This window comes from Pseudomonas sp. GXM4 (assembly GCF_008923895.1).
Classification (GTDB): Bacteria; Pseudomonadota; Gammaproteobacteria; order Pseudomonadales; family Pseudomonadaceae; genus Aquipseudomonas; species Aquipseudomonas atacamensis.
On sequence record NZ_WBRZ01000003.1, the window covers coordinates 1 to 55,627 of the forward strand.

57 protein-coding genes (1 of these 57 cut by a window edge) are annotated in these 55,627 nt (G+C 60.1%); 21 read left to right on the plus strand and 36 right to left on the minus strand.

Features of this window, described 5'->3' with window-relative positions; translation table 11 throughout:
- Positions 1–148 precede the first annotated feature (148 nt).
- Entirely contained in the window at positions 149–1,042 is an 894-nt protein-coding gene (locus tag F8N49_RS00970) for a LysR family transcriptional regulator (RefSeq protein ID WP_151550622.1), read from the minus strand.
- A 131-nt stretch (positions 1,043–1,173) separates the two neighbouring features.
- Between F8N49_RS00970 and F8N49_RS00975 the strand changes: the two genes are divergently transcribed.
- Positions 1,174–2,385 (plus strand): MFS transporter, encoded by a 1,212-nt coding sequence (locus F8N49_RS00975; protein ID WP_151550623.1) that lies wholly within the window; start codon positions 1,174–1,176, stop codon positions 2,383–2,385.
- 1 nt (position 2,386) lies between these two features.
- Here the strand turns inward: F8N49_RS00975 and F8N49_RS00980 are convergent, their stop codons facing one another.
- Entirely contained in the window at positions 2,387–2,545 is a 159-nt protein-coding gene (locus F8N49_RS00980) for a DUF2986 domain-containing protein (protein ID WP_110645778.1), read from the minus strand.
- Between the two features lie 128 nt (positions 2,546–2,673).
- Between F8N49_RS00980 and F8N49_RS00985 the strand changes: the two genes are divergently transcribed.
- The 3 genes from F8N49_RS00985 (at position 2,674) to F8N49_RS00995 (ending at position 5,222) form a co-directional block, all read left to right on the plus strand.
- Positions 2,674–3,171, plus strand: coding sequence for an anti-virulence regulator CigR family protein (locus F8N49_RS00985; RefSeq protein WP_122708180.1), 498 nt, complete (start codon positions 2,674–2,676; stop codon positions 3,169–3,171).
- 153 nt (positions 3,172–3,324) lie between these two features.
- Complete coding sequence (locus F8N49_RS00990; protein WP_151550624.1) at positions 3,325–4,299, plus strand: quinone oxidoreductase; 975 nt, start codon at positions 3,325–3,327, stop codon at positions 4,297–4,299.
- On the plus strand, positions 4,296–5,222 hold the full coding sequence (locus F8N49_RS00995) for a LysR family transcriptional regulator (protein WP_151550625.1): 927 nt from the start codon (positions 4,296–4,298) through the stop codon (positions 5,220–5,222). Before F8N49_RS00990 ends, F8N49_RS00995 begins: the two co-directional genes overlap by 4 nt.
- A 33-nt stretch (positions 5,223–5,255) precedes the next feature.
- Here F8N49_RS00995 and F8N49_RS01000 read toward each other — a convergent pair whose 3' ends face one another.
- From F8N49_RS01000 to F8N49_RS01010, 3 genes are all read right to left on the minus strand, one after another.
- Positions 5,256–5,675, minus strand: coding sequence for a hypothetical protein (locus tag F8N49_RS01000; RefSeq protein ID WP_241149608.1), 420 nt, complete (start codon positions 5,673–5,675; stop codon positions 5,256–5,258).
- Positions 5,676–5,830: 155 nt separating this feature from the next.
- Positions 5,831–6,307, minus strand: a complete 477-nt coding sequence (locus F8N49_RS01005; protein ID WP_016774305.1) for a hemerythrin domain-containing protein — start codon at positions 6,305–6,307, stop codon at positions 5,831–5,833.
- Positions 6,308–6,563: 256 nt separating this feature from the next.
- On the minus strand, positions 6,564–6,779 hold the full coding sequence (locus F8N49_RS01010) for a PLD nuclease N-terminal domain-containing protein (protein ID WP_016774306.1): 216 nt from the start codon (positions 6,777–6,779) through the stop codon (positions 6,564–6,566).
- Positions 6,780–6,950: 171 nt separating this feature from the next.
- On the opposite strand from F8N49_RS01010, the gene F8N49_RS01015 reads away from it, so the two are divergent.
- On the plus strand, positions 6,951–8,078 hold the full coding sequence (locus F8N49_RS01015; protein WP_151550626.1) for a saccharopine dehydrogenase family protein: 1,128 nt from the start codon (positions 6,951–6,953) through the stop codon (positions 8,076–8,078).
- 1 nt (position 8,079) lies between these two features.
- On the plus strand, positions 8,080–8,577 hold the full coding sequence (locus tag F8N49_RS01020) for a DUF2269 domain-containing protein (RefSeq protein ID WP_071171920.1): 498 nt from the start codon (positions 8,080–8,082) through the stop codon (positions 8,575–8,577).
- Here the strand turns inward: F8N49_RS01020 and F8N49_RS01025 are convergent.
- Together F8N49_RS01025 and F8N49_RS01030 are read right to left on the minus strand one after the other, a co-directional pair.
- Positions 8,560–9,012: a thiol-disulfide oxidoreductase DCC family protein gene (locus tag F8N49_RS01025; RefSeq protein WP_110645773.1), complete on the minus strand. Its 453-nt coding sequence runs from the start codon at positions 9,010–9,012 to the stop codon at positions 8,560–8,562. The genes F8N49_RS01020 and F8N49_RS01025 overlap by 18 nt on opposite strands.
- Before the next feature lie 51 nt (positions 9,013–9,063).
- A complete protein-coding gene (locus tag F8N49_RS01030; RefSeq protein WP_243243125.1) occupies positions 9,064–9,984 on the minus strand; it encodes an AraC family transcriptional regulator in 921 nt (306 codons plus the stop codon).
- A gap of 87 nt (positions 9,985–10,071) precedes the next feature.
- Between F8N49_RS01030 and F8N49_RS01035 the strand changes: the two genes are divergently transcribed.
- Positions 10,072–11,040 carry an oxidoreductase gene (locus F8N49_RS01035; RefSeq protein ID WP_151550627.1) on the plus strand — a complete coding sequence of 323 codons (969 nt, stop codon included), beginning with the start codon at positions 10,072–10,074 and terminating at the stop codon, positions 11,038–11,040.
- Between the two features lie 181 nt (positions 11,041–11,221).
- Here F8N49_RS01035 and F8N49_RS01040 read toward each other — a convergent pair whose 3' ends face one another.
- Positions 11,222–12,097 carry a LysR family transcriptional regulator gene (locus F8N49_RS01040; protein WP_024012581.1) on the minus strand — a complete coding sequence of 292 codons (876 nt, stop codon included), beginning with the start codon at positions 12,095–12,097 and terminating at the stop codon, positions 11,222–11,224.
- A gap of 99 nt (positions 12,098–12,196) precedes the next feature.
- Here F8N49_RS01040 and F8N49_RS01045 point away from each other — a divergent pair, with 99 nt between their 5' ends.
- Complete coding sequence (locus F8N49_RS01045) at positions 12,197–13,366, plus strand: mandelate racemase/muconate lactonizing enzyme family protein (RefSeq protein WP_024012582.1); 1,170 nt, start codon at positions 12,197–12,199, stop codon at positions 13,364–13,366.
- Between the two features lie 101 nt (positions 13,367–13,467).
- Positions 13,468–14,775 carry a C4-dicarboxylate transporter DctA gene (gene dctA, locus F8N49_RS01050; RefSeq protein WP_071171927.1) on the plus strand — a complete coding sequence of 436 codons (1,308 nt, stop codon included), beginning with the start codon at positions 13,468–13,470 and terminating at the stop codon, positions 14,773–14,775.
- A 47-nt stretch (positions 14,776–14,822) separates the two neighbouring features.
- Here the strand turns inward: dctA and F8N49_RS01055 are convergent, their stop codons facing one another.
- From F8N49_RS01055 to F8N49_RS01085, 7 genes are all read right to left on the minus strand, one after another.
- Positions 14,823–15,233 (minus strand): DUF1850 domain-containing protein, encoded by a 411-nt coding sequence (locus F8N49_RS01055; protein ID WP_151550628.1) that lies wholly within the window; start codon positions 15,231–15,233, stop codon positions 14,823–14,825.
- On the minus strand, positions 15,230–17,257 hold the full coding sequence (locus F8N49_RS01060) for a TRAP transporter permease (RefSeq protein ID WP_151550629.1): 2,028 nt from the start codon (positions 17,255–17,257) through the stop codon (positions 15,230–15,232). Before F8N49_RS01060 ends, F8N49_RS01055 begins: the two co-directional genes overlap by 4 nt.
- Positions 17,258–17,328: 71 nt before the next feature.
- On the minus strand, positions 17,329–18,279 hold the full coding sequence (locus F8N49_RS01065) for a TAXI family TRAP transporter solute-binding subunit (RefSeq protein ID WP_151550630.1): 951 nt from the start codon (positions 18,277–18,279) through the stop codon (positions 17,329–17,331).
- An 83-nt stretch (positions 18,280–18,362) separates the two neighbouring features.
- Positions 18,363–19,646 (minus strand): C4-dicarboxylate TRAP transporter large permease protein DctM, encoded by a 1,284-nt coding sequence (gene dctM, locus F8N49_RS01070; protein WP_073475087.1) that lies wholly within the window; start codon positions 19,644–19,646, stop codon positions 18,363–18,365.
- Complete coding sequence (locus F8N49_RS01075) at positions 19,643–20,275, minus strand: TRAP transporter small permease (protein WP_024012587.1); 633 nt, start codon at positions 20,273–20,275, stop codon at positions 19,643–19,645. Before F8N49_RS01075 ends, dctM begins: the two co-directional genes overlap by 4 nt.
- Before the next feature lie 62 nt (positions 20,276–20,337).
- Positions 20,338–21,333 (minus strand): C4-dicarboxylate TRAP substrate-binding protein DctP, encoded by a 996-nt coding sequence (gene dctP / locus F8N49_RS01080; protein WP_024012588.1) that lies wholly within the window; start codon positions 21,331–21,333, stop codon positions 20,338–20,340.
- A 199-nt stretch (positions 21,334–21,532) separates the two neighbouring features.
- Positions 21,533–22,483, minus strand: a complete 951-nt coding sequence (locus tag F8N49_RS01085; protein WP_073475080.1) for a LysR family transcriptional regulator — start codon at positions 22,481–22,483, stop codon at positions 21,533–21,535.
- A gap of 101 nt (positions 22,484–22,584) precedes the next feature.
- Between F8N49_RS01085 and F8N49_RS01090 the strand changes: the two genes are divergently transcribed.
- Positions 22,585–23,325, plus strand: coding sequence for an SDR family oxidoreductase (locus F8N49_RS01090; protein WP_151550631.1), 741 nt, complete (start codon positions 22,585–22,587; stop codon positions 23,323–23,325).
- A gap of 28 nt (positions 23,326–23,353) precedes the next feature.
- The gene (locus F8N49_RS01095; protein ID WP_151550632.1) at positions 23,354–24,436 is read left to right on the plus strand and encodes an alkene reductase; all 1,083 of its coding nucleotides are present in this window, start codon (positions 23,354–23,356) and stop codon (positions 24,434–24,436) included.
- 130 nt (positions 24,437–24,566) lie between these two features.
- Here F8N49_RS01095 and F8N49_RS01100 read toward each other — a convergent pair whose 3' ends face one another.
- The 6 genes from F8N49_RS01100 to xylA form a co-directional block, all read right to left on the minus strand.
- On the minus strand, positions 24,567–25,928 hold the full coding sequence (locus F8N49_RS01100) for a cytosine permease (RefSeq protein WP_151550633.1): 1,362 nt from the start codon (positions 25,926–25,928) through the stop codon (positions 24,567–24,569).
- 13 nt (positions 25,929–25,941) lie between these two features.
- A complete protein-coding gene (locus F8N49_RS01105; protein ID WP_151550634.1) occupies positions 25,942–26,616 on the minus strand; it encodes a cysteine hydrolase family protein in 675 nt (224 codons plus the stop codon).
- Between the two features lie 524 nt (positions 26,617–27,140).
- A complete protein-coding gene (locus F8N49_RS01110; protein ID WP_016774325.1) occupies positions 27,141–28,277 on the minus strand; it encodes a sugar ABC transporter permease in 1,137 nt (378 codons plus the stop codon).
- Positions 28,278–29,834, minus strand: coding sequence for a D-xylose ABC transporter ATP-binding protein (gene xylG / locus F8N49_RS01115; RefSeq protein ID WP_151550635.1), 1,557 nt, complete (start codon positions 29,832–29,834; stop codon positions 28,278–28,280).
- Between the two features lie 166 nt (positions 29,835–30,000).
- Complete coding sequence (gene xylF / locus F8N49_RS01120) at positions 30,001–31,002, minus strand: D-xylose ABC transporter substrate-binding protein (protein ID WP_110645764.1); 1,002 nt, start codon at positions 31,000–31,002, stop codon at positions 30,001–30,003.
- Between the two features lie 147 nt (positions 31,003–31,149).
- Positions 31,150–32,466: a xylose isomerase gene (gene xylA / locus F8N49_RS01125; RefSeq protein WP_130888049.1), complete on the minus strand. Its 1,317-nt coding sequence runs from the start codon at positions 32,464–32,466 to the stop codon at positions 31,150–31,152.
- Between the two features lie 175 nt (positions 32,467–32,641).
- Between xylA and F8N49_RS01130 the strand changes: the two genes are divergently transcribed.
- Entirely contained in the window at positions 32,642–33,817 is a 1,176-nt protein-coding gene (locus F8N49_RS01130) for a DNA-binding transcriptional regulator (RefSeq protein ID WP_016774329.1), read from the plus strand.
- Positions 33,818–33,829: 12 nt separating this feature from the next.
- On the opposite strand, the gene F8N49_RS01135 is transcribed toward F8N49_RS01130, so the two are convergent.
- Positions 33,830–34,996 (minus strand): MFS transporter, encoded by a 1,167-nt coding sequence (locus tag F8N49_RS01135; RefSeq protein ID WP_151550636.1) that lies wholly within the window; start codon positions 34,994–34,996, stop codon positions 33,830–33,832.
- 95 nt (positions 34,997–35,091) lie between these two features.
- Between F8N49_RS01135 and F8N49_RS01140 the strand changes: the two genes are divergently transcribed.
- Positions 35,092–35,985: a LysR family transcriptional regulator gene (locus F8N49_RS01140; protein ID WP_122750691.1), complete on the plus strand. Its 894-nt coding sequence runs from the start codon at positions 35,092–35,094 to the stop codon at positions 35,983–35,985.
- Positions 35,986–36,033: 48 nt separating this feature from the next.
- Here F8N49_RS01140 and F8N49_RS01145 read toward each other — a convergent pair whose 3' ends face one another.
- Complete coding sequence (locus tag F8N49_RS01145) at positions 36,034–36,810, minus strand: SDR family oxidoreductase (RefSeq protein WP_151550637.1); 777 nt, start codon at positions 36,808–36,810, stop codon at positions 36,034–36,036.
- 208 nt (positions 36,811–37,018) lie between these two features.
- Here F8N49_RS01145 and F8N49_RS01150 point away from each other — a divergent pair, with 208 nt between their 5' ends.
- On the plus strand, positions 37,019–37,918 hold the full coding sequence (locus tag F8N49_RS01150) for a LysR family transcriptional regulator (RefSeq protein ID WP_151550638.1): 900 nt from the start codon (positions 37,019–37,021) through the stop codon (positions 37,916–37,918).
- A gap of 14 nt (positions 37,919–37,932) precedes the next feature.
- On the opposite strand, the gene F8N49_RS01155 is transcribed toward F8N49_RS01150, so the two are convergent.
- The gene (locus F8N49_RS01155; RefSeq protein ID WP_151550639.1) at positions 37,933–39,372 is read right to left on the minus strand and encodes an HD domain-containing phosphohydrolase; all 1,440 of its coding nucleotides are present in this window, start codon (positions 39,370–39,372) and stop codon (positions 37,933–37,935) included.
- A gap of 88 nt (positions 39,373–39,460) precedes the next feature.
- Between F8N49_RS01155 and F8N49_RS01160 the strand changes: the two genes are divergently transcribed.
- Complete coding sequence (locus F8N49_RS01160; RefSeq protein ID WP_071171943.1) at positions 39,461–40,234, plus strand: alpha/beta fold hydrolase; 774 nt, start codon at positions 39,461–39,463, stop codon at positions 40,232–40,234.
- 26 nt (positions 40,235–40,260) lie between these two features.
- On the plus strand, positions 40,261–41,832 hold the full coding sequence (locus F8N49_RS01165; RefSeq protein WP_151550640.1) for a GMC family oxidoreductase: 1,572 nt from the start codon (positions 40,261–40,263) through the stop codon (positions 41,830–41,832).
- 74 nt (positions 41,833–41,906) lie between these two features.
- Here the strand turns inward: F8N49_RS01165 and F8N49_RS01170 are convergent, their stop codons facing one another.
- A complete protein-coding gene (locus F8N49_RS01170) occupies positions 41,907–42,320 on the minus strand; it encodes a PaaI family thioesterase (protein ID WP_151550641.1) in 414 nt (137 codons plus the stop codon).
- 132 nt (positions 42,321–42,452) lie between these two features.
- Between F8N49_RS01170 and F8N49_RS01175 the strand changes: the two genes are divergently transcribed.
- Positions 42,453–42,908 carry a GNAT family N-acetyltransferase gene (locus F8N49_RS01175; protein ID WP_071171946.1) on the plus strand — a complete coding sequence of 152 codons (456 nt, stop codon included), beginning with the start codon at positions 42,453–42,455 and terminating at the stop codon, positions 42,906–42,908.
- 7 nt (positions 42,909–42,915) lie between these two features.
- Here the strand turns inward: F8N49_RS01175 and F8N49_RS01180 are convergent, their stop codons facing one another.
- The 4 genes from F8N49_RS01180 to F8N49_RS01195 all read right to left on the minus strand — a co-directional run bounded on the left by F8N49_RS01180 (position 42,916) and on the right by F8N49_RS01195 (position 46,113).
- The gene (locus tag F8N49_RS01180) at positions 42,916–43,464 is read right to left on the minus strand and encodes a DUF3885 domain-containing protein (protein ID WP_256675375.1); all 549 of its coding nucleotides are present in this window, start codon (positions 43,462–43,464) and stop codon (positions 42,916–42,918) included.
- 129 nt (positions 43,465–43,593) lie between these two features.
- Positions 43,594–44,535 (minus strand): AraC family transcriptional regulator, encoded by a 942-nt coding sequence (locus F8N49_RS01185; RefSeq protein ID WP_122750697.1) that lies wholly within the window; start codon positions 44,533–44,535, stop codon positions 43,594–43,596.
- A 231-nt stretch (positions 44,536–44,766) separates the two neighbouring features.
- Entirely contained in the window at positions 44,767–45,591 is an 825-nt protein-coding gene (locus F8N49_RS01190) for an oxidoreductase (protein ID WP_151550642.1), read from the minus strand.
- A 189-nt stretch (positions 45,592–45,780) separates the two neighbouring features.
- The gene (locus F8N49_RS01195) at positions 45,781–46,113 is read right to left on the minus strand and encodes a hypothetical protein (RefSeq protein ID WP_073475050.1); all 333 of its coding nucleotides are present in this window, start codon (positions 46,111–46,113) and stop codon (positions 45,781–45,783) included.
- A 289-nt stretch (positions 46,114–46,402) separates the two neighbouring features.
- Here F8N49_RS01195 and F8N49_RS01200 point away from each other — a divergent pair, with 289 nt between their 5' ends.
- Complete coding sequence (locus F8N49_RS01200) at positions 46,403–46,954, plus strand: arsinothricin resistance N-acetyltransferase ArsN1 family B (protein ID WP_073475408.1); 552 nt, start codon at positions 46,403–46,405, stop codon at positions 46,952–46,954.
- A 28-nt stretch (positions 46,955–46,982) separates the two neighbouring features.
- Here the strand turns inward: F8N49_RS01200 and F8N49_RS01205 are convergent, their stop codons facing one another.
- The 5 genes from F8N49_RS01205 to F8N49_RS01225 form a co-directional block, all read right to left on the minus strand.
- Positions 46,983–48,056, minus strand: a complete 1,074-nt coding sequence (locus F8N49_RS01205) for an ArsO family NAD(P)H-dependent flavin-containing monooxygenase (protein WP_151550643.1) — start codon at positions 48,054–48,056, stop codon at positions 46,983–46,985.
- Positions 48,057–48,125: 69 nt separating this feature from the next.
- On the minus strand, positions 48,126–48,839 hold the full coding sequence (gene arsH / locus F8N49_RS01210; RefSeq protein WP_151550644.1) for an arsenical resistance protein ArsH: 714 nt from the start codon (positions 48,837–48,839) through the stop codon (positions 48,126–48,128).
- A 47-nt stretch (positions 48,840–48,886) separates the two neighbouring features.
- Entirely contained in the window at positions 48,887–49,357 is a 471-nt protein-coding gene (locus F8N49_RS01215) for an arsenate reductase ArsC (RefSeq protein ID WP_151550645.1), read from the minus strand.
- Positions 49,358–49,373: 16 nt separating this feature from the next.
- Positions 49,374–50,657, minus strand: coding sequence for an arsenic transporter (locus F8N49_RS01220; RefSeq protein ID WP_151550646.1), 1,284 nt, complete (start codon positions 50,655–50,657; stop codon positions 49,374–49,376).
- A gap of 24 nt (positions 50,658–50,681) precedes the next feature.
- Complete coding sequence (locus tag F8N49_RS01225) at positions 50,682–51,038, minus strand: metalloregulator ArsR/SmtB family transcription factor (protein WP_122610110.1); 357 nt, start codon at positions 51,036–51,038, stop codon at positions 50,682–50,684.
- Between the two features lie 282 nt (positions 51,039–51,320).
- Here F8N49_RS01225 and F8N49_RS01230 point away from each other — a divergent pair, with 282 nt between their 5' ends.
- Together F8N49_RS01230 and F8N49_RS01235 are read left to right on the plus strand one after the other, a co-directional pair.
- A complete protein-coding gene (locus F8N49_RS01230; RefSeq protein ID WP_016774345.1) occupies positions 51,321–51,707 on the plus strand; it encodes a MerR family transcriptional regulator in 387 nt (128 codons plus the stop codon).
- Between the two features lie 70 nt (positions 51,708–51,777).
- Entirely contained in the window at positions 51,778–52,170 is a 393-nt protein-coding gene (locus tag F8N49_RS01235; RefSeq protein ID WP_016774346.1) for a carboxymuconolactone decarboxylase family protein, read from the plus strand.
- A 37-nt stretch (positions 52,171–52,207) separates the two neighbouring features.
- Here F8N49_RS01235 and F8N49_RS01240 read toward each other — a convergent pair whose 3' ends face one another.
- The gene (locus F8N49_RS01240; RefSeq protein WP_151550647.1) at positions 52,208–53,122 is read right to left on the minus strand and encodes a LysR family transcriptional regulator; all 915 of its coding nucleotides are present in this window, start codon (positions 53,120–53,122) and stop codon (positions 52,208–52,210) included.
- Between the two features lie 156 nt (positions 53,123–53,278).
- Here F8N49_RS01240 and F8N49_RS01245 point away from each other — a divergent pair, with 156 nt between their 5' ends.
- Positions 53,279–54,289, plus strand: coding sequence for an NAD(P)-dependent alcohol dehydrogenase (locus tag F8N49_RS01245; RefSeq protein WP_151550648.1), 1,011 nt, complete (start codon positions 53,279–53,281; stop codon positions 54,287–54,289).
- A gap of 119 nt (positions 54,290–54,408) precedes the next feature.
- On the opposite strand, the gene F8N49_RS01250 is transcribed toward F8N49_RS01245, so the two are convergent.
- Positions 54,409–55,627, minus strand: the 3' portion of a protein-coding gene (locus tag F8N49_RS01250; RefSeq protein ID WP_071173757.1) for an IS1182 family transposase. It continues 206 nt past the right edge of the window; only the last 1,219 of its 1,425 coding nucleotides appear in the window; the start codon falls outside the window, past its right edge; it ends in the stop codon at positions 54,409–54,411.

The following is a 55,627-nucleotide window of genomic DNA, read 5'->3' on the forward strand; positions in this document are numbered from 1 at the left end:
AAGGATTGCTGATCTGCCCCGGACCATTGTGGGAGCGAGCCTGCTCGCGATAGCGGTGGGTCAGGCGATGATGAGGTTGAACGTGCCGACGCCTTCGCGGGCAGCCCGCTCCCACAGGGATTTGAGTTGGATTGAAGAGTTGCGTTTGTCAGCGGTTGTATTTCAGCGCTTCGACAAACGCCGCAAACGCTGCGGAGCTCTGGCGCCGGTTCGGGTAATACAGGTGATAGCCCTGAAACGTCGGGCACCATCCTTCCAGCACTTCCACGAGTCGCCCGTCGGCCAGATACGGCGCGACCAATTGTTCGGGCACGTATGCCACGCCGATGCCGTCCACGGCGGCGTTGAGCACATGCATGATGCTGTTGAACACCAGTTGCCCATCGACCTTCACGCTGAAATCCTGACCCTTGTGCGCAAACTCCCAGGCGTAAATCGCGCCGGCCGGTTGGTGGCGGATGTTGATGCAAGTGTGCTCCGTCAACTGGTGCGGCGTGGCGGGTGCCGGGTGACGAGCGAAGTACTCGGGCGAGGCCACCACGGCCAGGCGCCAGTCCGGGCCGATGCGCACGGCGATCATGTCTTTGCTGATCGATTCACCGAGACGAATGCCGGCGTCGAAGCGTTCCTTGACCACATTGGTAAATCCGTAATCGACGTAAAACTCCAAGGTGATGTCCGGATAGTCCTGCAAAAACTGCGCAAGCATCGGCCGGATGCACAATTCAATCTGATCGTCCGTGCAGGAAACACGGATCGTGCCGCTGGGCTTGTCGCGCAATTCGCCGAGGGCTTCGAGCTCGGCGCTGATCTGCTCGAACAGCGGCGCAATTGAGTGCATCAAGCGTTCGCCAGCCTCGGTCGGCGAGACATTGCGCGTCGTACGAGCGAGCAAGCGGATACCCAGACGCTGCTCCAGCGCGCGGACCGTATGACTCAGCGCAGACGGCGTGACGCCGAGGCGGGCGGCAGCCTTGGTGAAGCTTTGCTCCTGCGCCACCGCCAGGAAGGCCTGCAGGTCGTTGACTTTGGCGTTGCTCATTGCTGAATTTTTCTCAAAAGCACATGAAGATTACCGCTACTAATCAAGTTAAGCCCGATCCGTCAAGCTTTGCAGCCTGAGTAGCGGGGCAGAAGTGCCTCGATGATTTCTTCTTCAAGACAGGTTTTCGCATGACGGCTCAAGTAATCAACACCCCGACAGCCCAGCCCATGGAAGCGTCCACGGCCGGCGAGCAACCGGCGTACTGGAGCGGCGTGTTCGCCATGACCTTGTGTGTCTTCGCGCTGATCGCCTCCGAGTTCATGCCGGTCAGTCTGCTAACGCCAATGGCTACGGACTTGCACATCAGCGAAGGCCTGGCCGGCTACGGCATCGCCATCTCCGGCGCGTTCGCGGTGCTGACCAGCCTGACGATCACCAGGCTCGCCGGCTCGATGGATCGCAAGCGCCTGTTGCTGCTGTTGACCGCGCTGATGTGCGCGTCCGGGCTGGTGGTGGGCCTGGCGCCCAACTACACGGTGTACATGATCGGTCGCGCATTGATCGGCGTGGTAATCGGTGGCTTCTGGTCGATGTCGGCGGCGTTGGCTATGCGTCTGGTGCCCTCCGCCAGCGTGCCCAAGGCGCTGGCCATTTTTAACGGCGGCAATGCCCTGGCGACCGTCGTGGCGGCGCCGTTGGGCAGTTATCTGGGCAGCGTGATTGGCTGGCGCGGGGCGTTTTTCTGCCTGATACCGGTGGCGCTGATTGCGCTGCTCTGGCAGTGGATCAGCTTGCCCGCGCTCCCGGCCGCGCCGCGCAAAGCCAGCGCAGCCAATGTTTTTGCGTTGTTCAAAAGCCGCCGGGTGGCGTTGGGCATGCTCGGCGCAGGTCTGTTCTTCATGGGCCAGTTTGTTCTGTTCACCTACCTGCGACCGTTTCTGGAGACCGTGACCCGGGTCGACGTTTCGATGCTGTCGATGATTTTGCTGGTCATCGGTGTGGCCGGGTTTATCGGCACCGTGGTCATCGGTTCGGTGTTGAAGAAGGGGCTGTATCGCGTAGTGATCACCATCCCGCTGTTGATGGCGATGATCGCGGTGGCGCTCATAGGGATGGGCAGTTCAGTAGTCGCGACGTTCGTGTTGCTCGGCTTGTGGGGATTGATCGCCACGGCGGCGCCGGTAGGCTGGTGGTCGTGGCTGGCGCGCACGCTGCCCGACGATGCCGAAGCCGGCGGTGGGCTGATGGTGGCGGTGGTGCAGTTGTCGATTGCCTCGGGTTCTACCATCGGTGGTCTGCTGTTCGACGGCAGCGGTTATCGGCTGACGTTTTTCGCCAGCGCGGCATTGCTCGTGCTGGCGGCGCTGATGACCTGGCTGACGTCGCGGCAGTCGGCCTGAATCAGCTTTCGGTGTTTTCGGCCGCCGCTTGCGCCGCTTCGGCTTCCAGCTTCAGGCGGTCGGCCTTGCAGATGTATTTGGGCTTTTTCGGCGCCAGTTTGGCATTGGCCTTTTTGGCTTTTTCCTTGAACAACTGCTGCAGCTTCTTTTGACGATTCATGATTTTTCGATCAGGGGTGGAGAGGGTGGGAATCCTGACGCAAGGCCGAGTGGTCAGCAAGAAGAAATCCACTAAGCTGAGCACATTCGCCCATACTCGAGAGCATCCCCCAACCGAAGGAATCGCACATGAGAAAAGCTCGCAGATTGATTGTCGCGTTGTCTTGCCTCGCGCTGGTAATCGGCAGCACGACGGCACTGGCTGACCCCGGCAATGGCAAGGGGCAGGGTGGTCAGGACGGCCAGGGCAACGGCAAGGGCAAACCGCAAAACATGCAGGATCACGGCAAACAGGGCGGGGGCGGCCAAGGCAATGGCAACAAAGGCCAGCAACACTCTGGCAATGGCGGCGGGCCGAGCGTTGATCGCGGCAATATTCTCAGCAGCGTCGGCATCTATCGCGGCCAATACTGGAATCCGGGGCCGCCGCTGCCGCCGGGTATTCAAAAGAATCTGGCGCGGGGTAAACCCTTGCCCCCGGGCATCGCCAAGAAGCTGGACGGGCGAATGCTCGAACATCTGCCTCGTTATGACGGCTACGAATGGCGACAGGCGGGCACTGACCTCATTCTCGTTGCGCTGGCCACCGGGCTGATCTACGAGGTGCTCAACGGCGCGTTCGATTGATTGTTGAAAGAGGAGCGGCAGCATGTGCCGCTCCTTTTTTATGTGTGTATTGCTGCAGCCTTTGCAGCAATGAACTGCATTCAGGCTGGGTTGTTCGTTGAGTGCTGCGCTTTCAGACTGAGCTCAACGCTTAACAAATGAATGGAGATGACCATGGCCAACGCAATCCGCTTCACCGAAACGGGCGCACCGGATGTCCTGCAATTGCGCACTGTCAGCGAACAGGCCCCCGGGTCCGGCGAGGTCTGGCTGGAGCAAGCGGCGGTGGGCGTCAATTACCTCGATGTCAGCCAGCGCAAGGGTGCGGTGCCGGTGGCGTTGCCCTCGGGGCTGGGTCTGGAAGGCGCGGGTCGGGTGGCAGCGGTCGGTGCCGGTGTGAGCAATGTGCGCGTCGGTGATCGGGTCGCTTACGCCACTGGCCCCTTGGGCGGTTACGCCTCGGCGCGACTGTTTCCGGCAGAGCGTCTGGTGAAGATTCCCGAAGAGTTGTCGTTCGAAGATGCGGCGGCGGTGTTGTTCAAAGGCATCACCGCGCAGTATTTGCTGAAGGCGACTTATCCGGTCGGGCCGGGCACGACGATGCTGCTTTACGGTGTCGCGGGAGGTCTGGGGGAAATCATGGTGCCATGGGCCAAACACCTTGGCGCAACGGTGATCGGTGTGGTGTCGAAGCAGGCCAGTGTCGACAAGGCTCGCGCGTCCGGTTGTGACGAAGTGCTGGTGTTCGATGCCGAGACTCTCGCCGCCAATGTGGTGCGTATCACCGAGGGGCGCAAGGTCGATGTGGTGTATGACCCGATTGGTCGGGTGTCTTTTCAGGCCTCGCTGGACAGCTTGCGCCCACGCGGATTGATGGTCTCGTTCGGCGCGCAGACCGGCGCGCCGGCAGCGGTGGAAATGGCCACGCTGAACGCCAAGGGCTCGCTGTTCCTGACCCGTCCGTCGCTGGCCGCACACACCGCCACGACAGCTGAATATCAGGAGCGCGCGCAAGATGTGCTGGCCGCTGTTGCCGCCGGTATCATCACGCCGCAAATTCGCGCGCGTTATTCATTGGCTGACGCGGCGCAAGCGCACGCCGATCTTGAATCGGGCCGATCATCAGGGGCGATCATTTTAAAACCATGAATCTGGATGTTCTGAGCAACCCGCACAGCGATGAAATCGCTGCTTTCCTGGCCGTCGCCGCGCAAGGCTCGTTTGTCGCGGCGGGCCGTTTGTTGCAGCGCCATCCGACCATCGTTTCCAAGCGCCTTGCGGCGATGGAGAAGCGACTGGGCGTGCGGTTGGTGGAACGCTCGACGCGACACGTGCGTATCACCGAGGCCGGCCTGCAACTCGAACAGCGCCTGCGCGCGGCCGTCGAGTTGATGAACGAAGCGCAGCAGCAAGCGGTGCAGGGCGCCAGCGAAGTGCGCGGCACCCTGCGCCTGGCGTTGCCGGCGGCGATGGGGCGGTTATGGCTGGGGCCGCTGCTGCCGGAATTTCTCAAGGCTCACCCGCAGGTCTCGCTGGTCGCCGATTACAGCGAAGGCTTGGTCGACATCATCGAGCAGGGCTTCGACGCGGCCATTCGCATCGGCGAGCTTGATGACAATCGCCTGATTGCTAAAAAGCTCAGTGACCATCGTCGGATTCTCTGCGCATCGCCGGCCTACATCGAGGCCCACGGCATTCCGCAAACCCCGCAGGATCTGCTGCAACACAATTGCCTGCGCTTCAGCGGCCTGGCGTCGTTCCCGCTGTGGCGTCTGCATCGCGGCAACGAAGTGCAGACCATTACGCCACACGGCAACCTGACCGCCAGCGACAGCGAATCCCTGCTCGCCGCCGCCCGCGCCGATGCCGGCATACTCGGTGCCGGCGACTGGCTGATGAGCCGCGATCTGGCGACAGGGCGGCTGATTCGCGTGCTGCCCGACTGGCATCTGGATTCGGCGGGCGGCGTTTATCTGGTCAGGCCGTCATCGCGGTTTCCAGCGGCGGCGGTGGTGGCGTTCAAGGAGTGGATCGAAGCGAAATTCGAGACCGGGCCACCTTGGGCGGTTTGATCAGTGCGAGTATTGATTATTCACACAACCGCTTTACTCGTACTTGCAGTCGTCTGGCTCGGTGCCGATCTGGATCATACCGACGCTCACTTCCCGGTATTTTCCGTAGCCCCAATTGACTGGCCCACCCCAGTTGACCAGATCGTAGACGTCTGTTTCACCAAGTAACCGTCCATCCCGCTGGTCATAGAGGCGGAAGAAAGCCGGACTTTCCCAGCGCACGAACCAGCTCCGATCATCGGGATCGTCGGGTGGTGATTTCGGATGGAAAGAGGCGGGCAGCACCCAATAAGGCCTGAACGCTTGAACCCGAACGCAGCCGTCGGGGCTGATGTCAGCGGCCCGGTAGGCTGTGGCGAAAGCCCTCTCCCACCATTCGGACGCGACCCAAAGTCCAGCGTAGAAAACCATCAGGCCGAGGACTGCCAGAACGGGGCGAGTGTTTGGCGTCATGACTGGCCCGACCGGCGCATTGACAGGGCATTTTCACAGTTTGCGACTCCATAGCTAATGATCTCGTCCATGGCGGCGTCATCCTTGAGAGGTGTGGAGATTTGATGGACAAAAAAAGCCCGGCATCGCCGCCGGGCCTCGGTATCTTCAGCACTTTACGCGGCGATCTTGTTGGCCGCCATTTCCTTTTTGTGGCTGGCCTTCATCGCTTCCATCTGTGCGCCCAGCTCCTCGAGCTTGGCCTTGCCCAGAAGCTTCTGCGCTTTCGGGAACATTTCCTCTTCTTCCTCTTCGATGTGATGCTCCAGCAGCTCCTTGACCACTTTGACCCGACCGGCAAATTCCGGGCTGCCCGGATCAGTTTCCTTCAAATCAGGCAGTACCAGTGAGTCCACGGTGCGGTGCTCTTCCTTGGCTTCGTAATACATGATGTCTTCTTCCTTGCTGCCGGCTTCCTTGAACGCAGGATAGAGAATCTCTTCTTCCAGGCGGGTGTGGATGGTGATTTCCATTTCCAGTTTGCCCAGCAACTCGACGCGTTTTTTCAGCGCGCGGTCGGTCGATTCACTCAGTTGGCTGAGGATGGCTTTGACTTTTTCATGGTCGGCTTTGAGAAGGTCGATGGCATTCATTTTTTGAGGCCTCTGCTTATCACGGATTGAACACAGCGTTCTTTTTTTCGCGCTGCTGTGTATTCAGGAAGAGGCTATCGCAGGACTCATGCCAACTCGCCGATCAAGCGCAACCCTTCTAAATCAAGGGCTGGCATCGAAGCAGGCACAATGCTTTCGTGCAGCCTGCAAGAAATCCGCGCGGCGGGCATTGCATATAACAAGCCCGGCAAAAGCCGGGCTGCGGGTGATGCTTGAGACGGGCCTGCGTCGTTGCTCAACGGCTGGCCTGGGAAGGCGAGCCGCGACCGATATGCTTGGGCCCCGCCAACGCCCAGGCGATCAGGCCGAACAGCGGCACGAACACGATCAGCACGATCCACACGCCTTTATTGCTCGATTTCCCCTCGCTTTTGCGCACCCGGTTGATGGCCCAAAGCTCGATCAGCACGAGAATGACCGCCAATACGATCCACACGGTTTCGATTTGCATAGGCTTAACTCCTGATGGTCTGTGCGTTAGGCGACGAGAGGGGCGTTGGGTTCATTCTTTTTGCCTGGGACAAGCGGACGCGGTGATACACGGTTGCAAAATAAATGTCTGGTCGCCGCTGCGCCCTATATCCTCTGCGCCACACGTTTAGGCTGGAACAGGGACAGGGCAATGGCATTCAGGGTGATGGTCGTCGGTGGTTACGGCAATTTCGGCAGTATCGTTTGTCGGCATCTGGCGCAGATGCCAGAGATTGAACTGCTGCTGTCGGGCCGCGATGCGCGCAAGCTGCAACACAAGGTCGCCGAGCTGCAAGCGCAGTCGGGCCGAGCTTGCGAAGGCTGGTGCGGTGATGCGATGGGCGCGGATTTTCAATCGGTGTTGCGCGCGTTGAATATTCAATTGGTCGTGCACACCGGCGGGCCGTTTCAGGGGCAATCCTACGCAGTTGCTGAAAGCTGCATCAGCGCCGGGGTCAATTACTGCGATCTGGCTGACTGCCGCACCTTCGTCAACGGCATTGCTGTGCTCGACGCCCGCGCCAGGGAGGCTGGCGTGGCCGTGCTCAGCGGTTGCAGTTCGGTGCCGACCTTGTCTTCGGCGATCATCGATCAGCAGCGCTCACGTTTTGCGCGAATCGACTCGATCGAGCATGGCATTTCTTCCTCGGCGAAGATGCCGGGCCTGTCCACGGTCGAAGGCGTGCTCGCCTACGCAGGCAAACCGATCAAACAATTGAAAAACGGCCAGGTTCACGAAGTATTGGGCTGGCTCGACCTGACCCTGCGCAGCATGCCGCAACTGGGCAAGCGGGTGCTGGCCAATGTCGATGTGCCTGACATGGATATTTTCGCACGCCGCTATGGCGCACAGACGCTGCGCTTCAAGGCTGGCGCCGGCCTGAAGCTCGGCGGTGTCGCCAACGCCTTGCTCGCGCAAGCCTTGCGCTTCGGTCTGGTGCGCGATCATGTGCGCTGGGCGGCGCGCCTGCATCGACTGGGCACGTGGTTCGAACGCTTCGGTGATGGCAAAAGCGCAATGTACATCGATGTTCAAGGCATTGGAGTTGACGACCAGCCGCTGAACATGACCGCGCAACTCACCGCACTGAATGACAAAGGCCCGGAAATCCCCAGCTGCGCCGCCGTCGCCCTCGCGAGCAAAATGGCTCGGGGTTATGTACCGCAGGCCGGCGCGCGGCCGTGTGTTGGCGAAATCAGCGTCGATGAATATCTGGCGGCGATCAACGATCCGGCCAATCTGAGCCTGTCGGTTCAGTTCTTCGAAGGGCAGCGTTGAGATGCTCTATCTCTGCCTGAAGTACCTGCATGTAATCGCGGCGATTTTCCTCTTCGGTTTCGGCATGGGCTCCTACCTCTACCTGATCGCCGCCAGCCGCAGCGGCAACCCGCAGGTGATCGCCCATGTCGCACGAATGGTGGTGCGCTTTGATACGTGGATCACCACGCCGGCCGGGTTTGTGCAGGTCATTACCGGCTATCTGCTGATGAGGCTCTCGGGGCTTTCGATGAGCACCGAATGGCTGCTGACTTCGCTGATCATTTTCTTCTGTGTCGGCGCGTTGTGGCTGCCGGTGCTGGTATTGCAGAAGCGTTTGCAGAGCATGGCGCTGAGCGCGGGCGAGGGCGGCCTGCCTCTGGATGATCGCTACGCGAGCACGTACCGCTGGTGGTTCTGGATGGGCGTCGCCGGGTTCGCCGGGATGTTTGTCATCGTGCTGATGATGGTGACGAAGATGACGCCGCTGCAACTGATCGGGTCAGCCGTGGGCTTTTAGAAAACGGCTTTCATGATCCGCAGTCGGCAGCAGACAAGTGTCGTACTTGCCGAACAGCCGATAGCGGTTCAGCGCGATGCGATCGTAAGCCCAGTCGCGCAGACGACGGGGGAAGATCCGCAGCAGTTTCAGCGGCTGCCAGCGCGTTGGCAGTTGCCCGACCACTTCCAGGAATGCATCTGATCGCTCCCAATAATTGCGGTCGCGGATCACCGCCATGGTGTCGAACTCGTCCAGCGGCAAACCGGCCCACGCCAGCAAGGCCTGGCCCTCGGGCGATTGCACGGTCGCCAGACGCACATGGCGCTGACGGTCATGGCGAATCAGAAAACGCGCCCAGCCGTTGCACAGTTTGCACACGCCGTCGAACAGCACCACGGTTTCGCCGGGCTTGAGCAATGGCGCGGGGGTGGGGCGGGTTTTCATGGCAGGCATCGGCGGATGTCCTTGGCGGCGGTTGTCGCGATCATAACCTTGATCATCGGACTATAAGAGTGGATCGCGCCGGTATTGCCCCGGCGATATGCCGTGCACACGGCGGAATGCAGCGCCAAACGCCGCGTCGGACAGATAGCCCAGTGACGCGGCGACAGTAGCCACATTGTCCCGACCATTGCGCAAGCGAAACGCGGCCACGCGCATCCGCCAGCGCGTGGCGTATTCGACCGGCGCTACACCCATGCAATTTTTGAATAACGCGGCGAAACCCGATCGCGACATGCAGGCCATCTCGGCCATTTGCGTCAGGCGCCAAGGCATCTGCGGAGCAGCGTGAATGGCGCGCAACACGCCGGCAATCGCCGGTTCCCGCAGTCCGCCCAGCCAGGCCAATTGTTCGGCATCCGCGCTGTTGATGTGATGGCGCAGCGCATGGATGAATATCAGCCGCAGCAGGTCGTTGCACATCGCCTGCGAGCCAGGCTGATGCGACGGCCACTCGCGCTCCAGTTCATCCAGCAGCCAACCGAACGACGAGGCGCCTGTGGCCTCGGCGCGAATGATCAGCGAGGTAGGCAGCACGTCGAGCAGTTCGGTTGCACCGGGTCCCGATAGCGACACACTGCCGCCCAGCAACTCGACTTCCTCGCCGACGCCAAAGGTCGCCGAGGCTCCGTCATGGGCAAAAACCTCCGCTGCATTCACCGCCTCGATGGCGGGGCCGCTGGCCAGAATGAACGGCGTGCGCGACACCACAAAACAGTCGCCGGCCCGCAGTAACTGCGCCGGCAAGCCCTGCATGCGCAACCAGCATTCGCCTCGTCGCACCACGTTGAATTTCAGTTCGATGGGTTGAAATCGCAGCGCCCAGACGCCGCCTGCCTGCAAACGCACCGAGCAGGCAGCTTGCAACTCGGAGAGCGCCAACACGGCAGAGAGTGGATCGCCAGCAGGATTTTGGATGATCACGACAGAAACCTGGATTTATCAGACTGGTTCGTCCGGAGAGCTTAGCCAAGAATGAAGGCCTTCGATAGCTCACTCAGGATTACGCCCATGGCCACGCTTCAACAACCTGTGCAATCACCGTTCAACGCCGCCAGCACAGCGGCTGAAGTCATGGCCGGCATCGATCTGCGCGGGCAGCTCGCTGTGGTCACCGGCGGCTATTCCGGCTTGGGTCTGCTGACGGTAAAAAGCCTCGCGGCGGCAGGGGCGCAGGTCATTGTGCCGGCCAGAGATACGGAGCGGGCAGAGGTGGCATTGGCGGGTGTTGACGGTGTCCGCGTGATGCCCATGGACCTCATGCAGGCCGAGTCGGTGGCGGCGTTCAGCCACAGCGTGGTCAGCGCGGGTCAGCCAGTGTCATTGCTGATCAACTGCGCCGGAATCATGGCCGCGCCGTTGCTGCGCGATGCCGATGGCCATGAAAGCCAGTTCGCGACCAACCATCTCGGTCATTACCGCCTGACCTGCGGCCTCTGGCCCGCGCTGGTCAAGGCTCGACGGGCGCGGGTGCTGTCGGTGTCATCGCGCGGGCATCAGATTGCCGGAGTCGATTTTGACGACATTGATTTCTCGCAGCGGCCGTATGACAAATGGGTCGCCTATGGCCAGTCGAAAACCGCCAACGCCTTGTTTGCCATCGCACTCGATCAGCGTGGGCGTAGCCATGGCGTCCGCGCATTCTCGTTGCATCCCGGGCAGATTCTGACGGATCTGGCACGGCACCTCAGCACAGCGGAACTTGCCGCATTCGATGCGCTGGATGAGCAGGGCCGGCCACGGCTGGATGCGCACAATGGACTGAAAACTGTCGAGCAAGGCGCGGCGACGGGGTTGTGGTGTGCGACCAGTGCATTGCTTGCGGATTTGGGTGGTGTGTATTGCGAAGACTGCAATGTTGCGCCGGTCAATGAACCGAAAGCAGGCCGCAAGGGTGTTGCGAAATGGGCGGCGGATGCTGAGCTGGCTGAGCGACTTTGGGCGGTGTCGGAGCTATGGACGGGGCTCACGGTGGCATAAATCGAGTCAAAGGCCAAAAGCCCCTCACCCTAACCCTCTCCCGGGGGAGAGGGGACTGACCGAGGTGTTCAGTAGAAATTCGCCGACCTGAAATACCGGGTCGAACTCAGGTTTTGAACAGCACCCGAATCGGCTCCCTCTCCCTCGGGAGAGGGCTGGGGTGAGGGGCTGCTCGATAGAGTTACTCTCCCAGCTTCGCCCAGAATTCCTCCGCCGAAGGGCTGATCGGTGCCGTCGGGCGAGTCAGGTGTATTTCCAGTGGAATATCCCAACTTTCATCCAGTGCCCTGACCAGACGCCCGTCAGCCATTTCCTGTTCGGTCAGGCTTTTCGGCAGCCAGGCGACGCCTTTGCTTTCCAGCGCCATCGACATCAGCACTGCCGCCAGATGGCTGCTGAACAGCGGTTTCAAATGCAGATAATCGGCCTTGCCGTGCAGTCTGTGGGCGACGATTCGGCCCAGGCCGGATTCGTGGGTGTAGGCCAGATAGGGCAGGGTTTCAGGCGACGTGCCGAACTGGGCTGAAGCACTCGCCAGCGGCACAAGTACGTCCTCGCCGACCTTCTTGCCGATGAACTGATCAGGCGCCAGTAATGGCGGAACGTCGGGGTGGCGATGGCATAGCAGGAACTGCACCTGGCCATGAATCAGCATCTGTTCGCACACGGCCATGCTGTCGGAATGCAGGCGAACCGCATCGATCGGCGCGCCACTTTCGGCGCTGCGCAACCAGCGTGGGAAGAAGGTGAATGACAGCGAGTGAGTGGCAGCGAACTGCAAGGTTTTCGCCGCCATGCCGGCCACTTCCTGAGCCTCGGAGCGCATGCGGTACAGGCGTCTGGCCGCTTCCTGAGCGCTGGGCAAAATCTGCCTGCCGGCCTCGGTCAACGTCGCGCCCTGCGGGGTGCGCACGAACAATTCGACACCCATCCAGTTCTCCAGCGAGCGCACTCGGCGACTGAACGCCGGCTGCGTCACATGGCGCGCTTCGGCGGCCCGGACAAAGCTGCCGTACTCGGCCAGTGCTGAAAAATCCTCAAGCCAAACCAGTTCCAAGGGCAATGCCTCCTGTGCATAGGGCGCGGCATTAATAGCATTGGGCGGGTGCCATCGCAAAGCATAACGTTGGGGTCACCACAACAAGAGGAACCCGTCATGCGTATCGTCGATATCCGTGAAAAAACCGTCTCCATTGCTTCCCCGATCGCCAATGCCTACATCGACTTTTCGAAGATGACCTGCTCGGTCGTCGCGGTCATTACCGACGTGATTCGCGACGGCAAACCGGTCATCGGTTACGGCTTCAACTCCAACGGTCGCTACGGCCAGGGCGCGTTGATGCGCGATCGTTTTCTGGCGCGGATCACCGAGGCCGACCCGGAAACCCTGATTGATCACGAGAACAATAACCTCGATCCGTTCGCCATCTGGAAAACCCTGATGACCAACGAAAAACCGGGCGGGCATGGCGAGCGTTCAGTAGCGGTCGGCACCATCGATATGGCGGTGTGGGATGCGGTAGCGAAGATCGAAGGCAAGCCGCTGTATCGCCTGCTTGCCGATCGTTATCGCAACGGCGTCGCCGATGACAAAGTCTGGGTTTACGCGGCGGGCGGTTATTACTACCCAGGCAAGGACCAGAGCAAGCTCAAGGCCGAAATGCAGAGCTACCTGGACCGTGGCTACGACGTGGTCAAGATGAAGATTGGCGCGGTGCCGCTGGACGAAGATATCCGCCGCATCGAAGCGGTGCTCGAAGTGGTGGGCGACGGCCAGCGCCTGGCGGTCGACGCCAACGGCCGCTTCGATCTGCAGACCGGTATCGCCTACGCCGAAGCGATCAAGAAGTACAACCTGTTCTGGTACGAAGAAGTCGGCGACCCGCTGGATTATGCGCTCCAGGCCGAGCTGGCCAATCACTACGAACTGCCGATGGCCACCGGCGAAAACCTGTTCTCCCATCAGGATGCCCGCAATCTGTTGCGCCACGGCGGCATGCGCCCGGACCGCGACTACCTGCAATTCGACTGCGCGCTGTCCTACGGACTCGTTGAGTACATGCGCACCCTGAAAGTGATGGAAGAGCTGGGTTGGTCTTCGCGTCGCGTGGTACCGCATGGTGGTCACCAGATGTCGCTGAACATCGCTGCCGGTCTGCACCTGGGCGGCAACGAATCGTACCCGGACGTGTTCCAGCCATTCGGCGGGTTTGCCGATGGTATCCGCGTCGAAAACGGCTACGTCGGGCTGCCGGATATCCCGGGCGTCGGCTTCGAAGCCAAATCTGCGCTGTATGCCGTCATGCGCGAACTGGGCGAGGGCTGATTCGGTTTCACCTGCGGCCTCGTTCGCCGAGGCCGCACTTTCAGGCGTCATCCTCGACGCCAAGCCACATGCCCACCACAACAATAAAATGAGGTGCTTCCGTGGAAACTTCAAAATCACGCTGGTACAGCCAGCTCTATGTGCAAGTGCTGATCGGCATCGTCATCGGCGCCGCCATCGGTTACTTCGTGCCGGACATCGGCGCCAAGCTGCAGCCGTTTGCCGACGGTTTCATCAAGCTGATCAAGATGCTGCTGGCGCCGATCATTTTCGGCACGGTAGTGGTCGGTATCGCCAAGATGGGCAGCATCAAGGAGGTCGGCCGCATCGGTGTGAAAGCGCTGATCTACTTCGAGATTCTTTCCACCATCGCTCTGGTGGTCGGCCTGATCGTAGTCAACGTGGTCAAGCCCGGCGCCGGCATGAACATCAACGCCGGCACCCTCGATGGCAGCGCTGTCAACAAATACAGCCAGGCGGCGAGCGAGCAGGGCGGCCTCGTCGAATTCTTCCTCAATATCATCCCGCATACCTTCCTCGGCGCCTTCTCCAACGGCGTGATGCTGCAGGTGATTCTGTTGTCGGTGCTGATGGGCGTCGCCTTGGTGCAAATGGGCGAAACCAGCAAACCGCTGATCAACACCATCGATCTGTTCCTGCAAGGTCTGTTCAAAATCGTCGCGATGGTCATGCGTCTGGCGCCGCTGGGCGCGGGAGCCGGCATGGCATTCACCATCGGCAAATACGGCATCGGCACTCTGCTGTCGCTGGGGCAGTTGCTGGTCGCGCTGTACATCACCACGCTGATCTTCATCGTCGTGGTACTGGGCGCGGTTGCGCGATGGTCGGGCATGCCGCTGATGCAGTTTCTGCGTTATTTCAAAGATGAAATCCTGATCACGCTGGGTACCTGTTCGACCGAAGCGGTACTGCCGCGAATGATGGTCAAACTGGAAAAGCTCGGCTGCAAGAAATCCGTGGTCGGCATGGTCCTGCCGACGGGCTACACCTTCAACGCGGACGGCACCTGCATCTACCTGACCATGGCAGCGATCTTCATCGCCCAGGCGACCAACACGCCGCTGACCTTCATGGATCAGATGATTCTGCTCGGCGTGTTCCTGCTGACCTCCAAGGGCTCGGCCGGCGTGGCGGGGGCAGGTTTTGTGACACTCGCGGCCACCCTCACCACCATTCACTCGATACCTCTGGTGGGCCTGGTGTTGCTGTTGGGCATCGACCGCTTCCTCAATGAGGCGCGAGCGGTGACCAACCTGATCGGCAACGGCATCGGCACCATTGCCATTGCCAAGTGGGACAACTCCTTCGATGTCGAAGCGTGCGAGCGGGAAATCGCTGCCATGAAGCACGATAAGGCTGCACGCAAGGCGCTGCTGGCGCACAAGTAATCCGCGCAACGTGGCGATGTTGGCGACAGCTCGCCACGGCTTCCTGGCTAACCATCATGCGATGGCGATAGCGAAGTCATTTCGCAACCCCACAACTGCAAGAACGGCTGGCTGATCCTGGCCGGCCCAACCCATCGGCTGACCAATTCGCACTTGCCATCCATGCATAACTGGTAATCGCCGGCCTCCGGGGTTCGGCCCAATTGCAGTGGTTGCAGCGGCGGCAAGTGGCGTCGGTAATGCCAACTGCCGTTCTCCAGTCGGGCATCGTCGGGTATCTCCATGCCTGCGCCGTTGCCGCGAACCCTGGCCTGCTCAAGAACCAGGCCTTGGGCGGTGACGCGGTAGTCTTCCTCCCAGCGGATCTTTTCGATGCTGTGGTTCCATGCCAGGGTGAAGTTCGCTACCGGCAATTGTGCCCAGATGCTGCCGGCCAGACCCAGGCACAAACCGATCATGCATTGGCCGCTGCGGCGCGCCGCGAGCGCCAGACGTGTTGCACGATTACCAGAATCCCGAGTGCGAAGCCGATTTCATCGGTCACGGGCAGTGCCACGATCAGCAGGGCGCCCGCACCGAGACTCAGCAAACGTTCCCAAAGCAGCATTTTCTGTTGCAGAAAACCGGTCGACGCCATGCCCCAGAGACCAACCGCCAGAAGAGTCTTGATCAGCATGTAGGCAGTCGCCCACAAGTTGTCGCCTTGCAGCATCAGCGCCGGGTTGTAGACCGCCATGAACGGGATGACGAAACCGGCCAGCGCAATGCGCACGGCCCACAGGCTGATCTTGAAGCCGCTTTCCTTGGCAATCGGCGCGGCGGCAAAACAGGCGAGGGCGACCGGCGGGGTCAGGTCGGCGAGGATGCCGAAGTAGAACACGAACATGTGCGACACGATCAGTGGCACGCCCAGCTCCAGCAGGGCGGGGGCGGCGATCGAGCTGGTGATGATGTAGTTGGGAATGGTCGGAATGCCCATCCCCAGCACCAGGCAGGTAATCATCGTCAGGATCAGCGACAGCAGCAGGTTGTCGCGGCCGATGGCGAGGATGTAGCCGGCAAACGTCGAAGCGACGCCGGTGAGCGAAACGATGCCGATAATGACGCCGACCAGTGCGCAGGCGATGCCCACCGGTACCGCGTGGCGGGCGCCCTCGACCAGCGCGTGCAGGCAGATCAGCAGCGTGTCGCGACCGCCCTTGATGAAAGCGCAGACCAGCACCAGGACGGCAATGACCGCAAAAATCACCGCGATGCCGAGCTGGAAAAAACCTGTGCAGAGCACGCCCAGGGCAATCCAGAACGCACAGCGCAGGCCAAAGCTGTGCACCCGGAAAATGATCGCCGAGCCGAGGATCACGATGGCGGTCAATGCCAGGCCGACCATGCCCGAGAACAGCGGTGTGCGCCCGGAAAACAGCAGGTAAACCAGAACCAGCAGAGGAATCAGCAAATACCAGCGGGCTTTCACCGCGCCCCATGCGCTGGGGCATTGGTCTTTGGGCAGCCCCTTGAGGTTGGAGCGTTTGGCTTCCAGATGGACCATCCAGAACACCGAACCGAAATACAGCAGGGCCGGTATCAGCGCCGCCTTGGCGATTTCGACGAAGGGCACATTGATGGTTTCAGCCATGATAAAGGCGACCGCGCCCATCACCGGAGGCATGATCTGGCTGCCCATGCTGGAGGTGGCTTCCACGCCGCCGGCGAACGCGGCGCGATAGCCAAAGCGCTTCATCAGCGGAATGGTGAATTGCCCGGTGGTCACGACGTTGGCAATCCCGGAGCCGGTGATTGTCCCCATCAATGCCGACGAGGCCACGGCCACTTTCGCCGGGCCTCCCAGCTTGTGACCGAACAAGCCCATGGCGAAGTCGGTAAACAATTTGATCATGCCGGCCTGCTCGAGGAATGCGCCGAACAGGATGAACAGGAAAATGTAGGTCGCCGATACGTACGTCGGCGTGCCGTACAGCCCTTCGGTGCCGAACGACAGTTGATTGATGATCTGGTCGAAACCGTAGCCGCGATGGGCCAGTTCGCCGGGCAGGTATTCCCCGAACAGGCCGTACGCCAGGAACAACCCGCAAATCACCGGCAGCGCAATGCCCATGACCCGTCGCGCGGCTTCGAATACCAGAGCAATCAACACGATGCCGATAGCCAGATCGGCGGACGTCAGATCACCGGAGCGCTGGATCAGATCGGCCTCGAACATCCATTGATACAGCGCGGTAACGATGGCGGCCAGGCTCAACAGCCACGCCAGCGGTTGCCACGGACGGTCTGTGCCGCGTGCGGGATAACTGAGAAACACCACCCACAGCAGGAAGCCGACGTGCACCGCACGCAGCACTTGGCTGGAGAGAGGAGAAAAGGCTGCGGTGACGATCTGGAAAATCGAGAACAGCAACGCTACGTAAAACAGGGTTTTCGGCCAGTCCCGTGGGTTCGCGGAAATACCGTGATGCTCGTCACTCATTGGCTGCCTTCCTCATGACCACGCAAAGGAATCGACGCTGCAGTGGCCGTCACGCCACTGCGCACAAGCGCTTATAACGCGCCTTTTTCCTTGTAGTAGCGCTCGGCGCCGGGGTGCAGCGCGATCGGCAGGTTTTTCGCAGCCGCTTCCAGCTTGATGTCCTTGGCCGCCGAATGGGAGTTACCCAGGCGCCCCAGGTTGTCGAACAGCAGGCGGGTCATGTCATAGACGACGTCATCCGGCAGGTCGGCGCGGGTTACAAGAATATTGGTGATTGCCACGGTGGGCACGGCTTCGGCCTGTCCGTCGTAGGTGTTGGCCGGGATCATTGCGCTCTGGTAGGCCGGATTGCCGATTTTTGCCACCACTTCACTCGGGATCGCCACGTAGTTCAGCGGCATCACCGACGACAGGTCACGAATGGCGGCCATGCCCAATCCAGACGACTGCAGGGTGGCATCCAGTTGCCGGTTCTTGATCAATTCCACCGATTCGGCGAACGGCAGATATTGCACCTTGCCCATGTCCTCGTAGGTCAGGCCGGCCGCCTTGAATATCGCCCGCGCATTCAATTCAGTCCCGGATTTTGGGGCGCCGACCGAGATGGTCTTGCCCTTGAGATCGGCGAGGGTTTTGATCCCCGACTCTTTGCTGGCGACGATTTGAATGTAATTGGGATAAGCACCGCCCAAGGCGCGCAATTTGGTCAGCGGTGCTTTGAAACCGGCGTCTTCCACGCCGTTTTTGGCGTCGGCCACTGAGTCGCCCAAAGCCAGGGCCAATTCGCCGCGACCGGCCTGTAGCAGGTTGAGGTTTTCCACCGACGCTTTGGTGGCCTGCACCGATGTCTTCGAACCGGCAATGCCGTCGCTGTAGATTTGCGACAGGCCGACCCCGATCGGGTAGTAAACCCCGCTGGTTCCGCCGGTGAGGATATTGATGAACACGGGCGCGGCCTGCGCAGCACTGCTAAGGATCAGCGTGGCGGCGGCCAGCAGGGCAAAGCGTGTTTTGACTCGCATGGGGGCACTTCTCCGTCTTGTTATGGTTTTAAGCAGAGTGATTGCACTCTGGCCGGTCCCGGCTGAACGTGATCGTCACGACGTCAGTTCATCCCCAGCCAGTTCGGCAGCACCAGTGAGATCCACGGCACGTAAGTAATCAGGATCAGGAACAACAGCAGAATCGACAACCAGGGCATCGCGGCTTTGACTGTGGCCGGCAAGGACATGCCGGTCACCGCCGAGGTCACGAACAGGTTCAGGCCCACCGGTGGCGTGATCAGGCCGATCTCAAGATTGACCACCATGATGATGCCGAGGTGAATCGGATCGATGCCCAGTTTCATCGCGATAGGAAAAAGGATGGGCGCCAGGATCAGGATGATCGCTGACGGTTCCATGAACGCGCCGGCAATCAACAGCACAATGTTGACCATCAGCAGAAACGTCACCGGCGTCAGCCCGGCTTCGATCACCCAGGCAGTAATTTGTTGAGGTAACTGTTCGGTGGTCAGCACGTGGGCGAACAGCATGGCGTTGGCAATGATGAACATCAGCATGATGCTCAGCTTGGCCGAGTCGAGGAGAACCTTGGGTGTCTCGCGAAAGGTCAGATCCTTGTAGACGAACAGAGCGATGAAGGCCGAATAGACGGCTGCCACTGCGGCAGCTTCGGTCGGGGTGAACATGCCCGAATAGATGCCGCCGAGGATGATCACCATCAGCAACAGGCCCCATATTGCCTTGCGTGCTGTACTCAGAAACTCGCGAAGCGTCGCACGCGGCAAGGCGGGGAGATTTTTCTTCACCGCGACGATGTAGATCGCCACCATCAACGCCGTGCCCAGCAGCAGGCCAGGCACCACGCCGGCCATGAACAGCTTGCCCACGGAGGTTTCTGTAGCGGCGGCGTAAACCACCATCACAATCGACGGCGGGATAAGGATACCCAGCGTACCGGCGTTGCAGATGATCCCTGCGCCGAACGCCTGCGGGTAGCCGGAACGGACCATCCCGGCAATCGCAATCGAGCCCACCGCAGCGACCGTGGCGGGACTTGAACCGGAGAGGGCGGCAAACAGCATGCAGGCCAGCACCGCCGCGATGGCCAGGCCGCCGCGAATGTGCCCGACACAGGCGTTGGCGAAGTCGATCAGCCGGCGGGCGACGCCGCCGGTGGTCATGAAGGCCCCGGCCAGCAGGAAAAACGGAATGGCCAGCAGCGTGTAGTGTTCCGAGGTCTCGAACAGTTTGATCGCCAGCGAGCGCACCGAGTCGGGACTGAAGAAAATGATCGTCAAGGAGCCGGCCAGCCCCAGCGAAATGGCGATCGGCACGCCGATGAACATCAAGGCGAACAAGGCCACGAACAGGAAGGCGATGGTCATGGCTTGTCATCCTCGTGTTCGGCAAGTTTCAGCGCGTCGGCCGCTTCATCGGCCAGCCCGAGGCCGGTCTGACGGTTGAGCAGGATGCGCAGGAGAATTTCAGCGAAGCGGATGAACACCAGCGCGAAGCCCAGCGGCACGATCAACCCGATATGCCACTGCATGACGCCGAAATGGCCGAGATCCTCGGCACCGATACCGGCGTTCATCAAGGTTTCAATCCATTCGAAGCTGGCGACGGCCAGCAGCCCCGCGTAGGCCAGACAGCACAGGCAGGCGAGGATGCCGATGTAACGCTGTACCGATCTGCGCGCCAGTTTGACCAGTGCGTCGACACCGATATGCCCGGCGGTGCGCACGCCATAAGCCAGGCCGAAAAAAATCAGCCAGCCGAACAGCGCTTTGGTCAGGGCAGTGCTCCAGGTCATGGCCTGCGCCATGCCCATGATCTGATCGCCAACGGCGAACAGCGGAACACTGGCCGCCGGCCAATGATCGGCGAGCCAGTAAAACAGACTGTAGAAATTGTTGAGGATCACGTAGACAAACGTGACGAGGGTCATGGCCGCAAGAAGGAAGACGATGAAGCCTTCCTCGAAGTGTTCCCAGATTCGCCGAAGCGCTTTCATGGATGGCATCTCACGTCGAGTGAAGACGGGCAGGCGCCGACGCAGCGGCGCCTGCCTTGCGATTATTGCGCCTGGTTTGCGGCTTCGGCGGCAGAGATCAGCTCAGCGCCGATTTCGCCTTCGAATTTCTTCCACACCGGTTTCATCGCATCGCGCCATTGCGCACGTTCTTCTGGCGTGAGGGTGATGATTTCCGTGGTTTTGGCGGCAAGAATGCGCTGCTTGTCACCCTCGTTCAGTTGCTGGGCTTCCTTGTTCACGTGGGTGGTGACTTCCACGACGATCTTGTCCAGTTCGCTGCGCACATCGGGTGGCAGGCCGTTCCAGAATTTGGTGTTGGTGATCAGCATGTAGTCCAGTACACCGTGGTTGGATTCGGTGATGTACTTCTGCACTTCATGCATCTTCTGGCTGTAGATGTTCGAGTAAGGATTCTCCGCCCCGTTGACCACACCGGTCTGCAGGCCTTGGTATACCTCGGCAAAACTCATCTTGCGCGGATTGGCGCGCACCGCCTTGAACTGCTCCTCCAGCACCGCCGAGGCCTGCACGCGGAACTTCAGGCCGCGCGCATCCGCCGGTACACGCAGTGGCTTGTTGGCCGACAGTTGTTTCATGCCGTTGTGCCAATAAGCCAGGCCGGTGATGTTTTTGCTTTCCATGGATTTGAGCAGGCCCTGACCCTGCGGGCTCAGTTGAAAGCGGTCGACAGCGTTGATGTCATTGAAGAGGAAGGGCAGGTCGAACAACTGCACTGACTTGGTGTATTGCTCGAACTTGGCCAGCGACGGCGCAATCATCTGCACATCGCCGAGCAACAGGGCTTCCATTTCCTTGCCGTCACCAAAGAGCGAGGAGTTGGGATACACCTCGACCTTGACCTTGCCCGGCAAGCGTTCCTCGACCAGTTTCTTGAACAGCAACGCACCTTGCCCCTTGGGCGTCTGGTCAGCGACCACATGCGAGAACTTGATGATCACCGGGTCTGCCGCCATGGCCGGGTTCATGCTGCTTACCGCCAAAGCGCAGGCAAGTGCGCTGAACAGAGATCTGAGCATCTGGGTGATTCCTCTTGTTTTTATTGTGATGACCGCTCGACGCGCTGAACGCGTTCAAGTGCCGAGACATGTTCAAGTCTAGGCAGAAATATCTGATTTGCCGGGGAATTGGCGAGAAAGGGTAAAACACCAACGAAAGGTCGAACTCTGATCCGCGCATTGAGCTCTGGCATGATGCATCCAGCCGAGCGAGCTCCCTTCAATGTTTCACCGCATTCTCGATGACCTGATCCCATGGCGGCGTGGCGGGGAATAGTTCAAGCAGGAACGCCGTGAACGCTTTGACATTCGGGCTACCGCGACGGCTCTCCGGCCACAACGCGGTAATGGCGAAGCGTTCGACGGTGAACTGTGGCAGCACCGGGACCAGTTCGCCCCGACGAACATACGCCGCCGCGACGTAGTGCGGCGAAATACCGATGCCGCCGCCGGCAGCCAGCACCGCCGCGACCGCATCGCTGGCATCAACGGTGAAGGCCGCGTCGGGTGCCAGTTCCAACTGTCTGTCTCCGGCCAGATACGGCCAGCGCAAAGTCTGCCCGGTGCTTTGATAGCGGAAATTCACGCACTCGTGCTCGGCGAGATCCTCGGCCGTAAGCGGAGTACCCTTGCGCTGCAAATAGTCCGGCGAGGCAAACGCACCGATTCGATGTGGCCCAAGCGGCCGAGAGATGAGACGTGAGTCGGCAAGATTGCCAACCCGAACCGCGACATCAATGCCTTGCTCGATGAGGTCGGCATATTGATCGCCGAGCCGCAGATCGACCGTCACATTTGGATATTGCTCGCGAAACCTCGGCAGGGCTGGCGCGAGGATATTCAATCCGATGGGCAACGGCGCTGTGACTTTCAATACCCCCGAAGGCTCGGCGCGGGAGGCGACGGCGGCCTGATCGATGTCTTCGACTTCGCGCAGAATCCGCAGCGCCCGTTCGTAAAGATCACGGCCTTCCGGGGTGAGTACCAGCGAGCGGGTGGTGCGGGTAAACAGCATAAGCCCGAAATGCTCTTCGAGTCGTTGCACGCTTTTACTGATGGCCGACGGCGACACCGACAATGCTCGAGCGGCAGCCGTGTAGCTGCCCAGCGAAGCCGCGCGTGCAAAGGCGATAAGCCCGGTTAAACGATCCAATCCAATTTGTGCCTTCATGGCACTAGTAAAGCGACTTTCGGCCCAATTATCAATGTGGCTTCCAAACCGTAGTCTTTGCCCATCGAACGCCATTCAGGTGTTCCAGACGGAGACTCAGCATGAACATCAGCCAAAACCTGCCATCCACACTCAACGACAAAACCGTGGTCATTTTCGGCGGCACTTCCGGCATTGGCCTTGCCGCTGCGGTGCAAGCGAAAGCCGCCGGCGCCAAGGTCATCGTCATCGGTTCGAACGCCGCACGTGCCGAGCAGGCCGCCAGCGAACATGGGCTCGATGGCTGGCGCGCGGCCGACGTGACTGATAGCCAGGCTCTCGAAACTGCCTTGGCCGATATCCCTAAGGTCGATCACCTCGTTCTGCTCGCCGGCTCGTTTGTGGCTGGCACCGTGCTCGCGGCTGATCTCGATTATCTGCACCGCGCGTTCGATGAACGCATCTGGGCATCGATCAATGCGATTCGGGTTCTTGGCGACAGGCTGGCAAGAGACGGCTCGATCACGTTTATCTCCGGCTCTCTGGCTGATCGCCCGAATGCCTACGGCACCGCCGTGCTCGCCGCCGCCTCGGCAGCGATGGAAGCACTGGCTCGCGGTCTGGCTCTGGAATTGGCACCCGTGCGGGTCAACACGCTGTCGCCCGGCCCGATCAACACCCAGATTCTCGGCAAGGCACTGGGCGAGGGGCGTGATGCGTTCGTCGCTTCTCTTGAGCAGGTGCTGCCCCTGCATCGCCTCGGCACAGCCGCAGAGGCGGGTGCGGCAGCAGTGTTCCTGATGAGCAACACCTTCATGAACGGCGCTGTACTAAACATCGACGGCGGCGCACGCCTGGTTTGATCCAGCCCACCTTTTTGAGAGCCTGAACATGACATCGTTATTCGATTCCCTGCGCCTCGGCGCGCTCGATTTGCCCAACCGCATCCTGATGGCGCCGATGACCCGCGCGCGCGGCACTCGCGAACACGTCCCGACCGAGATGATGGTCGAGTATTACCGCCAGCGCGCCAGCGCCGGCCTGATCATTTCCGAAGCGATCGGCATCAGCCAGCAAGGTCTGGGCTGGCCGTACGCGACGGGCATCTGGTCGGCCGAACAGGTCGCCGGCTGGCGTAAGGTCACCGACGCAGTGCATGGCGCTGGTGGCCGGATCATCGCGCAGCTGTGGCACATGGGCCGGGTCGTGCACCCGAGTTTCCTTGGCGGCGGCGAGCCGGTTTCCGCATCGGTCACCACCGCGCCGGGGCAGGCGCATACGTATGCAGGCAAGCAGCCGTATACCCCGGCGCGCGCGTTACCGCTGGAAGAAATCCCCGCATTGCTGGAAGACTTTCGACAGGCGACCCGCAATGCAATCGAGGCGGGTTTCGATGGCGTGCAGATCCACGCCGCCAACGGTTATCTGATCGACCAGTTTCTGCGCGACAGTGACAATTTCCGCAGCGATGCCTATGGCGGTTCGGTCGACAACCGCATCCGCTTACTTAAGGAAGTGACCGAGGCGGTCGCCGAAGTCATCGGCGCCGACCGCACCGGCGTGCGCTTGACCCCAAGCAGCTATGAACAGGGCATCCGCGACAGTGATCCCGAAACACTGTTCATCCGCGCCGCCGAAGTGCTGTCATTGATCGGCATTGCTCATCTGGAAGTCCGCGAACCGCCGCTGGACGGCACCTTCGGCAAGTCCGAACGACCACCGCTGGCCGGGGCGATCCGCGAAGTGTTCAAAGGCGTGCTGATCCTCAATTCGGATTACGGTTTCGCCAGGGCTAAAGCGCAACTGGATGCCGGATTCGCCGATGCGATTGCGTTTGGACGGCCGTTTATTGCCAATCCAGATTTGCCGCTGCGATTCGCTCGGCAGTTGCCATTGGTGGAAAGCGAAATGAGCACGTGGTTCAGCCAGGGCAGGGAAGGGTATGTGGATTATCCGGGGCTGGATGGCATTTGAATTGAGCATCAGTGCCAGTCGCCAAGGCAGTGCATGCCTTGGCGCGCTGGTCCGAAGGGGGGCTGACGTCTGCGCTGACAGACCTCAGCCCCTATCTCCGGGTTATGGAAAGCAGATCTGCTCTGCTCAGTCAGACTCCCGTTGCCTTGATCAACAGCGAACCGCGCCGGCGCATGAGGGCGTAATAAGCGCACGCAGGGCACAGCAAGCCAACGGCCCACGCCAGGTCGACGCCTTGCAGGCTGGTGGCAACAGGCCCGACGTACATCGAGGTGTTCATGAACGGAATTTCCAGAGCAATAGTGCACATGAATATTGCGATTGCTGTCCAGTTCACCCGACCGTAGATGCCTGCCGGATCGAAGATGTCGGCAATCCGGTAAACGCCTTTGCGCAGCGCGTAGTAATCGACAAGATTGATCGCCGTCCAGGGGATCAGAAAGTAGCTCATGAAAAAGATGAAATTCAGGAAGAACTGCAGAAAGTCGTCCTGCGCCAGAGTGCATAAACCGGTAGCGGTCGTGCAGATGATCAGCAGGAATCCCGCACGTACAGACGGGGTGATTTTGAGTGCAGAGAAAGGCTCGATCATCGTGACCGTCGACATGAAAGCGCCATACAGGTTGAACACGTTGATGGCGATCTGGCCGTAAAGCACGAATGCCACCATCAGCAGGGTGCCTCCTCCGAGCAGGCCTATCAGATGCAGCCCGACGTTATCGGAGAACCCCACCATGCCCTTGGCCAGTACGGCGCCTAACAACATCATCCAGCTTCCACCGATCACGGTACCGGCATAGCTGTACCAGAACACTTGGCGGGTGGATGTGTCGCTCGGCAAATAGCGAGAGTAGTCCGCCACGTAAGGTGCGTAGGACAATTGCCAAGTGACCGCGATGCTGACGGAGGCGAGGAAGCTGACCAGATTGAAACCCTGCGCGGTCCATTGGCCGGTCTCTATCGGCAGCGCGAGGGCGAGCAGGGTGGCGATGCCGAACACCGCAATCGAAATCAGCGAAAGCAGCTTCTGCACGCGATGAATCAATTGGTAGCCGAACAGCGCGACCAGGAAGCATGCCGCGCCCAGCAGAGCGATGTTGCCAGCGGTGCTCAACGGGCTCAGGTCGCTCACCGCCTGAGCAGCCAACAGCGTGTTGCTGACGAAAAAGCCCAAGTAAATAAGCATGACGAACAGCAGCGGGACGATGGCGCCGAAAACCCCGAATTGTGCCCGGCTCTGGATCATCTGCGGAATACCCAGTCTCGGCCCCTGCGCGGAGTGCGAAGCCATGAAAATTGCACCAATCAGCGAACCGGTAAGGATCGATAGCGCACTCCAGAAAAGATTGAGTCCCAGGCTGATGGGCAACACTCCAGCCGCTACCGTGGTGATGTTGGCGTTGGCACCAAACCAGACGAAGAACAGGGAACGTGGCCGACCGTGACGCTCGCTCTCTGGGATAAAGTCGATGCTGCGTTTTTCAACTTTCATGTCTGTTCTCCGTTCAGCAGGCGTCGACGAGGCGGCGTTGAAAGCGCGCTACGACTTGTGGGAATTCATCTGGCTGGAAGGCGAGGTGATCGGGTTCTGCGGTTCGAAGCGATGTTGCCGGCTCGTTGTTCCAGCGTCTCGACAATTGCTCGGTGGTGAAGAGCTCCAGCCCGTACAGCCAGTTGGAAAGGATGAACAGTGCCGAGTAATGCGCTCCCTCTGTAGTCGCACTACAGGCGTCAGCGACAAGGCTGATCTGGAAGTCGTGCTGATAGGCGTCGAACAGACTGCTCATGACACACACATCCGTCAGCACGCCGATGACCACCAGGTGCTTGATGCCTCGGCGGTTGAGCATCTGAGCCAAACGGGTGCCGTGGAAGGCGCTGTAGCGGCGTTTATCGATGACGACGTCAGCGTCTCGAGGCGCCAGGGCGTCAATGATCTCGATCGCAGATGTGCCGGTGCGGTAAGTCGTTGGCCTGCCTTGGTCGTCTACCGGTTCGCCCAGCGCCAGATCGCGGCCCGGAGCGTCGTTGACATGGCGGGTATAGAAAATCGGGATATGCAACTGGCGAGCGCGATCGATCAGGGACGCGGCGTTATCGACCACTTGATCGAAGCGTTCGAGCGGGAAGCCATCTTCCTTTTGCATATCGATCACAAGCAAGGCGGTGTCTTGGTTCATCAGGTTTGTTCCGGATGCAGAGCGCCGGGCGAGCCGGAGGGACTCACCTGGAAACTCGGTAATGACGGTGCGCAGCGATTCGCCAAGGCGGAAACTGCGAGAGATCGAGAGAGACTCTCGTGGGGAGGTGTTACCTGACTATCTGCCAGAAACCGTTTTGCTTCGCGCTCACGCAGGATGGCAGCCGCGGCAGCACGATGGAGGACGAAGAGCGGAATCGACGGAGATAACGCGCCATGGCTGCACACGGCAACGCACACGCCGCGCTTGAAGAGCGGGTGTGAGCGTCGCCGAATTGTGCGGAGGATACAGGCATGGCCATAGACCTTGAGCGCGATATGCACTGGAGGAGCAAGATACGGGCCAAGCTGTGCAAGGCCCTCGAAGCCATTGAGCCAGAGCGGACCAAGCGTTTGAAACAGCGTTTTTTGGTATCTGGTATTCCATAATATTGTGTTACGTAGCGTAGCAGCGGCTTGCGTTCTTACTCCCTTTTGAAGCAGATCCCTCCAGGTTTGCCGCGATCAACGCCGCGCCGTGCGCGTACTCACATCCACCCAGACCGCCAACACCAGAATGCTGCCCTTGACGATCATCTGCCAGTAGCTATCCACGTCGAGCATGGACATGCCGTTGTCCAGGCTGGTGATCACCAGTGCGCCGAGGAGGGCGCCGTAGACGGTGCCGGAGCCGCCGCGCATGGAGGTGCCGCCGATGAAGCAGGCGGCGATGGCGTCGAGTTCGCCCATGCTGCCGGCGGACGGTGAGCCGGCGGCGAGGCGTGCGGTGTTGACCACGCCGGCGAGGGCGCACATCACGCCCATGATGCCGAAAATCCACAGCTTGACCGCCTGCACATTGATGCCTGACAGGCGCGTGGCTTCCATGTTGCTGCCGACCGAATAGACCCGGCGGCCGAACACGGTCTGGCTGGTGACGTAGCTGAACACACCGAGCAGAATCAGCAACAGCAGCACCGGCACGGGAATGCCGTCATAGCTGTTGAGGGTCTGGACGAAACCGGCCAGCACCGCGCCGATCACCAGCACGCGCACAACATCACGCACCAGCGAATGCGCCGCCAGGCCATGCAGGGCGCGATTGCGTCGTTGTTTCCAGGTCAGGAACACCGTCAGCACAAACAGCAGCACACCCAGGCCAGTGCCGATCGCGTGAGGCAGATAACCCTGGCCGACGTAGACCAGCTCCGGCGAAACCGGGGCGATGGTGGTGCCGCCGGTGATCCCCAGCAAAATGCCGCGAAACGCCAACATGCCGCCCAGCCCGACGATAAATGACGGTATGCGCAAGTACGCCGCCATGTAGCCGTTGGCGAGGCCGATCATCAGGCCGCAGAGGGCAACCAGACTGAGATTCGCCAGCAGCGGAATGTGATAGACCACGTCGAGTATCGCCGCGAGGCCGCCGAGCAGGCCGAGCAATGAACCCACCGACAAATCGATCTCGCCGCTGATGATCACCAGCACCATGCCGCAGGCCAGAATTCCGGTGATCGACATCTGCCGCAGCAGGTTGGAAAGGTTGCGCGGGGTGAGGAAGCCGCCCTCGGTCTGCCAGCTGAAGAACAGCCAGATCAGCACCACGGCAAATACCAGCGCGAGCATCTTGTAGCGGGTGAACAGTTGTTTGACCTGATTCATTTACGCGGTTTTCCGATCATTATTGTTATGGCTGCCCGGCTGGCTGAGGGCGGCGGCGAGTACCTGTTCCTGGGTCAGCTCGTGGTTGACGAAATCGCCGCGCAACTGGCCTTCGCCGATCACCAATACGCGGTCGGAGACGCCGAGTACTTCGGCCAGTTCCGACGAAACCATGATGATCGACACGCCTTCGGCGGCCAGCGCGCCCATCAACTTGTAGATCTCGTACTTGGCGCCGACATCCACGCCTCGGGTCGGCTCGTCGAGAATCAGCACGCGCGGTTTGGCCAGGAGCATTTTGGCGAGTACGGCTTTCTGCTGGTTACCGCCCGACAGGCTGGTGATCGGCAGGGAGGGACTTGCGGTTTTCAGATGCAGACGGGAGATTTCCCGGTCGATGCAGCCCAGTTCGGCTTCGGCATCGATGCGGGTCATTTTCGAATAGCTCTCGAGCACGGCGAGGGTGATGTTCTGACCGACACCGAGATCCGGAATGATGCCCTGGCGCTTGCGATCTTCGGGCACCAGGCACAGGCCGGCGCGGATCGCTTTCAGCGGCGTGCGCGTGTCGATCGGTCGGCCGTCCAGCCAGACTTCGCCCTCGTGGCGTCCGGGGTAGGCGCCGAACAGTGCGGTGACCAGTTCGGTGCGGCCGGCCCCGACCAGCCCGGCAATGCCGAGAATCTCGCCGCGCTTGAGGCTAAAGGAAATGTCGTCGACCCGTTTGCGCTTGGGGTTGTCGACGTCGTAGCAAGTGATGTGGCGCGCTTCGAAAATCACCTCGCCAATCTCGTGCGGCTCGCTGGGGTAGAGGTTGCTCATTTCGCGCCCGACCATCTGCGTGATGATCTGTGGAATGTCCATGTCGGCCATGGCGGTGGTGGCGATGTGTTTGCCGTCGCGGATCACCGAAATGGTGTCGCACACGGCGGCGACTTCATCGAGTTTGTGCGAGATGTAGACGCAGGCGACGCCCTTGGCTTTGAGGTCGCGGATGCTGTCCAGCAGCACTTCGATTTCCGAGCGGCTCAGGGCCGAGGAAGGTTCGTCGAGAATCAGCAGACGCGCCTGTTTGTTCAGGGCCTTGGCGATTTCCACCAGTTGCTGATAACCGCCGCCGTACTGCGAAACCGGCAGCGACACGTTCATGTCCGGCACTTTCAATTCACGCATCAACGCTTCGGCACGGTGGATCATCGCCGGGTAGTTCATGCGCCCGCCCGGCAGCGTCAGCTCATGGCCCATGAAGATGTTTTCCGCCACCGACAAGTCCGGCACCAGGGTCAGTTCCTGATGGATGATGACGATGCCGGCGGCCTCGGTTTCGCTGATCGATTGCGCCCGGAGCGGTTGCCCGTCCCAGAGGATTTCACCGTCCCAGGTGCCATGGGGATAGACCGCCGAAAGGATCTTCATCAGCGTCGACTTGCCGGCGCCATTCTCGCCGCACAGGCCCACGCATTCACCGGGCCGGACCTTGATGTCGATGCCGTTAAGCGCTTTGACACCGCCAAAGGTTTTGACGATGCCGTTCATTTGCAGCAGATAGTCGGACATGGAAAAGGCTCGTATACCAGGGACCTGAACACCAAAGAGCCCTTGTGGGAGCGAGCTTGCTCGCGAAAGCGTCAGTTCAAGCAATGCATCTCTGACTGATACACCGCCTTCGCGAGCAAGCTCGCTCCCACAGGGTTCTTTGCATAACCAAAGATTTGGGCTCTGGTTATTTCCCGGCAATCTGCGCCTTGGTGTAGAAGCCGTCCTGTTCGAGCAAGTCGATGTTGTCCTTGGTCAACGGGGTTGGCGTGAGCAGGATGGTGTCGACTTTCTTGCTGCCGTTGTCGTACTGCGAGGTGTAGGCCGGTTTTTCGTTGCGTGCCAGTTGCACCGAGAGCTTGGCCGCTTCGGAAGCGATGAGTTTTAGCGGTTTGTACACGGTCATGGTTTGCGTGCCGGCGATCACGCGTTTGACCGCTGCGAGGTCGGCGTCCTGACCGGAAATCGGCACCTTGCCGGCCAGCTGCTGCGCTGCCAGTGCCTGGATGGCACCGCCAGCGGTGGCGTCGTTGGAGGCGACGATGCCGTCGATTTTGTTGTTGTTACGGGTCAGGGCGTTTTCAACGATGCTCAGCGCTTCGGTCGGGTTCCATTCCTTGACCCACTGCTGGCCGACGATCTTGATATCGCCCTTGTCGATAGCGGGTTGCAGCACTTTCATCTGGCCTTCACGGAGGATCTTGGCGTTGTTGTCGGTGGGCGCGCCACCCAGCAAGAAGTAATTACCCTTGGGCGCCGCTTTCAGCACGCCGCCGGCCTGCATCTCGCCGACCTTTTCGTTATCGAAGGAGATATAGGCGTCGACATCGGCGTTGAGAATCAGCCGGTCGTAAGACACCACTTTGATCCCGGCTTTCTTCGCCTCGGCCACGGCGTTGGTCAGCACTGTCGCGTTGAACGGCACGATGACGATCACATCGACGCCGCGAGAGATGAGGTTTTCGATCTGCGAAATCTGCTTCTGCTCGTTGGCGTCGGCCGATTGCACGAAGACTTTGGCGTCCATTTTTTCCGCCGCCGCGACGAAGTAATCGCGATCGCGCGACCAGCGTTCCAGACGCAGATCGTCAATGGAGAAACCGATTTTCGGGTGGGTGGCGTCGGCCATTACCGGCAGGGCCAACAACGCCAGGGCACTGGCCAACAGCGTACGTTTCAAGTTCTTCATGGTGGTGCGTCCTTTTATTTTTGTTGGAAAGACACGGCCTGACGATGAATCGGGCTGGTAGAACTGTAGAGAATCTGCCGACGCAGCAGGCACAGAATTGTCGTGCAATTGTCACAGCGTGGTTGCGTCGGCAGAGGGTCTCGGCGATCAGCGATAGAGATAGCGGTTGACGATGTTTTCGAGCATTTCCTGGCGGCCGCTGACGGCTTGCGGGTTCAGCTCGTTGCTGAACGCGTGCTCGGCCAGTGACTCGAGATTGAAGTCGCCCGCCATCACCGCTTGCCCGAACGGCTGACGCCAGCCGGCGTAGCGTTGGTCCTTGAGGGTTTGCAATTGATCGTTCTCAACCATCGCGGCGGCGCGTTCCAGCGACAAGGCAAGAACGTCCATGGCACCAACGTGACCGTGGAACAGGTCGATTTCGTCGAGGCTCTGCCGGCGCACCTTGGAGTCGAAGTTGAAACCGCCATTCTTGAAACCGCCGGCCTTGAGGATTTCATAGGTCGCCAGGGTCATTTCTTCGACGCTGTTGGGGAACTGGTCGGTGTCCCAGCCGTTCTGCGGATCGCCGCGGTTGGCATCGATGCTGCCGAAGATACCCAGCGAGGCAGCCGTGGCAATTTCGTGATGAAAGCTGTGGCCGGCCAGGGTCGCGTGGTTGGCCTCGATGTTGACCTTGATTTCCTTCTCCAGGCCGTACTGCTGGAGGAAGCCGAACACCGTGGCGCTGTCGTAATCGTATTGGTGCTTGGTCGGCTCCTGCGGCTTGGGCTCGATCAGCAGGTCGCCGGTGAAACCGATCTTGTGCTTGTGCTCGACCACCATGCGCATGAAACGCCCGAGTTGTTCGCGCTCGCGTTTCAGATCGGTGTTGAGCAGGGTTTCGTAGCCTTCACGGCCACCCCACAACACGTAGTTGGAACCTTTGAGCCGATGGGTGGCGTTCATCGCGCTGAACACTTGCGCGGCGGCGCAGGCGAACACTTCCGGATCGGGATTGCTCGCAGCGCCGGCGGCAAAACGCGGATTGCTGAAGCAGTTGGCGGTGCCCCAGAGCAGCTTGATGCCGCTTTGTTCCTGGTGCTGTTCGAGGCGATCGACCATTTGTGCGAAGTGTTCGCGGTACTCCTTCAGCGAATTGCCTTCGGGGGCGACGTCCGTGTCGTGAAAGCAGTAGTAATCGATGCCCAGTTTGCTGAAGAACTCGAATGCGGCTTGAGCCTTGCCGATGGCCAGTTCCATCGGTTCGCCACTGCGTTGCCAGGGGCGTTTGAAGGTGCCGGCACCGAACACGTCGGAGCCCGGCCAGACAAAGGTGTGCCAGTAGCAGGCGGCCATGCGCAGGTGTTCGCGCATGGGTTTGCCGAGGATCAGTTTGTCGGCGTCGTAGTGACGGAATGCGAGGGGCGAATCACTGTTCGGGCCTTCGTAGCGAACCGGCTCGATATTGGGGAAGTACTGCATGGACCTTGTCCTTGTTGTTCTTGGCGGTGTCTCGATACTAGCAACGCCCCCGTGCCCGCTGATTATGAAAAGCCTCAACTGCGAGTGCGATTTTGCGTATTGAGCTTCAGCGCTCGCAGGCCTAGTCTGTGTCCATCGTCGCCGCGACGAAGCGACCCGGAACAGCCTAAAAACAATGAAAAGCCTACCGCCCGTGCACCGCATCGCCCTGTTGTTCAACGGCAGCAAGATCTACGACCGTGGCATCATCAGCGGCATTGGCAACTACCTGAGCAGCACCCGCGCTTCCTGGGACCTGTTTCTGGAAGAGGATTTTCTCTGCCGCCTGAAAGGCATCGAGCGCTGGCAGGGTGACGGGATCATTGCCGACTTCGACGATCCGCTGATTGGCGAGGCGCTGGCCGACATTCATTTGCCGGTGGTGGCGGTGGGCGGTTCCTACGAGGATGCACGCGCTTATCCAAAAGCGATTCCCTACGTTGCCACTGACAACAACGCATTGATCACGCTGGCTTACTCGCATCTGGTCGAGGCGGGGTTGCAGCGCTTTGCCTGTTTCAGCCTGCCGGAAGCGCAGGCCAATCGCTGGGCGCAGGAGCGGGAAAAAGCCTTTCGCAAACTGATGCAGCGCGACGGTCTGCACGCCGAGATCTATCGCGGCATGGGCACCAGCGCGCCGCTGTGGGACAGCGCCGTCGAGCAACTGATCGCCTGGCTGCACAGCCTGCCCAAACCGATCGGCATTATCGCCGTCAGCGACGCCCGTGCCCGGCAGTTGCTGCAAGCCTGCCTGACCGCCGGCATCGCCGTGCCGGAGCAGGTCGCGCTGATCGGCATCGACAACGACCCGCTGACCCGCAGCCTGACGCGTGTACCGCTGAGTTCGGTGATTCAGGGCACCGAAACTATGGGCCGCACCGCTGCGCAATTGCTGCACCAGATGCTCCACGGCATGCCGTCCACCGGCACGCAGATTCTGATTCCGCCGGACGCGGTCAACGTGCAGGTGTCGAGCCTGCACCAACCACTGGGCAATCCGTACGTCATGCAAGCGCTGCTGTTCATCCGCCAATATGCCTGCCAGGGCATCAAGACCGCGCAAGTGGCGGCGTATGTCGGCGTGTCGCGCTCATCGCTCGAAGCGCATTTCCGCGCCGAGCGCGGTTGCAGCGTGCATGACGAAATTTTGCGTTTCAAACTGGCGGCGGCTACCAGCGGTTTGAAGAACACCGATGCGGCGATTGCCGACATTGCCCAGGCCTGCGGCTTCAAGTCTGCGCAATATCTGCACACGGTGTTCCGTCGCGAGTTCGGCTGCACGCCCCGCGAGTATCAGCAGGGCGGCGCATAGCGCTGCGAAGACTTACGCCAGCGCAGCGGCACTGGCTCTGGAGCGCCAGGCGAACGTCAGCACCATCAGCAGGCCCAGACCAGCCATCGCCGCGCCGGCCAGGGAAATCGCCGGATAACCCAGCCCGGCATTGATCACCGCGCCACCCAGCGCCGCGCCGATCGCGTTGCCAAAATTGAAGGCACCGATGTTCACCGCCGAAGCCAGATTCGGCGCGTCCTTGGCGGCTTCCATCACGCGCATCTGCAGCGGCGGCACCAGAGCGAAGCTGGCGATACCCCAGATCAGAATGGCGACGGCGGCCGGCAGCGGCCAGCGCATCAGCACCGTGAACGCCAGCAACACCACAATCAATGCGCTCAGCGACACGATCAGGGTGCGGTCGATCGAACGGTCGGCAGCCTTGCCACCCCACATATTGCCCAGGGTCAAACCGATTCCGAACAACACCAGCATGGCGGTGATGAACGCGGCGGAGGCGTGGGTCTCGCTGCTGAGGATCGGCGCGATGTAAGTGAACACGGTGAACATCGCACTCGAGCCAACCACGGTCAGGGCCAGCGCGGCCAGTACCGGACCTCGGCCCAATACCCGTATTTCCGCCAGCGCACCCGCGCCTTGCTCTGCTTTCAGGTTGGGCAGGGCGAACCACAAGGCGATCATGGTCAGCACGCCGAGGCCGGTAATGCCCCAGAACGCCGAGCGCCAGCCAAACAGTTCACCAAACCAGGCTGCCAGCGGCACGCCGCCGATAGTCGCCAACGTCAGGCCCATGAACATTGCCGCCACGGCGCCGGCGCGTTTTTCCGGCGCGACCACACTGGCGGCAACCACCGAGCCAACTCCGAAGAACGCACCGTGATTGAGCGAGGTGATCACCCTGGCGACCATCAGGCTGGAGTAATCGGTGGCCAGCGCTGACATCAGATTACCCAAGGTGAAAATCGCCATCAGCCCGATCAGTAGATAGCGCCGGGGGATCTTGCCAGTGGTCAGGGTCATCAGCGGCGCGCCGAGCAGAACGCCCAAGGCGTAGGCACTGACCAACAACCCCGCAGCAGGAATGGAAACGCCGAGATCGGCGGCAATGCCGGGCAACATGCCCATCGGCGCGAACTCGGTGACGCCGATGCCAAAGGCGCCGACGGCGAGTGCAACAAGTGGTGGATTGATACGCATGGAAAGTCTCCTCATCTATGCCGCCAATGCTACGATCCATCGTTTTCAGGCGGTAGATGGCGATTCTGGCAATCACCTTTGCGTAAGAGGCACGAATGGACTTCAACGGCAGGTCAGGGGAAATGAGCGTGTTCGTCACCGTGGCACAGGAGGGCAGCCTCTCAGCAGCGGCGCGTGCATTGGGGCTGACGCCTTCGGCGGTCAGTCGAATCATCGCCCGCGCTGAACAGCGACTCGGCACTCGTCTGTTGCTGCGCACCACCCGTGCGCTGACGTTTACCGCCGAGGGCGAGGCCTTCCTGCGCGGTGCCCGGCGAATTCTCGCCGACATGGACGAAGTGGAAGGGGCCATCACCGATCAAGGCGTACCCAAGGGCCGCTTGCGTGTCAGTGCCGCCCTTGGCCATGGACGGCTGACCATTGTGCCGCTGGTCGCAGCCTTCACCGCCCGTTACCCGAACATCGTCGTCGACCTCAGCCTCGGCGACGAGGTAGTCGACATCCTCGCCGGTCAGGCGGACGTCGCGATCCGCTTCGGCCATCTGCCCGACAGCCCGTTGACCGCACGCCGGCTCGGCCACACCGGCCAGGTCGTGGTCGCATCGTCCGATTACCTGAAACGCCACGGCACACCTCTCGAACCGGAAGACCTGCTCAAGCACAATTGCCTGCGCTTCAACTTCCGCCGCGCCGAAGCCAACTGGCCGTTTATCCGCGACGACAAGGAGTTCTCGCTGAAAGTCAGCGGCAACATCGAATGCAGCAGCGGCGAAGCACTGGCCCAGTTCGCCAGACTCGGCGCAGGCGTTGCACGGATTGGCGAGTTCACCGTCAGGGAAGACTTGCAGCGCGGCACGCTGATCCCGCTGCTCCAAGCTTTTAACCCGGGCGATGAGGAACCGATTCATGCGGTGTTCGTCGGCGGCGCGGCGATGCCGGTGCGGGTGCGCTTGTTTGTGGATTTTTTGCTGGAGCAGCATCGGATGTAAGCGTGCCGGTCGGATTCAGCGAGTCATCCTTGACCCGCAGGCTGGCGGCTAGATTGTCGGGATGGTCCCGCCGTCGATCACAAATTCACTTCCTGTGATCGAAGCCGCTCGCGGCGACGCCACAAACCCGATCAGCTCAGCCACTTCAGCTGGCGTCGATGGGCGGCCGAGCGGAATACCGCCCAAGGCTTGCATGATGATGTCCTTGCCACCCTGATAGTCAGTGCCAGCCTCCTGCGCGAGTCGCTCGGCCAATGCCACCGATGCTTCGGTTTCGACCCAGCCCGGGGAAACCCGAACCACACGGACCCCTTTGGGCGACACCTCTTTCGAAAGGCTCTTGCTGTAGGTCGACAGCGCAGCCTTGGCCGCCGCGTACGCTGTGGTGGATTCCGGCAGCGGCAATCGACTCTGGATGGACGTGACATGGATCACCACGCCATCCCGACGCTCGAGCATGTCCGGGAGCAGGGCGCGATCAAGGCGCACCGCCGGCAGCAAATTCAGATTGAGTTCGCATTGCCACTGCTCCTCGTCCAGCGCTGCAAAACCACCACCGGGGGCCGACGAGCCACCCAGGACATGAACCACTATGTCGACGCCGCCCAGTTGCTGTTGGACCGCTGCGATGAGTGCGTCACAACCTTCCCGGGTCGAAAGATCAGCCGCAACCAGCAGTGCGCCCGGCATTTCGACGTCCACTTGCCGAGCCGAAGTGATGACCTTTGCCTCCTCGGCCAGAAACCACTCGACCACTGCTTTGCCGATTCCCTTGGTGCCGCCAGTGACGAGCACCCGTTTGCCAGTCAATCCTGAATTCAGCATGGCGAGATCTCCAGCGCTCGGAATTGATGGGTCGCGTCGTAGATTTCTTTCTCGTCGTTGACCGTGACATACGTCTGCACGACGGAGGGAAGTTGAAGGTTCATTGGCTGACTCCTGATTGATTAACTGGAGTCATCTTGCTGGGCCTCAGATAGTTTGTTCAACTGGGACAAATCGTAATGACCTATCCCGAAAATGAGGACAATCCATGGTTCAGGATCGCTTGGCCCTCAATGAACTGGACGCCGTCATAGCCGTGGCTCGAAGGGGGTCGTTTCGCCAGGCCGCCATTGATCTCGACGTCTCCACTACCGCGCTGAGCAACACCATTGCGCAACTGGAAGCGCGCCTCGAATCGCGACTGTTCAACCGCACGACCCGTAGCGTCGCCATCACCGAAGCGGGGAGAGTGTTTCTCGAACAGGTGGGGCCAGCCTTGCAGGATTTGCGTTCGGCACTCGATGCAGTGCGCTCGCAAAACGCCGGACCCTCGGGCACGTTGCGCATCAACGCCTTCGCCAGCGCTGCGCGTTCGGCGCTGCTGCCACTGGTGATCGAGTTTTTGCAGCAGCATCCGAAAGTCCATATTGATCTTGTAACCGAGGGCCGGCTGGTGGATATCGTGGCTGACGGCTTCGATTTCGGCGTGCGCTCGGCAGGCCTGGTGCCCAACGATGTGATTGTGGTGCCTGTCGGCCCGCCGCAACGTTACGCGGTGGTCGGTTCGCCGGGGTATTTTGCACAACAGGGCAAACCGCGCACGCCGTCCGAGCTGCTCGGGCATCAATGTATCCGTGTGCGACTACCGAACGGGGCTATTTTCCCCTGGTATTTCGAGCGGGACGGAGAAGTTACCCGTCTTGATGTGAACGGTCCGCTTACGCTGGATGAATCGAGCGTGGTCAAGGTCGCGGTGCAGGCGGGCATGGGGCTGGGCTTTTTCATGGAGCAGGACGTTCGTGACGAAATCCGCACCGGCGAGTTCGTACAGGTACTCAAGGACTGGACCCCGCCCCGAGACAGGTTGTGCCTGTACTACCCGAACCGCCGCAATCCCTCTGCGGCCGCCAGGGCATTCATTGAGTTGGCGCGCGCCAGTCAGGCTTGACCCCGGCACGGTATTCAGGCGATCAAGCCCATCGTCAGCCCCTTCAGAGTGGCGGCTGCACGGGTCGAGCATTGCAATTTGCGAAAGATGCTTTCCATGTGCGTGCGTACCGTGCTCGGACTGATAGCCAACAGTTGCGCGACTTGTTTGTTGCTGGCGCCACGGCTGATTTCCAGAAGAATGCGGCACTCACGCGCTGTCAGCAGCGAAGGCTTGGGTTGCCGCACGCGGCGCTCGCCACTGGCGGCAGCAATGACCGCTTCGCAGACATCGTTATCGAACAGACCACGGCCAGCATCCTTTTTGAGCAGCGTGGCTGCTGCGACTTCGTCGTGGGCTGTTCGCCATGGCCGGGCTTGCCTCAACGCTACCCAGGCGACCGAGGTGGCGAACAGCCGATGTTCGGCATTCAGTGCATCACCCGCCACGCCGCGAAAATAGCCGCTGCCATCGAGCCGTTCATAAGCGTGGGTGGCTATCTCGGCGGGCGCGGCCAGTTCCATTAACGGCCGGAGCGCCTGTTGCGTCCAGTAAGGCACCAGGCGCACTCGCTCTGCCGCACCGTAGGGCAGCGGCCCTGGGCTATTCCATAGGTGATTGGAAACGGCTGCGCGGCCGAGACCGTAAATCAGCGCGGACTTGCCAATGTCTGTCAGCGTCGGCTCACCCAGCCCCCACAGGCGCGCAGCTTCCACGGCGACATGGGCGACCTGACGCGAATGCCCGGCTAGCCAAGGCAGCTTCAAGTCAATGATGTCTCCGACCAAAGTCAGTGAGACATGACGCTGCTCAGGCGCGGCTTCAACTTTTGTGCAAAGCGTTTCCAGATCAGCCAGCCAGGCCTTGGCATTGGCCACCAGCAACGACACCAGCGATGCGGGATAGCGCCGATCCGACTGCTCGCTGATCCAGCGCAGCGCCGCGTCCAGGCCATGGGCGCGGGTGAGAATGTCCAGATCACCGGCCATGACCACCTGATAGGCGACTTCAGGGATGTGTTCATGGCTTACGCCCAGCGGTCGGCCAGTGCCGTCGTAAGTTTCGAACACCCGACACAGGCCCGCTTCAACGGCGGTTCCGAGCTGAAGGGTTTTGGCGATTGCACCTGACACCTCACAGTGCACCACGGCCAGCGGGGTTGCCTGATGCACCGCGTTCATCTGTTCATTGCCCAGGGTCAGATCGAGCATTGCGCGGCGACCATCGACGTCGTCGCCCAGCAGGTCGGCAAAGCCTTCGGCGTTGGCTGTGCACCCAGACCAGCGCAGCAAGGCAATCTGCTCTGCAACCTGCAGATGCTCACCGTCGCCGTGGCGTGCCTGCGCGAGCATCCGCGCCAAAGCGGCAACGCGCCGGGAGTGACCGAGCGGTTGCCCCATGCTGAGGTCACCGACCTGGGCGATGGTTGCCAATGCGCCGTCCAGTGAGATGTCCAGTTGCAAGCCACTATCCATGAAAAATGCCCCGGGGTCGGATAATTGACCGATGCCCACATCGCAGGCCGGCCAGCACACTCTGAACTCCCGAACAGGAGCTCATCCAATGAAAACAATCAAATCGAAATTCGCCACCGTCGCCTTTGCCCTGGCCAGTACGTTCATGGCTGGCGCCAGCCACGCGCAGGATACAACGCCTTCGGTGGTGATCGTACACGGCGCCTTCGCCGACGGTTCCGACTGGGCCAAAGTGGTGCCACTGCTGCAAGCCAAAGGCGTGGCCGTGACCGTTGTGCAAAACCCGCTCACCTCGCTGGCCGACGACGTTGCCGCCACGCGCCGCGCGCTGAACAACCAGCAGGGCAAGGTGGTGCTGGTCGGTCACTCGTGGGGCGGCACGGTGATTACCGAAGCCGGTAACGACCAGAAAGTCAGCGCGCTGGTGTATGTCGCCGCCTTCGCGCCAGACGCCGGGCAAACCAGTGGCGAACAGGGCAAAGGTGCGCCGACGCCGCCGGGCATCAGTCAGATCAAGGCCGACGGTAACGGCTTCCTCTATCTCACCGCTGAAGGCATGGCCAAGGACTTCGCTCAGGATCTGCCGGCCGCGCAGACCGCCGTCATGACCGCCACGCAAGGGCCGATCAAGGCCTCGGCTTTCGAAGATAAAACCACCGCTTCGGCCTGGAAAACCAAGCCGTCCTGGTACCTGCTCGCTACCGAAGACCGGATGATTCATCCCGACGTCCAGCGGTCTGCCGCCAAGCGCATCGGTGCGACCCTTGCAGAGGTGCACGCCAGCCATGTCCCGCAGCAGTCGCAGCCGGCGCAAGTCGCGGCGGTGATTCTCAAAGCCGTGCACAGCGTTGCTGAACAGTGATCGCGGCATCGAAGGGGAGCGGGCGTATGGACCCTCGAAGCGATCACGACTATGACTTCATTGTCTGTGGTGCCGGTACGTCGGGCTGCATAGTCGCTGCGCGGCTTGCCGATGAGTCAGGCGCACGGGTTCTGCTGATTGAGGCCGGCGAAGACTATTCGGGCCCCGAGGTGACCGAACCGGCGCAATGGCCGCTGAACCTCGGCTCCACGCGCGACTGGGCATTCGAGGGCCAAGCCGATCCACGCTTGAACGGTCGACGGCTACCGTTGAGCATGGGCAAGGGGCTCGGCGGTGGATCGAGCATCAACGTGATGGTCTGGTCGCGCGGCCATCGCGCCGATTGGGAGCATTTCGCTGCCGAATCTGGCGACCCGGCCTGGGGCTACGCATCGGTGCTCGATTACTACCGCAGGATCGAAAACTGGCAAGGCAGCCCGGACGCCACCCGGCGTGGTTCAGGTGGGCCGGTACATGTCGAGCAGCCGGCCACACCTCAACCCCTTGCGTTGGCAACGCTGGAGGCGGCCGGCGATCTGGGCATCCCACGATTCGACAGCCCCAATGGCGAGATGATGGAAGGGGCAGGAGGGATCGCTGTCACCGACTTGCGCATCAAACAGGGCAAGCGCGAGTCGGTTTACGACGCCTACATCCGGCCACGCTTGCACTGTCCGAACCTGACGGTGCTGACCGGGGCGTTGGTGACCCGCGTGTTGCTGGTCGGCACCCGGGCCGTCGGTGTCGAAGTGTTGATCGCCGGCGAGCGGCGGCGCTTTCATGCCGCAGCTGAAGTCATCCTGTCCATGGGCGCGGTGCAATCACCGACAGTGCTCATGCAGTCGGGCATCGGCCCGGCGGATGAACTGCGAAAACACGGCATCGCACCGGTCGTTCATTTACCCGGTGTCGGCGAGAATTTGCAGGATCATCTGGCTTTCGGCTGCACGTGGGAATACCAACAACCCCAAGCGGTCGCTGGCAGCGGATGCGAAACCACCTTGTACTGGAAAAGCGACAGTCGCCTGGAAGCCCCGGATCTGTTGCAGTGTCAGCTGGCATTCGCGGTACCGTCTCCGCCAGAGGTCGCCATCGAGCCGCCGGAGCATGGCTGGACCATGTTCGCCGGGCTGGCCAGACCGGCCAGTCGCGGACGCTTGCGGTTGTCGGGTGCTGGGCCGCTGGATGCACCGATCATTGAGCCGAACTCCCTGAGCGAGCCCGAGGACATGGCCGCAGCCCATGCGTCGATCGAACTGTGCCGCGCACTCGGCAACAGCCAAGCCTTCAATGGGCTGATCAAGCGCGAAGTGGTGCCCGGGCCGAGAGAACGCCGCGCTATGGAACAGTTCATCCGCAACTCGGCGATGACCTACTGGCATCTGTCGTGTACGGCAAAAATGGGCCGCGATGCGCTGTCGGTGGTTGACCACCAATTGCGCGTGTACGGGATCGACGGGCTGCGCGTTGCAGATGCCTCGATCATGCCGCGCATCACCGTTGGCAACACGATGGCGCCGTGTGTCGTTATTGGTGAGCGGGCGGCGGATATGCTTCTGGCTGCGTATGGGGTGACGATGGCGAACACAATGCCTTGAAGGTAATGACCGTGCGGGCGGGGCGGCAAATCCCGGCCTGCCGTCCAGGTGGGGCGATGAGTCGAGTCAGTCGATCAATTCATCGGCACCGCGAACACGGCACTGGCGCGCGCAACCGTTCGCTCACCGACGTGCAGACTGACGCCAGCAAACGCCAGTTGGCGGCCCTTTTTGGAGTGTTCAAGACGCACTTCGAGCCACTCGTTGATGTGCACCGCGCCGAGATAATCCAGGGTCATGCTCGCGGTGATCAACGGCTGCGGCGGATCGCTGGAGAAGGCCATGGCGTAGCCCATGCCCACGTCCGCTAGCGTCGCCAAAACACCACCATGCAAAGTGCCGCGACCATTGGCATGGCGGGAGTCGGTCAGTAAGCCCAACTCCAATTGCAGGCCGTGGCCTCTGGCGTAGATCGGGCCGAGCAGATCCAGCAACGGACTGCTGCGGGTGAATGGAGTGAAACCTTCGGGAATGGCCGTGGTATTCATGATCCCATCCTGATGCAGGTGGCTGACCTGTGTGATTGGGCGAGGAAACGCAGGAGGGGGCAAGCACTATGTGGATGGGGAATTTGCTGCGATAAGTGCTGTACACGGAACTGACAAGCAAGGAGCTACGTGATGGATATTCAAATTCACATTGCGAAAGATGCGGATGCATCGGCTATCAGTGAGACGGTCATCAAGACGCTCCGTGAGAGCAATGCTCGCGACTATTCATCCGAAATCATTGATCGAGTAATTGAAAGCTTTTCGCCTTCGAAGATCCTTCGCTTGTTGGCTGAGCGTCAGGTGCTAGTCGCTACGCTCGACAGTCAAATCGTCGCAACGGCAAGTCTTGATGGAGACGTTGTTCGAAGCGTATTTGTCGACCCGGACTTTCAAGGAATGGGTGTCGGAAGCCAGCTGATGAAGAGCATTCAATCACTCGCCATGGACGCAGGTTCCAACTTGCTGCGCGTTCCTTCCTCAGTCACCGCAGAAGGCTTCTATGCTTCGCTCGGCTTCAAGAAAATCAGAGATGAGTTTCATCAGACGGAGCGCACGATCATCATGGCGAAGAAGTTGAAACGATAACGTTCACCTAACGTTTCAGCCCGCCGAATGTGGCTTCCATCGCTACGCGGTCATGGTCGAGCAGCCAGGCATAGTGTCGTTGATAAAGCTGCGAAAGCAGTTCGGTATTGGTCCCAACCACGTCCATGCCTCGGTCGTCATAGGGAAAGACCATGACTCGCTTGGGCAGATTGAACAGGTAGACAGTACAGTTCGCACGCGGTTGGATAGCACCGAAGTCCTTGGCCAATGCGCACCAGAGTAATGCTTGAATGCTCGCGATAGACGCTTCGAAGGCGACGTTGACCCAGTATTCCGGTTCTTCCTCGGTGAACCATTCCTCGTTGTCTATTTCTTCGCTCCAGATGCACAGCGCTGATGGAGTATCGATTCCAGCAGATTTAAGGGCGCGAAGAGTGCTGCGGTGGGCGAATCGATTGCGACCGGAATGAATGCGCAGGCATGCGACAAACGATGCGTCCCCTTGGAAAATGTCGCCGCAGATGGTTATGGATTTGCGCATAGCGGTCAGGAATTGCTCGATGATTCCGCCCGTTTCGGAGAGTTCGAAACGCAATCCTCCCGGCCAGGAATAGAAAAGCGGACGGGCGAATGCCTGGGGTCCAAATGCGTTTTCGATCTCAGCTCTCAGATTCACTTTCTTCCCTTCAATGTGGATTTCTGTTTGTTCAACACGCGGGTGAAGTCAGTGTGACGACACAAACGGCGAAGCACTCGTCGGTGCCGGCAGCGCATAGGCCTGTTTCATCCACGCCACTTCCGCCAGCGGTGTGCGGCCGAAGAGGCGTTTGAAGTCGCGGCTGAATTGCGAGGCGCTTTCGTAACCGACCAGAAACGCAGTTTTTGCCGCAGTCAGGTCGTTGCGCAGCATCAGCAATCGCGCCTGGTGCAGCCGCGTCGACTTCAGATACTGCATCGGCGAGGAATCGGTAACCTTGCGAAAGTGCAGGTGAAAATTCGGCACGCTCATCTGCGCTTCCTCTGCCAGGGTCTCTACGTCGAGATGCTGGTGATAACAGCTGTGGATCTTGTGGATGGCGCGGGTCACCTTGCCGAACTGGCCCTGTTGGGCGATGGCGGCGCGCAGGGTGCCACCTTGTTCGCCGGTGAGGATGCGGTAGTAGAGCTCGCGCAGCATCGCCGGGCCGAGGATTTGCGCGTCGGCATCGTCGCTCATCACTTCAAGAAAACGCAGGGTTGACCGGCGCAGCGGTTCGTCGAGAGGCGAGGCGTACATGCCCATCGGTTGCGCTGTGGGAAATTCCCACCGCTCATCCACTTGCTGAATCAGCTCGCCGGCCAGGGCGAAATCCAGACGCACGTACACCGCGAGCATTGGCTCGGTTTCGCTGGCATCGGTTTCCATGGTGAAGGGTACCGGCACCGACACCACCAGATAATGCTGAGCGTCGTAGACGTAGACTTCATCGCCGAGATAACCGCGTTTACGCCCCTGACAAAGGATCACGATGCCCGGTTCGTACAACACCGGCGTGCGGGTCAGCGGTCGGTTGGAACGCAGGAACCGCACATCGCCCAGCGGGCTCAGGTTGTAACCTTCCAGCGGGGCGAGCTGGCTCATTAGCTGGACCATGCGCGCTGTGATGGGGTCTTTCGGTTTCGGCATGGGCTGTGGGTTTCCTTGTGAAAAGGCGGGTTTGAACCTGTCTGGCTGATTGGCGGGGTGTCAGACAGAGCCCTCACCCTAGCCCTCTCCCAGAGGGAGAGGGGACTGACCGTGGTGCTTTCTGGTACTACGCCGACCTGTAATATCGTGCCGAACGCGGGGGTTGAATCCACCCGCGATCGGCTCCCTCGCCCTCCGGGAGACGGCTGGGGTGAGGGTGCTTTTGATCTTTCAGCCATCCGTCGAACGACTGAGCGCTTGCCATTGCTCAATACTCTCCGCCGTCTGCTGCAACTTGTCACGCACCAACGCCAGCGCATCACTACCCAACAGCAGATGAGCGGGCGGGTTTGGACTGTCGATGATCGTCAGTATGACCCGTGCAGCTTTTTGCGGATCGCCCAGCTGATGGCCACTTTTCTCCTCCCGGGCCTTGCGCACCGGATCGAAGCTTGCGTCGTAGTCACTGATGCTACGCGGCGTGCGTTGCATCGAGCGGCCTGCCCAGTCGGTGCGAAATGACCCCGGCGCCACAGCGGTGACAAAAATATTGAAGGGCGCAAGCTCCTTGCTCAAGGTGTCGGAGATGCCCTCCAGAGCGAACTTGCTGCCGCAGTAATAAGCGATCCCCGGCATGGTGATGTAGCCACCCATGGAGGTGATATTGAGAATATGCCCCGCGCGGCGCTGGCGGAAATACGGGACGAACGCCTTGGTCACCGCCACCGCGCCGAATACGTTGACGTCGAACTGGCGGCGCATTTCCTGCAGCGATGACTCTTCGAAAATCCCCTCATGGCCATAACCTGCGTTGTTGACCAGCACGTCCACCGGGCCGTGACGATCCTCCACAGCCGCAACCACCCCATCGATGGCATCGAACTCGGTAACGTCCAAAACCACCCCATGCGCGCGCTCGGGCGACAGCGCTTCGAAGGCTGCCAGAGCGGATTCACTGCGCACTGTGCCGATAATCCTGTGACCTTGAGCGAGCGCTTCTTTGGCCAGCGCCTGGCCGAAGCCGCTGCTGACACCGGTGATGAAAAGAGTCTTCATGGATCTGTACTCCAGTAGGCAATTAGAGAAGTCATGCTAGGGCGGATAACGCTGGCGGACGATGCCGAATCGGATCGAAGTATTGCCTGTTCCTATCAATAGAGTTTTCGATCAGGTCTTGCCTCAAAAGACGGAAAAGTCCTGCAGGTCTCAAACCCGCAGGACTTTTCCTGTCTCGGCAACACGCGCTTAAGCTGCGCGACGACCCGCTGTACGGTCCGATCCATCAGCGGCGAGGGCCTCACCCAGTGGGGTGCGGTCTGAGCCGTCGGCAGCGATGGCCTGGCCTTGTGGGGTCTTGTCATAGCCGTCTTCAACCAGGCCTTGTTCCTCGAGGCGGTTGCGGCCGTTTTCCGCCAGAGCCTGGCCCTGCGGCGTACGTTCCGAGCCATCGGCAGCAACAGTCTGCTGTGGTTCGTTGACCTGGGTGAAGAAACGATCTTCCTGATTGCTCGGTACGGCGAATGCGCTGGCGCTGAGGGCGAAGGTGGCGACGGCGATCAGTTGGCTTACAGTTTTCATGGCGGTGACTCCGGTCAAATTTCGATTGAGGTCCGGGTCGTTCAGATCAGTCTCTGGTTAACCCGTTGCAGTGGTGTGTTCTGCATGGGTTCAGATTAGGGGGCAGGGCGGTGTCGGCGTTAAGCGGATACTGTTCGCAATTTGCCTGATTCTGCTCGCTGAGATGGTTTTACAGACCTTCAGGCTTCAAGGCGAGATTCCGACACTGAATACCGATATTGCATTCGTTGATATTGAAAAGTGGCTTGGAAAAGCTAAGGTTCAGGCTTCCTCTCAAGGACGACCCTCCATGGCTTTGAATATCCGTACGGCGGCGGCAACCGATGCAGATGCCATCCAGCGCATTTATGCCCCAATCGTTCTGAATACTGCGATCTCTTTCGAAGAAACACCGCCGAGCATTACGGAAATTGCGCATAGGATAACTAAGACGCTTCAGACTTATCCCTATCTGGTGGCTGAAGAGCAGGGCGAGATCAAAGGCTATGCATACGCAAGTCAGCATCGCGCACGTCCGGCCTACCGATGGGCCGTTGATGTGACCGTGTACATCGCAGAATCAGTTCGTCGTCAGGGCGTCGGCCGAGAACTTTACGGGACCTTGCTTTCGATTCTCGAAAAGCAGGGATTTCACTCAGCCTACGCTGGGATCGCGCAACCAAATGAAGGCAGCGTGGGCCTGCATGAGTCACTAGGATTCACCCAAATCGGCATGTACCCGGAGGTAGGGTTCAAGCTTGGAAAATGGCACGATGTCGGCTACTGGCGACTCGGCCTGAACCAGGCGACTCCACCGCTGGAGCCAATCATCTTCCCCGAGCTTGAAGTCGCATCACAGTAAGCTCGCGCGAATTTGTCGGCGCGAGCAATCAGGTTCCGCCAGTGAGATAGCTTTGCACTTGCCTGACTACATCCCGGGCGGTGCGGGTTACGCCGATCAATGTGGCAGAAGCGAGCCCCGTCCAGTCGCCGTAACCCACCAGCCACAGATCGGGTACCGCAACGCTTCGGCTTTCGTCCACAATCACTTTGCCATCCCGGCCTACAATGTTCAGGTTGTTCAGGTGATCGAGCGCCGGAGCAAATCCCGTGCACCAGATGACAGCGTCCACCTTTGTCTCGATCCCCGATGACCACACAACCCCTGTCGAAGTAAAGCGCGTGAACGGCCGTACCGCGCTCAACACACCGCGCTCGCGAGCCTCCTTGACCGGTGGCACCATGACAATGTCGCCCAGTCCTCCAACGGGCTGTTGAGGCTCCACGCCATCCTGCTGCGCCTTCAGTCGAGCAGTAGCGCGTTCGAACAGGACGCGTCCATCCACCTCATCAGGTAGGAACGTTGGGGCCTGTTGCGTGACCCAGGTTGCCTGCGCCACTTTGGAGACCTCGGCGTAAATCTGGGCGCCGGAGTTGCCGCCACCGACGACAAGGACGGTTTTACCCGCAAACTCGTTCGGCCCGACGTAATGAGCGGAATGAGGCTGCCTGCCTGCAAACAATGCCTGGCCGGGATAGTCTGGTACGAACGGGCAGCTCCAGGTGCCTGTTGCACTGATAACCGCTTTGGCGTCCCAGTGGTTGTCCTTTGAGATAACACGCAAGCCGCCTTCGATCTTCTCGACACGGGTCACCCGCGTGGGGCGGATGATGGGGAAGTCATACCGGCGCTCGTACTGAGTCAGGTATTCGACAACGTCGTCCCGCCCGGGCGTCCCCTCGGACAGGGCCGGCATCGGCCAGCCTGCAATCGAACTCCATGCCGACGGCGAGAAGAGCCGCAGCGAATCCCAGCCATGCCGCCAGGCGCCTCCTGGTCCCGGCTCGGCATCCAGCAGCACGTAAGACAAGCCTGTGCGCTTCAAAAAATAAGCGACAGTCAGCGCGGATTGGCCACCACCAATGACCACGACATCAAGTTTCGAATTCTGACTCACCAGCATCCTCCCGGCGCAAAGGCCTCAACGTGTGGAAGATCGTGGTGCGGCTCATACCGGTTCCGCACACGGGCATCAAATCGAACGCTGGTTGACTCGTCTGGACAGCTCTTCGGCGGATTCCTTGCGCTCGGAATAACGGTCGACCAGGTAATCCTGACGATCGCGCAAGAGCAGCGTGAACTTCATCAATTCTTCCATCACGTCCACCAGGCGGTCGTAGTACGAAGAAGGCTTCATACGTCCGGCCTCATCGAACTCGGTGAACGCCTTGGCCACAGAAGACTGGTTCGGGATGGTGAACATCCGCATCCAGCGGCCAAGTACCCGCAACTGATTGACCACGTTGAAGGACTGCGAGCCGCCGCAGACCTGCATCACAGCAAGGGTTTTGCCTTGCGTAGGTCGTACAGCGCCCAGCGCCAGCGGAACCCAGTCGATCTGCGCTTTGAACACGGCACTCATGGAGCCGTGACGCTCAGGAGAGCACCACACCTGACCCTCTGACCATTGCATCAGCTCGCGCAGTTCCAAGACTTTGGGATGCGTGTCGGGTGCGTCATCAGGCAGCGGCAGACCCGCAGGGTCAAAAATCCTGGTTTCGGCGCCAAACTCCTTCAGCAGGCGTGCCGCTTCTTGCGTGACCAGGCGGCTGAATGAGCGCTCTCGCGTCGATCCGTATAGCAGCAGAATGCGAGGCTTATGCTCCGAAGGATTACGAGGCGACAGTTGCTCCAGCGAAGGAATGTCGATCAGTTCGGCATGGACGTTCGGCAATGTGTCTTGCATATAAGCTCCTACGGCGGCGCCTGGTTGGGTGCCGCCTCGGTTGATCTTCAAAGCGAACCGATGCGGTTCAGTTCAGCTTGCAGTTGGTCAGGGCTCAGGGTCTTGAGCGGCAGTGCAAGAAATGCATTCACGCGTTCCTGAATTTTGGCCAGTGTGCTTTCAAACGCTGCGGTGATCTCGGCTTCCGACCCGCTAGCCTCAGACGGGTCGGCCAGCCCCCAATGCGCCTTCAGGGCTGGGCCGAAGAAGATCGGGCATGCTTCTCCAGCAGCGCGATCACAGACGGTAATGACGATGTCGGGAGGCGAGCCCTCAAAAGCATCCGAAGCCTTGCTGCTCAAGCCCGCCGTAGAGATGCCCGCCGCCTCCAGCGTTTGCAGTGCCCGTTGATTCACCCGGCCACTGGGAAAGCTTCCCGAGCTGATGGCTTCTAGACCCTCGGGCGCCAAGTGGTTGAAAAGCGCCTCGGACAGAATGCTGCGGCAGCTGTTGTGGGTGCACATGAACAAGATTTTCATCAGACGATTCCTTGATTCAGAAACTTAGGCGCAGTGCCAGGGCGGACAATGTGGCGACGAGGATGGGCAAGGTCAGCACGATCCCGGTCTTGAAGTAGTAACCCCAGCTGATCGTTATGTTTTTCCGGGCGAGCACGTGCAGCCACAACAGCGTGGCCAGGCTCCCGATCGGGGTGATCTTCGGGCCCAGGTCGCAGCCGATGATGTTGGCGTAAACCATCGCATGCTGGACTACACCGTCGACTTCGGCGGCATGAATGGATAAGGCGCCTACCAGAACGGTGGGCATGTTGTTCATGATCGAAGACAGCAATGCTGTCAGCAGCCCTGTACCAAGGGCCGCGCCCCAAACGCCATAACCGGCGAACACGTTCAGGATCTGCGCGATGTGGTCGGTCAGGCCGGCGTTCTTCAGGCCATAAACAACCAGGTACATACCCAAAGAAAAAATCACCACCTGCCATGGCGCCTCTTTGAGCACCTTGCTTATGTTGATGGCATGACCACGAGCCGCGATGACATAGAGAATGCATGCACAGACCGCTGCAATGGCGCTGATTGGCACCCCCAATGGCTCAATGACAAAGAAGCCGATCAGCAGTAGTGCCAGCACCCACCAGCCGGCTACGAAAGTGGCACGGTCATGGATTGCGTCATCCGGATTGTCCAGTTGGTTGAGGTCATAGGTCTTTGGTAAATCTTTGCGGAAAAACCACAGCAGCATGGCTAATGTCGCCGCCACGCTGACGATGTTTACCGGCACCATGATCGAAGCATATTCGTTGAAGCCGATATTGAAGTAGTCGGCAGAAACAATGTTGACCAGGTTGGAAACCACAAATGGCAAGCTCGCCGTATCTGCGATAAATCCAGCGGCCATGACGAACGCCAATGTCGCGGCGGGAGAAAAACGCAGCGCCAGCAACATCGCGATTACGATGGGAGTGAGGATCAATGCCGCTCCGTCGTTGGCGAACAGTGCCGACACAGCCGCACCCAGCAGGACGATAAATGCGAACAGCCTGCGGGTGCTTCCGCCTCCCCACCGAGCCACGTGCAATGCAGCCCACTTGAAAAAGCCTGCCTCATCAAGCAGCAAACTGATGATGATGACCGCGATGAATGTCCCAGTGGCATTCCAGACGATGCGCCAGACCTCGGGTATGTCTGCAAGGGTAACGACGCCTGCCAGCAGCGCCACGACGGCACCGAGCGTCGCGCTCCAGCCAACCCCGAGTCCCTTGGGCTGCCAGATGACAAGGACGATGGTGGCGATAAAGATCAATACGGCAATCAGCATTTCATTAATCCGGTTGGGCGTGAATCAGTTGCACACGGCTTGGTTGATCGGACGGTCGCTCATGCCGCAAAGGCGCTTGGCCTCGGTTTCCAGCCATTGCTGATTGGCGTCTACCACTTCCTTCAAAACTGCAGCCACCCACGCGGGCAAATCAGGATTCACCCGGTAGTACACCCATTGGCCTTGGCGACGATCCAACAGCAAACCGGCAGAGCGCAGCAGCGCCAGATGACGAGAAATCTTCGGCTGACTCAGGTCGAGCGCTGCCGTCAGCTCGCATACACAGAGTTCACCTTGGCTCACGACAAGCAGGGAAATTTTGGCTCGGGTGTCGTCGGCCAAGCACTTGAACAAGGTGGTGGGGGTCATGGGTTCTGTCATACGTCCTCCAGAAGCTTCTGTCTTGACCAAAACGGAGTGCCTGATGCGCTTGCGGATGTCGTGACGCGTAATGGTGAAAGGCGGCGGCATGATTGCCGAGCAATGGATACGGATAACCGAATATACGCATAGTCATATATCTGGTAAAGCGAATATAACAGCGGTTGAACCGTCGAGACTGATAGCGACGGACCGCGCGGATAGTGCCCGCGGTTTGTCTGATTCCAACTGATTGAAAATAGCCATTGACTTAGAGCGCACTCAAACCTTTACGGTGATGACATGAATCCAGAACTGACAATTTCAAAGTTGGCCAAGCGCCTTGATTTGAGCGCTCACACGATCCGCTATTACGAGCGCATCGGGCTGTTCGATCCGGTTGGGCGCGGTGGCAATGGCCACCGGGTGTACGCCGAGAAGGATGTGCTGTGGGCCGAGTTTCTGCTCCGGCTGAAGGCGACCGGAATGCCGATCCAGCAAATGCTGCGGTATGCCGAATTGCGTCGATCAGGCGACTCGACCCTGGCAGAACGCCGCGAACTTCTCGAGCAGCATCGCCGGGACGTGCAAGCGCAGATCAGCCAGTTGAGCCAGTCCCTGGAGGTTCTGGATAACAAGATTCAGATCTATCACCAACTCGAGCAAAAGGAGCATCACCATGATCCGTAAACTTCCCGGTCTCAATCGTTTGCTGTCCGCCACACTTATTGGTGCAAGCGTGACCAGTGTCGCAGCGCCGGTGGAGATGACTGATCGTCGAGCGCGCGGAGAAGCCGCTCTGACGCAGATTACTGGCGGACCTGGTCAGGCAGTGGTTGATTCATTGAAGGATACTGCTCCAGAGCTTGCGGACTGGATTCTGAGTTTTGCCTACGGCGATGTCTTCGCCCGCCCCGGGCTCGATCACTGCACTCGTGAGCTGGCAACCGTTGCGGCACTGACCGCACTGGGCAATGCCCAGCCACAACTGAAAGTGCATATCGGCGGTGCCCTGAACGTCGGGTGCACACCGGAGGCGGTGGTCGATGTGATCTTGCAAATGACCGTATACGCAGGGTTTCCCAGCGCCTTGAACGGTATAACGGCTGCGCGTGAAGTCTTTGCTGCTCGCGGGATCAGTGTTAAATCCTAGGTGCGCACGCTGCAGAAACTGCGCGATAAAGCCAGATTCAACCTTCCACCCACCCCGCATACAACTGCACAAACCGCACCTGCAGCCATTCGATAAACACCTGCACCTGCGCCGGCAAATGCGTGCGGCTCGGGTACAGCAGCGATACCGGCCGAGGCGTCGGGCGCAGCGGTTGCAGAATTTCCACCAGAGCACCGCTAGCCAAATGCTCGGCGACCGCGATGCCCGGCGCCTGGATAATGCCGAAGCCCGACACGCCACACTGCACGTAAGCGTTCGACTCGGTCACGGTAATGCCTTTGCGGCTGACGTAGGTTTTCTGTTTGCCCTCATCTGAAAACTGCCAGGGCAGAGTGCGGTTGTTCTGGCCCGAGAGAAAGTTCACGCCTTGATGGTTCGCCAGATCTCCAAGCGTTTCCGGCGTGCCGTGGTCGCGCAGGTATTCGGGCGCGGCGCAGGTGACCATGGTCGCCAAGGCGATAGGGCGGGCGATCAGGGTTGAGTCGGGCAGCTCGCCGATGCGCAGCGCACAGTCGATGCCTTCGCCGACCAGATCAACCGCACGATCGGTGACGCCCAGCACCATGTCGATGCCGGGGTAGGTGTCGGTGAATTCGCGCAGGCTCTTGATGAATTCCAGTTGCGCGAACGCAGTGGGGATATCGATGCGCAGGCGGCCGGACAGCGTGGCTCCGGTGCGATCGAACATTGTGGTGGCGGCGGTGATCTCGGCCAGAATTTCCTGGACCCGCTGATAGAAAAGTTCACCCTCGGCGGTGAGTGCCACTTTCCTCGTCGTGCGCTGGAACAGGCGCACGCCCAGCGATGTTTCCAGTTCCTGAATATAGCGAGTGACCTGCGGCCGGCCGATGTCCAGCGACTCAGCGGCTTTGGTGAAGCTGCCTAGCTCCGCCAGTCGGGCGAACAGGCGCATCGATTGCAGTAATTCCATGACTTCTCGGCAAGTTTCAGCGTATGGATTTGTTGCCTGAGAATAGAACAATCCTGTCTGTTTCCAAGCATTTATTGCGCTGCTATAAAAGCCAATCATGGTCCCAAGGCAAACCTGCTGAGGGTTTGCGGCCAATAACGCATTTGGAGACTCACCATGAAAGCGTGGTTACTGAAAGATTTCGGGCTCGACAATCTGCAACTCGGCGAGACGCCAACGCCGCAGCCCAAGGCTGGCGAGCTGTTGGTCAAGGTCGGCGCGGTCTCGCTGAATTTCCGCGACAAGGCCATCGTTGACGGCATCTATGAGCCGCACATGGTGCCAAAACCGTTGATTCCGGTCAGCGATGCCGTCGGCACGGTGGTTGCGATCGGCGACGGCGTGACACGCTTCAAGGTCGGCGACCGAGTCAATTCGCATCTGTACTCGCGCTGGCTTGACGGAGAGCCGGGGCCGAACGAGCCGGATTATTGCTTCGGTTCGCCGCTGCCCGGTGGCCTCGCCGAGTACATGATCATTCACGAGGACAGCGCCGTCGGCGCGCCGGCCAACATGAGCGATGAAGAGGCGGCGACGCTGCCAATCGCCGCACTCACCGCGTGGTACGCACTGGTGGATTTCGGCGCTATTCAACCGGGCCAGACCGTGTTGGTACAGGGCACCGGCGGCGTATCGATCTTCGCCGTGCAGATCGCCACCGCGCTGGGCGCCAAAGTCATCGCAACCTCAAGCAGCGATGACAATCTGCACGCGGTAAAACGTCTGGGCGCGATCGCCGGTATCAACTACCGCAGCACGCCGAACTGGGCGGACGAGGTGCTGAAACTCACCGAGGGCAAGGGTGTGGATCTGCTCCTTGATGTGGCGGGAGGCAATGGCATCAATCAGTCGGTAGCAGCGACCAAGGCCTCGGGGCGGATTGCGCAGATCGGCTTTCTGACAGGGCAGACTGTCGAGCTGAACCTGATGCCGCTGATCTTCCGCCAGACCACCATTCGCGGCATCGCGGTGGCACCGCGTTCATCGTTCGACCGGATGAATGTGTTCCTCGCCGAGCACGACATTCGGCCGGTGATCGACCATGTGTATCCGTTCGAACAGGCGCGCGAGGCCTATGAGCATTTGGCGAAAGGGGCGTTTGGCAAGGTTGTGATCAAGGTAGGCTGACAACGAAAAAGGCGCCGATCAACAGACTGTGTGAAAACACACTGATGGTGGTTTCAAGCAAACGCCCCGATTTGTTCGGGGCGTTTGCTTTTGTGCGGATAGCAGACGAAAAAGGGCGTTCAGCCCATCAACGCCATCAACTGACGTGCGCCCAGCACGTTAATCGCTCTTTTCAGGTTATAGGCGTTCACCGCCAAGGCCATTTCGGCTCTCGCCCCCTCGAGCTGTCGCAGCAAGAAGCGAGCGTTGCCAAACAACCACTGTTTTAGGTTTCCGAAGGGATGCTCCACGATGGATCTTCGGCTGACCATCATTTCAGGGTGCGCCGGCATTCGCCGCTCCATGCGTTCGAACGCCTCTTCGTGAGCATGGCGTGAGACGTATCGGCGCCGGGCCTCAGTGCATTGCGCTTTCAGCGGACAGTTGGCGCAGTCGCTGATCGCCGCCTGGTAGATACGATCGCCCTTACTGGTTTGCTTGAGTGTCAGCCATTTTCCGGCGGGACATTGATATCGATCCTGCGACGCATCGTAGGTAAACACTGTTCGGTCAAAGAACTCCTTTTCCTTGCCGCTGGAGTTGCCTGACCGATTGGGTGGTACATAAACCGTGATGTTCTCATCTTCGCAGGCCTGGAACTGCTTGCCATTCGAGTAGCCTGCATCGGCAGTCACCGTCAATTCATCTTGCTGCAGGTGTTCCTTGGCGGCCTTGGCCATAGGCTCAAGTTGCTTGCGATCATCACTGTCCTGCGTGACTTCATGATGCAGGATCAGGCAATGCTCAGCGTCCACGGCTGTTTGCACGTTGTACGCGACCCTCGGTCCTTTGTGCGTTCGCATCATTCGGGCATCGCTTTCGTGGGTATTGAATTGCTCAAGCGCCATGGATTTCATCAGTGCCTGGCAAGTCAGGTTGTTGGAGTGCCTGACTTCAAGTTGCACCAAAGCAGTCTTGACCGCACTGCGATCAACCACCTCATCGGCTTCGGTTTTATCAGCTTCATCCAGTTCGGCCAGATACTGGGCAATGCGTTTATCCAGCTTCTGCTCCTGGTGCTTGAGCCGCTTCAAGCTCATATGACGCCGCGAGGAAGCAACCGCCTGAAACTTGCTGCCATCGATGGCCACCAACTCACCGGCTATCAGACCGGCGGTTCGGCAGAACTGGACGAAGGCCCGGCACGTCGCCACAAAGGCCGGTTTGTTGTTTTTGCGAAAGTCGGCGATGGTCTTGAAGTCGGGTTTGAGCCGGTTGATCAACCACATCACCTCGATGTTGCGCTGACACTCGGCTTCGAGCCGCCGCGATGAGCGAATCCGCTGGAAATAGCCGTAG

Bases quoted from the DNA above. Each gene is read 5' to 3' on its own strand.
- F8N49_RS00970 (WP_151550622.1), bottom strand. From the start codon at position 1,042: ATGAGCAACGCCAAAGTCAACGACCTGCAGGCCTTCCTGGCGGTGGCG.
- F8N49_RS00975 (WP_151550623.1), top strand. From the start codon at position 1,174: ATGACGGCTCAAGTAATCAACACCCCGACAGCCCAGCCCATGGAAGCG.
- F8N49_RS00980 (WP_110645778.1), bottom strand. From the start codon at position 2,545: ATGAATCGTCAAAAGAAGCTGCAGCAGTTGTTCAAGGAAAAAGCCAAA.
- F8N49_RS00985 (WP_122708180.1), top strand. From the start codon at position 2,674: ATGAGAAAAGCTCGCAGATTGATTGTCGCGTTGTCTTGCCTCGCGCTG.
- F8N49_RS00990 (WP_151550624.1), top strand. From the start codon at position 3,325: ATGGCCAACGCAATCCGCTTCACCGAAACGGGCGCACCGGATGTCCTG.
- F8N49_RS00995 (WP_151550625.1), top strand. From the start codon at position 4,296: ATGAATCTGGATGTTCTGAGCAACCCGCACAGCGATGAAATCGCTGCT.
- F8N49_RS01000 (WP_241149608.1), bottom strand. From the start codon at position 5,675: ATGACGCCAAACACTCGCCCCGTTCTGGCAGTCCTCGGCCTGATGGTT.
- F8N49_RS01005 (WP_016774305.1), bottom strand. From the start codon at position 6,307: ATGAATGCCATCGACCTTCTCAAAGCCGACCATGAAAAAGTCAAAGCC.
- F8N49_RS01010 (WP_016774306.1), bottom strand. From the start codon at position 6,779: ATGCAAATCGAAACCGTGTGGATCGTATTGGCGGTCATTCTCGTGCTG.
- F8N49_RS01015 (WP_151550626.1), top strand. From the start codon at position 6,951: ATGGCATTCAGGGTGATGGTCGTCGGTGGTTACGGCAATTTCGGCAGT.
- F8N49_RS01020 (WP_071171920.1), top strand. From the start codon at position 8,080: ATGCTCTATCTCTGCCTGAAGTACCTGCATGTAATCGCGGCGATTTTC.
- F8N49_RS01025 (WP_110645773.1), bottom strand. From the start codon at position 9,012: ATGCCTGCCATGAAAACCCGCCCCACCCCCGCGCCATTGCTCAAGCCC.
- F8N49_RS01035 (WP_151550627.1), top strand. From the start codon at position 10,072: ATGGCCACGCTTCAACAACCTGTGCAATCACCGTTCAACGCCGCCAGC.
- F8N49_RS01045 (WP_024012582.1), top strand. From the start codon at position 12,197: ATGCGTATCGTCGATATCCGTGAAAAAACCGTCTCCATTGCTTCCCCG.
- F8N49_RS01055 (WP_151550628.1), bottom strand. From the start codon at position 15,233: ATGATCGGTTTGTGCCTGGGTCTGGCCGGCAGCATCTGGGCACAATTG.
- F8N49_RS01060 (WP_151550629.1), bottom strand. From the start codon at position 17,257: ATGAGTGACGAGCATCACGGTATTTCCGCGAACCCACGGGACTGGCCG.
- F8N49_RS01065 (WP_151550630.1), bottom strand. From the start codon at position 18,279: ATGCGAGTCAAAACACGCTTTGCCCTGCTGGCCGCCGCCACGCTGATC.
- dctM (WP_073475087.1), bottom strand. From the start codon at position 19,646: ATGACCATCGCCTTCCTGTTCGTGGCCTTGTTCGCCTTGATGTTCATC.
- F8N49_RS01075 (WP_024012587.1), bottom strand. From the start codon at position 20,275: ATGAAAGCGCTTCGGCGAATCTGGGAACACTTCGAGGAAGGCTTCATC.
- dctP (WP_024012588.1), bottom strand. From the start codon at position 21,333: ATGCTCAGATCTCTGTTCAGCGCACTTGCCTGCGCTTTGGCGGTAAGC.
- F8N49_RS01085 (WP_073475080.1), bottom strand. From the start codon at position 22,483: ATGAAGGCACAAATTGGATTGGATCGTTTAACCGGGCTTATCGCCTTT.
- F8N49_RS01090 (WP_151550631.1), top strand. From the start codon at position 22,585: ATGAACATCAGCCAAAACCTGCCATCCACACTCAACGACAAAACCGTG.
- F8N49_RS01095 (WP_151550632.1), top strand. From the start codon at position 23,354: ATGACATCGTTATTCGATTCCCTGCGCCTCGGCGCGCTCGATTTGCCC.
- F8N49_RS01100 (WP_151550633.1), bottom strand. From the start codon at position 25,928: ATGAAAGTTGAAAAACGCAGCATCGACTTTATCCCAGAGAGCGAGCGT.
- F8N49_RS01105 (WP_151550634.1), bottom strand. From the start codon at position 26,616: ATGAACCAAGACACCGCCTTGCTTGTGATCGATATGCAAAAGGAAGAT.
- F8N49_RS01110 (WP_016774325.1), bottom strand. From the start codon at position 28,277: ATGAATCAGGTCAAACAACTGTTCACCCGCTACAAGATGCTCGCGCTG.
- xylG (WP_151550635.1), bottom strand. From the start codon at position 29,834: ATGTCCGACTATCTGCTGCAAATGAACGGCATCGTCAAAACCTTTGGC.
- xylF (WP_110645764.1), bottom strand. From the start codon at position 31,002: ATGAAGAACTTGAAACGTACGCTGTTGGCCAGTGCCCTGGCGTTGTTG.
- xylA (WP_130888049.1), bottom strand. From the start codon at position 32,466: ATGCAGTACTTCCCCAATATCGAGCCGGTTCGCTACGAAGGCCCGAAC.
- F8N49_RS01130 (WP_016774329.1), top strand. From the start codon at position 32,642: ATGAAAAGCCTACCGCCCGTGCACCGCATCGCCCTGTTGTTCAACGGC.
- F8N49_RS01135 (WP_151550636.1), bottom strand. From the start codon at position 34,996: ATGCGTATCAATCCACCACTTGTTGCACTCGCCGTCGGCGCCTTTGGC.
- F8N49_RS01140 (WP_122750691.1), top strand. From the start codon at position 35,092: ATGGACTTCAACGGCAGGTCAGGGGAAATGAGCGTGTTCGTCACCGTG.
- F8N49_RS01145 (WP_151550637.1), bottom strand. From the start codon at position 36,810: ATGCTGAATTCAGGATTGACTGGCAAACGGGTGCTCGTCACTGGCGGC.
- F8N49_RS01150 (WP_151550638.1), top strand. From the start codon at position 37,019: ATGGTTCAGGATCGCTTGGCCCTCAATGAACTGGACGCCGTCATAGCC.
- F8N49_RS01155 (WP_151550639.1), bottom strand. From the start codon at position 39,372: ATGGATAGTGGCTTGCAACTGGACATCTCACTGGACGGCGCATTGGCA.
- F8N49_RS01160 (WP_071171943.1), top strand. From the start codon at position 39,461: ATGAAAACAATCAAATCGAAATTCGCCACCGTCGCCTTTGCCCTGGCC.
- F8N49_RS01165 (WP_151550640.1), top strand. From the start codon at position 40,261: ATGGACCCTCGAAGCGATCACGACTATGACTTCATTGTCTGTGGTGCC.
- F8N49_RS01170 (WP_151550641.1), bottom strand. From the start codon at position 42,320: ATGAATACCACGGCCATTCCCGAAGGTTTCACTCCATTCACCCGCAGC.
- F8N49_RS01175 (WP_071171946.1), top strand. From the start codon at position 42,453: ATGGATATTCAAATTCACATTGCGAAAGATGCGGATGCATCGGCTATC.
- F8N49_RS01185 (WP_122750697.1), bottom strand. From the start codon at position 44,535: ATGCCGAAACCGAAAGACCCCATCACAGCGCGCATGGTCCAGCTAATG.
- F8N49_RS01190 (WP_151550642.1), bottom strand. From the start codon at position 45,591: ATGAAGACTCTTTTCATCACCGGTGTCAGCAGCGGCTTCGGCCAGGCG.
- F8N49_RS01195 (WP_073475050.1), bottom strand. From the start codon at position 46,113: ATGAAAACTGTAAGCCAACTGATCGCCGTCGCCACCTTCGCCCTCAGC.
- F8N49_RS01200 (WP_073475408.1), top strand. From the start codon at position 46,403: ATGGCTTTGAATATCCGTACGGCGGCGGCAACCGATGCAGATGCCATC.
- F8N49_RS01205 (WP_151550643.1), bottom strand. From the start codon at position 48,056: ATGCTGGTGAGTCAGAATTCGAAACTTGATGTCGTGGTCATTGGTGGT.
- arsH (WP_151550644.1), bottom strand. From the start codon at position 48,839: ATGCAAGACACATTGCCGAACGTCCATGCCGAACTGATCGACATTCCT.
- F8N49_RS01215 (WP_151550645.1), bottom strand. From the start codon at position 49,357: ATGAAAATCTTGTTCATGTGCACCCACAACAGCTGCCGCAGCATTCTG.
- F8N49_RS01220 (WP_151550646.1), bottom strand. From the start codon at position 50,657: ATGCTGATTGCCGTATTGATCTTTATCGCCACCATCGTCCTTGTCATC.
- F8N49_RS01225 (WP_122610110.1), bottom strand. From the start codon at position 51,038: ATGACAGAACCCATGACCCCCACCACCTTGTTCAAGTGCTTGGCCGAC.
- F8N49_RS01230 (WP_016774345.1), top strand. From the start codon at position 51,321: ATGAATCCAGAACTGACAATTTCAAAGTTGGCCAAGCGCCTTGATTTG.
- F8N49_RS01240 (WP_151550647.1), bottom strand. From the start codon at position 53,122: ATGGAATTACTGCAATCGATGCGCCTGTTCGCCCGACTGGCGGAGCTA.
- F8N49_RS01245 (WP_151550648.1), top strand. From the start codon at position 53,279: ATGAAAGCGTGGTTACTGAAAGATTTCGGGCTCGACAATCTGCAACTC.